The sequence below is a fragment of the Pseudalkalibacillus decolorationis genome, assembly GCF_024609785.1.
Classification (GTDB): Bacteria; Bacillota; Bacilli; order Bacillales; family Fictibacillaceae; genus Pseudalkalibacillus; species Pseudalkalibacillus decolorationis.
Window position 1 is genome coordinate 57,672 of the sequence record NZ_JANHJQ010000009.1, and the last position, 57,671, is coordinate 115,342.

41 protein-coding genes (2 of these 41 cut by a window edge) are annotated in these 57,671 nt (G+C 38.4%); 3 read left to right on the plus strand and 38 right to left on the minus strand.

Translation table 11 applies throughout. The features are described 5' to 3' along the window. The 14 genes from NON16_RS10385 to NON16_RS10450 form a co-directional block, all read right to left on the minus strand. Positions 1-1,336: the 5' portion of an alpha-mannosidase gene (locus NON16_RS10385; RefSeq protein ID WP_257348915.1), read on the minus strand. It extends 1,403 nt beyond the left edge of the window; 1,336 of the gene's 2,739 nt are visible here — the first part of the coding sequence; it begins with the start codon at positions 1,334-1,336; its stop codon lies beyond the left edge, outside the window. Positions 1,337-1,387: 51 nt separating this feature from the next. Next, positions 1,388-4,060: an endo-beta-N-acetylglucosaminidase gene (locus NON16_RS10390; RefSeq protein WP_257348916.1), complete on the minus strand. Its 2,673-nt coding sequence runs from the start codon at positions 4,058-4,060 to the stop codon at positions 1,388-1,390. 15 nt (positions 4,061-4,075) lie between these two features. Then, positions 4,076-7,216: an alpha-mannosidase gene (locus NON16_RS10395; protein ID WP_257348917.1), complete on the minus strand. Its 3,141-nt coding sequence runs from the start codon at positions 7,214-7,216 to the stop codon at positions 4,076-4,078. Between the two features lie 107 nt (positions 7,217-7,323). Then, a complete protein-coding gene (locus NON16_RS10400) occupies positions 7,324-8,922 on the minus strand; it encodes an extracellular solute-binding protein (protein ID WP_257348918.1) in 1,599 nt (532 codons plus the stop codon). A 109-nt stretch (positions 8,923-9,031) separates the two neighbouring features. Continuing rightward, on the minus strand, positions 9,032-9,937 hold the full coding sequence (locus NON16_RS10405; protein WP_257348919.1) for a carbohydrate ABC transporter permease: 906 nt from the start codon (positions 9,935-9,937) through the stop codon (positions 9,032-9,034). 14 nt (positions 9,938-9,951) lie between these two features. After that, a complete protein-coding gene (locus tag NON16_RS10410; RefSeq protein WP_257348920.1) occupies positions 9,952-10,956 on the minus strand; it encodes an ABC transporter permease in 1,005 nt (334 codons plus the stop codon). A gap of 415 nt (positions 10,957-11,371) precedes the next feature. Continuing rightward, positions 11,372-13,633: a helix-turn-helix domain-containing protein gene (locus NON16_RS10415; RefSeq protein WP_257348921.1), complete on the minus strand. Its 2,262-nt coding sequence runs from the start codon at positions 13,631-13,633 to the stop codon at positions 11,372-11,374. 39 nt (positions 13,634-13,672) lie between these two features. Next, positions 13,673-14,338 (minus strand): YesL family protein, encoded by a 666-nt coding sequence (locus tag NON16_RS10420; protein WP_257348922.1) that lies wholly within the window; start codon positions 14,336-14,338, stop codon positions 13,673-13,675. A gap of 233 nt (positions 14,339-14,571) precedes the next feature. Further along, a complete protein-coding gene (locus tag NON16_RS10425) occupies positions 14,572-17,670 on the minus strand; it encodes a beta-galactosidase (RefSeq protein WP_257348923.1) in 3,099 nt (1,032 codons plus the stop codon). Between the two features lie 91 nt (positions 17,671-17,761). Further along, positions 17,762-18,988, minus strand: coding sequence for an alpha-L-fucosidase (locus tag NON16_RS10430; RefSeq protein ID WP_257348924.1), 1,227 nt, complete (start codon positions 18,986-18,988; stop codon positions 17,762-17,764). Positions 18,989-19,003: 15 nt separating this feature from the next. Continuing rightward, the gene (locus NON16_RS10435) at positions 19,004-19,777 is read right to left on the minus strand and encodes a sugar phosphate isomerase/epimerase family protein (RefSeq protein WP_257348925.1); all 774 of its coding nucleotides are present in this window, start codon (positions 19,775-19,777) and stop codon (positions 19,004-19,006) included. 196 nt (positions 19,778-19,973) lie between these two features. Beyond that, a complete protein-coding gene (locus tag NON16_RS10440) occupies positions 19,974-21,035 on the minus strand; it encodes a Gfo/Idh/MocA family protein (RefSeq protein WP_257348926.1) in 1,062 nt (353 codons plus the stop codon). A gap of 16 nt (positions 21,036-21,051) precedes the next feature. Beyond that, entirely contained in the window at positions 21,052-22,071 is a 1,020-nt protein-coding gene (locus tag NON16_RS10445; RefSeq protein ID WP_257348927.1) for a Gfo/Idh/MocA family protein, read from the minus strand. A 122-nt stretch (positions 22,072-22,193) separates the two neighbouring features. Continuing rightward, positions 22,194-23,072 carry an ROK family protein gene (locus tag NON16_RS10450; RefSeq protein WP_257348928.1) on the minus strand — a complete coding sequence of 293 codons (879 nt, stop codon included), beginning with the start codon at positions 23,070-23,072 and terminating at the stop codon, positions 22,194-22,196. Between the two features lie 588 nt (positions 23,073-23,660). Here NON16_RS10450 and NON16_RS10455 point away from each other — a divergent pair. The 3 genes from NON16_RS10455 to NON16_RS10465 all read left to right on the plus strand — a co-directional run bounded on the left by NON16_RS10455 (position 23,661) and on the right by NON16_RS10465 (position 27,859). Further along, positions 23,661-24,677 carry a LacI family DNA-binding transcriptional regulator gene (locus NON16_RS10455; RefSeq protein ID WP_257348929.1) on the plus strand — a complete coding sequence of 339 codons (1,017 nt, stop codon included), beginning with the start codon at positions 23,661-23,663 and terminating at the stop codon, positions 24,675-24,677. A gap of 249 nt (positions 24,678-24,926) precedes the next feature. Further along, entirely contained in the window at positions 24,927-26,387 is a 1,461-nt protein-coding gene (gene katA, locus NON16_RS10460) for a catalase KatA (protein WP_257348930.1), read from the plus strand. A 314-nt stretch (positions 26,388-26,701) separates the two neighbouring features. Further along, a complete protein-coding gene (locus NON16_RS10465; RefSeq protein WP_257348931.1) occupies positions 26,702-27,859 on the plus strand; it encodes a hypothetical protein in 1,158 nt (385 codons plus the stop codon). Here NON16_RS10465 and NON16_RS10470 read toward each other — a convergent pair. The 24 genes from NON16_RS10470 to NON16_RS10585 form a co-directional block, all read right to left on the minus strand. Next, a complete protein-coding gene (locus tag NON16_RS10470; RefSeq protein WP_257348932.1) occupies positions 27,856-28,827 on the minus strand; it encodes an NERD domain-containing protein in 972 nt (323 codons plus the stop codon). The two genes, NON16_RS10465 and NON16_RS10470, sit on opposite strands and share 4 nt — an antisense overlap. A 259-nt stretch (positions 28,828-29,086) precedes the next feature. Further along, positions 29,087-30,037 carry an N-acetylmuramic acid 6-phosphate etherase gene (gene murQ, locus NON16_RS10475; RefSeq protein WP_257348933.1) on the minus strand — a complete coding sequence of 317 codons (951 nt, stop codon included), beginning with the start codon at positions 30,035-30,037 and terminating at the stop codon, positions 29,087-29,089. 70 nt (positions 30,038-30,107) lie between these two features. After that, positions 30,108-30,932, minus strand: coding sequence for a carbohydrate ABC transporter permease (locus NON16_RS10480; RefSeq protein WP_257348934.1), 825 nt, complete (start codon positions 30,930-30,932; stop codon positions 30,108-30,110). 13 nt (positions 30,933-30,945) lie between these two features. Continuing rightward, positions 30,946-31,902 carry a carbohydrate ABC transporter permease gene (locus NON16_RS10485; protein ID WP_257348935.1) on the minus strand — a complete coding sequence of 319 codons (957 nt, stop codon included), beginning with the start codon at positions 31,900-31,902 and terminating at the stop codon, positions 30,946-30,948. Between the two features lie 142 nt (positions 31,903-32,044). Continuing rightward, positions 32,045-33,307 carry an ABC transporter substrate-binding protein gene (locus NON16_RS10490; RefSeq protein ID WP_257348937.1) on the minus strand — a complete coding sequence of 421 codons (1,263 nt, stop codon included), beginning with the start codon at positions 33,305-33,307 and terminating at the stop codon, positions 32,045-32,047. 373 nt (positions 33,308-33,680) lie between these two features. Continuing rightward, positions 33,681-34,952, minus strand: coding sequence for an exo-beta-N-acetylmuramidase NamZ family protein (locus NON16_RS10495; protein WP_257348938.1), 1,272 nt, complete (start codon positions 34,950-34,952; stop codon positions 33,681-33,683). Positions 34,953-35,069: 117 nt separating this feature from the next. Then, positions 35,070-37,190 (minus strand): glycoside hydrolase family 3 protein, encoded by a 2,121-nt coding sequence (locus NON16_RS10500; protein ID WP_372508786.1) that lies wholly within the window; start codon positions 37,188-37,190, stop codon positions 35,070-35,072. Positions 37,191-37,226: 36 nt separating this feature from the next. Next, positions 37,227-38,936: a serine hydrolase domain-containing protein gene (locus tag NON16_RS10505; RefSeq protein WP_257348939.1), complete on the minus strand. Its 1,710-nt coding sequence runs from the start codon at positions 38,934-38,936 to the stop codon at positions 37,227-37,229. Positions 38,937-39,338: 402 nt separating this feature from the next. Next, positions 39,339-40,475: an ROK family transcriptional regulator gene (locus NON16_RS10510; protein ID WP_257348940.1), complete on the minus strand. Its 1,137-nt coding sequence runs from the start codon at positions 40,473-40,475 to the stop codon at positions 39,339-39,341. A 78-nt stretch (positions 40,476-40,553) separates the two neighbouring features. After that, positions 40,554-41,309, minus strand: a complete 756-nt coding sequence (locus NON16_RS10515; protein WP_257348941.1) for an SIS domain-containing protein — start codon at positions 41,307-41,309, stop codon at positions 40,554-40,556. Beyond that, positions 41,306-42,478, minus strand: a complete 1,173-nt coding sequence (locus NON16_RS10520; RefSeq protein ID WP_257348942.1) for an N-acetylglucosamine-6-phosphate deacetylase — start codon at positions 42,476-42,478, stop codon at positions 41,306-41,308. The genes NON16_RS10515 and NON16_RS10520 overlap by 4 nt, the downstream gene beginning before the upstream one ends. Beyond that, positions 42,465-43,253 carry a glucosamine-6-phosphate deaminase gene (locus NON16_RS10525; protein ID WP_257348943.1) on the minus strand — a complete coding sequence of 263 codons (789 nt, stop codon included), beginning with the start codon at positions 43,251-43,253 and terminating at the stop codon, positions 42,465-42,467. Before NON16_RS10525 ends, NON16_RS10520 begins: the two co-directional genes overlap by 14 nt. Then, positions 43,228-44,562 carry a neutral/alkaline non-lysosomal ceramidase N-terminal domain-containing protein gene (locus NON16_RS10530; protein WP_257348944.1) on the minus strand — a complete coding sequence of 445 codons (1,335 nt, stop codon included), beginning with the start codon at positions 44,560-44,562 and terminating at the stop codon, positions 43,228-43,230. Before NON16_RS10530 ends, NON16_RS10525 begins: the two co-directional genes overlap by 26 nt. A gap of 301 nt (positions 44,563-44,863) precedes the next feature. Further along, a complete protein-coding gene (locus NON16_RS10535) occupies positions 44,864-45,478 on the minus strand; it encodes a YesL family protein (RefSeq protein ID WP_257348945.1) in 615 nt (204 codons plus the stop codon). Positions 45,479-45,500: 22 nt separating this feature from the next. Continuing rightward, a complete protein-coding gene (locus NON16_RS10540; protein ID WP_257349035.1) occupies positions 45,501-46,577 on the minus strand; it encodes a dihydrodipicolinate synthase family protein in 1,077 nt (358 codons plus the stop codon). A gap of 11 nt (positions 46,578-46,588) precedes the next feature. Next, the gene (locus NON16_RS10545; protein ID WP_257348946.1) at positions 46,589-47,605 is read right to left on the minus strand and encodes an NAD-dependent epimerase/dehydratase family protein; all 1,017 of its coding nucleotides are present in this window, start codon (positions 47,603-47,605) and stop codon (positions 46,589-46,591) included. 52 nt (positions 47,606-47,657) lie between these two features. Further along, positions 47,658-49,766: a beta-galactosidase trimerization domain-containing protein gene (locus tag NON16_RS10550; protein ID WP_257348947.1), complete on the minus strand. Its 2,109-nt coding sequence runs from the start codon at positions 49,764-49,766 to the stop codon at positions 47,658-47,660. A 12-nt stretch (positions 49,767-49,778) separates the two neighbouring features. Next, the gene (locus tag NON16_RS10555) at positions 49,779-50,624 is read right to left on the minus strand and encodes a carbohydrate ABC transporter permease (RefSeq protein ID WP_257348948.1); all 846 of its coding nucleotides are present in this window, start codon (positions 50,622-50,624) and stop codon (positions 49,779-49,781) included. Further along, the gene (locus tag NON16_RS10560) at positions 50,621-51,547 is read right to left on the minus strand and encodes a carbohydrate ABC transporter permease (protein ID WP_257348949.1); all 927 of its coding nucleotides are present in this window, start codon (positions 51,545-51,547) and stop codon (positions 50,621-50,623) included. Before NON16_RS10560 ends, NON16_RS10555 begins: the two co-directional genes overlap by 4 nt. A gap of 94 nt (positions 51,548-51,641) precedes the next feature. Beyond that, on the minus strand, positions 51,642-52,928 hold the full coding sequence (locus NON16_RS10565; RefSeq protein WP_257348950.1) for an ABC transporter substrate-binding protein: 1,287 nt from the start codon (positions 52,926-52,928) through the stop codon (positions 51,642-51,644). Positions 52,929-53,052: 124 nt separating this feature from the next. Beyond that, positions 53,053-54,930 (minus strand): beta-N-acetylhexosaminidase, encoded by a 1,878-nt coding sequence (locus tag NON16_RS10570; RefSeq protein WP_257348951.1) that lies wholly within the window; start codon positions 54,928-54,930, stop codon positions 53,053-53,055. A 17-nt stretch (positions 54,931-54,947) separates the two neighbouring features. Further along, positions 54,948-56,162 (minus strand): DegT/DnrJ/EryC1/StrS family aminotransferase, encoded by a 1,215-nt coding sequence (locus NON16_RS10575; RefSeq protein ID WP_257348952.1) that lies wholly within the window; start codon positions 56,160-56,162, stop codon positions 54,948-54,950. 14 nt (positions 56,163-56,176) lie between these two features. Continuing rightward, positions 56,177-57,424, minus strand: a complete 1,248-nt coding sequence (locus tag NON16_RS10580) for a DegT/DnrJ/EryC1/StrS family aminotransferase (protein ID WP_257348953.1) — start codon at positions 57,422-57,424, stop codon at positions 56,177-56,179. 35 nt (positions 57,425-57,459) lie between these two features. Next, positions 57,460-57,671, minus strand: the 3' end of a protein-coding gene (locus tag NON16_RS10585) for a polysaccharide deacetylase family protein (RefSeq protein ID WP_257348954.1). 1,474 nt of this gene lie beyond the right edge of the window; the window shows 212 of its 1,686 coding nt (coding positions 1,475-1,686); the start codon falls outside the window, past its right edge; its stop codon occupies positions 57,460-57,462.

Below are 57,671 nucleotides of genomic sequence, written 5' to 3' on the forward strand. Positions count from 1 at the left end.
GAAATTCTTTTAATTCTTTTTTGTTTACTCCTGATGAGAAATAGTCCCTTCTGACATCAAGTGTAATTGACACGGCGCCAGTACGATCCCACCCCGTTGTATTATAAACAGTAAATGGCAGCGCATTTTCACTCCATTTTTCAAAGCTTGTCGTATCAATTTGTTTAGAAATGGAATTCAAACTTTCATCAATGATCATTTCAGAAACATGCTTGCTTTTTTCAAAACGCGTTACCATTTCTCTGTGTACTTCATCAACACTACAACCACAAATACTGTCATGTGGATGATTTTGCATCAGTGTTTTCCAAGCATAGGAAAGCAAATGATGGTTGTAATCTTCTCCTTGCAAATAAGCAAATGCAGATAATGGTTCCGCCACTTTCTCAAGGAGTGTCTGACAACGTTGATTCATTTGTTTCATATATACCCGTGCGGATGCTGTATTAACAAGCGTACCCCATCCGTCTGTTTGTTGGCTTCGTAATTCTCCATCAATAACTTTTAAATCTTCAGGAACCGATGTTGAAACTTTGCCAATATAATCATTAAAGTTCGAATGGATAAATTCAATATTCGGATATAATCTTTCTGCTGTTCGAATTGCTTCCGGTAAATCTGTTTGTATCGGCTGATGGTCGCAACCATTCAGCATGAGTAAATGGGGTGTTGCAGCGTATTTTTCTAAGGAAATAATGTGCTGATCCCAATATTTTCTCGCTCCTGTTTCGTCTGTTGGTACTTCATTCCCATTACAATACCAATTTGCAAATAAAATACCAAGAACCGATGACCCATCTGGTGAGCGCCATTGCATTTCTGAATATGGTGATTCATAATCATCTGTTTCACTAACCGTATTATTAAATCCTGTTGGCTTCACACCTCGTCCAAAAACGGCATGGTTAATACCTGCCTGACTCAAGATTTGTGGTGCTTGGCCAATGTTTCCGAATGAATCCGGGAAATAGCCGATTTTCGAAACGTTTCCCCATTGTGCTGCATCCTTCACCCCATATTGAAGATTGCGAATATTCGCTTCACTGCTTGTCAAAAATTCATCCTGTAAAATATACCAGGGGCCGACATGTATTCTTCTTTCTCTGACAAAGCTTTGAAGCTTTTCTCTCATTTCAGGACGAATTTGCAAATAGTCATCTAAAATGATGGTTTGTCCATCAAGATGAAAACTCTTATATTCAGGATCGCTATCCAAAGTATCCAGTAATTTATCCATCAGTTTGATTAGCAAAACATGATGTTTTTCATAAGGTAAGTACCATTCACGGTCCCAATGAGTATGGGAAATAATGTGTACACACTTCTTTTTAGGCATAATTTGAAAACCCTCCACGTCCATCACTTTGTCCTAGTTTCAAATCACAAATCACTCTTCAATCCCGTAAACCTCAAACTCATAAATACGGGCTGCCGAGTCCCCGCCCTGAGACGCTTTTGTAATCCACAACCTTGCATATCTTGCGGTTGTCACACGAATAGGGTGCTTACTCACAGCGAGCGTATTTCCGTATACGTTCTTCACATCCGTCCAGTCTTGACCATCTTGGCTTACTTGAAGCTTAAAATTGCTTGTATTAAAAGCCCGGGATTCGCCGCCAGCTTCAGCATGCTTCACAACAAATTTGCTTATCAAATATTGCTTACCCAAGTCAACAGTGAGCCAGTGCGGTTCCTCACCTAGGGCACACCATTTACTGTCAACATCGCCGTCTACCGCGTATCCAGGTTGTTCACTTATGACACAGGAACCATCGGACGTTGTCTGTTTGTCCAATGCAACGTTTGCCGTTTCGTCGGCTTTGTTGCTGACCGTAATCAGCTTCTCTTTCGTAATAACGTTCTCACCTTCACTGTTTTTTGCTGTCAATGTCACACGATAGGTGCCGGGCTGCTCATAGGTGATGACAGGTTGATCTTTCGTACTTGTCGATGGCGTCCCTCCAGGGAACTCCCACTTAATTTCCTCAGTCACTTCGGAAGATTGGTTGTAAAACGTTACTTGTTCTCCTGGAATCACGAAGGTTTTATCAACGGTAAAATCAGCAGTCGGCTCAGGGTATGGAGGCCACTCGAAGCTGATCCTAGCCGTTGCACCGTGTCTGTACTGTTGATCGACAGCGACAATCTCAATTTCAGTTTTATCCTCCTTTGCCATTCTTCTGAACTGCTGAATGTAATAAACGTGGTTAGGCGTTGCTCCAAGAAACTCTTTTGTTCCGTCAGGCTTAATGCGATAAATTTCATACCATTTTACATCCTTATCTTTGAGTGGATTCCATTTGATTCTTGCGTCAGCATAAATACCATTTTCGAAATCAACATCGATAATCTTCGGATCGGATACAGCAGGGAGAGAACCCGGTTTTTCTCCTTTTTGCGCTTTTCCGATCGATAACTGTCCAATGTTGATCGTATAATTATCAATATTCTTTTTGCTGTCAAAGTATAATGAAATAGAAGCAATTCGTTTACCCCGAAATCTTTCGAGGGGAATGGTTTCCGTATACCATTTACCAGGGTTCGCTTTCTTGGTCTTCAGGAAAACAAATCCATCAGGATTTTCTTTGAAGGATATTCCTACCTTCATGTGAGGTTGCTTAGAAAATGTTTTGTAAGTGATCGAAAGCTCCGTATGTTTTTCTACTTTTAAATCCGTTTTGTACAATTTAAGATGCGTTGCGTTTTCAGCGTTCAATTCACCTGTCACCTTTAGTGAACTGCCGCCATAATAGGCAGTCGTCCAATCTATACTCGGATCAAGCGCCTTTCCGTTACTTTCTGCAATCCAGCGCCATGTTGGGAGAAGATCTTGCAGGCTTCTGTTATTCCAATCGTTTTCTGTTAAAATTTCACCGTTTACTGCAAACATTTTCCCGTTACCCGTATTGAAGTGGGTTGTAAAAGGAAGCTCATTGACGGATGATTTTGCAACGATGTAGTTGGCAATCCCTTTCCAGTCATCAGTGGTTTTCGTATTGGTCGGATCACCGTTTGGCCCCACCCAGAAATGATTGGCCTTTTCGTAAAATTCCTTATGAGATTCAGAGCTCGCAAACGTCCAGTCCGGCCGATACATTCCAAGTGAAACGTTTGCCTGTTCACCCGCAGGGAACAGTCCTTCCCAGGCAACATCGGTATGGTAACCTTCAGCACCTACATTGATTCCGGCAAATAAATCGTAAGGGCTTCTGTCCAGACCTAATGCCCTTTCACGTGAAGCTTTCATATCCTCCCACCAGAAATTAAGAAACATGCTGTTGGAAATGTTTTGTTCTTCGTCTTTAAGGAACATTTTATTAGCATCTGTAAGTGCATTTTGCCAGTTTATCTCGCCGCTTTTCGTCATGGCATCATACCACATCATGTGCATGCCGTCCGATTTGTTTTCTTGCAAGTACTTCAAAAACTTCTGCATTCTTTCCGCTGTTTCCTCGTCCCCTCCTGCTGTTTCCTGATTGATGAACCAACCGTCAAACCCATAATACTCAGCAGCTTCGATCAGCTTATCTGCAACCGGAAACGAGCCGTCAGGCCTTTGTTGAAGCATTTGCTCCACCCATTCAAATTTTCCGCCGTAATACTCTGGCGGAAAAAAGATCGTTCCCAAAACCGGAACACCGTTTTTATGAGCAGCGTCAATCACATCTGCACTCGGTGGAACGATGATCCCTTCTCCGGCAGACCCTCCCCAGTAGACAAGTAAATCCGTGTATTGCCAATAGTTGAAGGCATACACATCGAACTTGTTTGAACCTTGTGAAGGAACTCCGCTCGTTGACGGATTCATGGCGGAAAGGGCGACCACCTTCGGCTTATACATCGCATTTTGGTTCACCTTATTTCCTTCAAACCTGTCCTTAAGTGGAATGGTTCCTCTGTTAAACGGGGCATCTTTATTTTCTTCAGGATTCCATTTTAATAAATCCTCTGGGTACCAGTACGGCGTATTCGGTTGTTCGGCATATGCATTCAATCCAAATCCGATGAGTGTAAACACAATGACTGCTGACATCAACAAAAATCCATTGATCGCTTTCAAGGCTTCCCCTCCACTTTAATTTTTAATTTCAAGAATGAACGTTTTGATCTCATATGGCTTGACACTTGTTTGCACAGGTACATTTATACGTTTTTCACCGATCGGTCTTTCCATTAAATCGCATTCCTGCCACGATGAAATCTTCAGATCACTGCTGATTTCAAGCTCTCCCCTGCGACCTTCAAATTCATGGAGGCGCAGTACAACTTTATCTGTTTGCTCCGCTTTCTTAACGGTATCAATCATGATATTACTTTCAGAACAAGCGAACATAGACAATTCTTTAAGATTATTACTTCCTTCATCATGAGTAAGTGGATTATTTAAATACCAAGCTTCTTTGACAGTGTTACCTTCCTTCCAACTACCTTGATGTGGAAGTAAAGCATACGTAAAATCATGATAGCCCTGATCAGCGTCTGGATCCGGGTGGACAGGTGCTTTTAACAATGAAATTCTCATTCTATTATCCTTGATATCATACCCATACTTACAATCATTAAGAAGACTAACTCCATAACCACCTTCGGACAAATCAGCCCATTGGTGTCCTACACTTTCAAAACGCGCATAATCCCAGCTTGTGTTCCAGTGGGTTGGACGTTTCACATTACCAAATTGAATATCATAGGTAGCTTCAGTGGAACGAATATCAACTGGAAAGGCTGCCTTTAACAGCCGCTGTTTTTCCTGCCAGTCTACTTGCGTTTTAAAATCAATCCTTCTGTTATTTGCATATACGATCATATCTTGCTTAATAATAGATTTACCGTATTTCCAGATAAAGCGGATGGAAGCTTGCACGTTACCTTTTTCCAGGAGCTGAATGGATTGTAGCAAAGTAACCTCTTCCATTTTTTGTTGATAAAAAATATCGATATCCCAAGCATCAAACATGAGTGGTTTGTCTTCAAAAACTTGAAAAACATTCCCAGATTCATTTTTAGCTAACACTTCCCGTTTATTTTCCAAATCATAAATGCTTGTTAGGTGTCCTTGCTCATTCCATTTAATAGAATAAAATGGTGTCTTGATACTAGAATCAGTTATCTCAAATGATTCCTGCTGAAGCTTTCCACTACTTTCCGAGTCCAAGTGATACTCTAATGTCGTATAGCCCATTGCTGGAAGATTTTCCATTTGGACATACCAACCATTTTCTGTATGTTGGGCAATAAGTTCATTCCCCTTTAAATCCAACCATTTTCCTTCCCCTAGACCTTCTGAATCAGAGATAAAAACCATGTCATTTCTTTCCCAAGGAGATGAATTAAATACCGTCCATACGTTTTCTTCCTTCACCTTCAAAAGTGATTTGGATGATTGACGCCATACACCTTTGCCTAGTTTTTCTGCTTCTTCATATTCCTCTCTGGCATCTTCATATACTTCTTTTATAGATGAACCAGGAATGATGTCATGGAACTGATTCCGGAGTATCGTTTTCCACCCTTTGATTAATTCAGCTTGTGGGTAAGCTGACAACTCATTCTGATGGACCCCATTCAAGACACTTAACCATTCACATTCACGGTAAAGCAATTCTAACTTTCGATTCATACGTTTCATAAATGCCTGACTCGTATATGTCCCACGGTGGAACTCAAGGTATAACTCACCATCCCACGTATGAACATATTCATCTGTTTCCTCGACCGTTTTATGTAGCTTTCTAAAATAATCTCTGGCTGTAGAGGGTTTTGCATGTGGTAATCCAGGGATTTTGTCAATGCGCCGACGCATTTCAAGCATTTCACGATTAACCCCTCCTCCACCATCCCCATAGCCATAGGAAAGCAGAAGATCTTGGTTTATATTTTTATCCTTATATGCTTCCCATGATTCCTGAACTACTTGTGGCGTAATAAAGCCGTTGTAAGTATAGTATCTTGATTCTGGCCACGGCTCCGTCGTAGTAATGAAATGAGTCAATATTTCGCTTCCGTCAATACCGCGCCATTTAAATGTATCGTGTGGCATTCGATTGTACTGACTCCAACTTATTTTAGTTGTCATAAACGTATTGATTCCCGATTTTTTCAATATCTGTGGCAATGCCCAACTGTAGCCAAATACATCTGGCAGCCACAAATATTCACATTCTGTATTGAATTCATCGCGAAGGAAATTGGATCCTATCAGCAATTGGCGAACGAGTGACTCCCCAGATGGTATGTTGCAATCAGCCTCGAGCCACATTCCACCATCTATTTCCCATCGACCATCTGTTATCCGTGCTTTCATTTTTTCATAGATTTCAGGATAATCATCTTTCATATATTCATATAACTGTGGTTGTCCTTGCATGAAAATATATTCAGGGTATTGTTCCATTAAACGCAATACCGTTGAAAAAGATCGTGCTGATTTTTCTCTTGTATGTTTTAGACGCCACAACCAGGCGACATCGATATGTGTATGACCTACGCAATGAAAGGTCACGTCATTGTGTTTCTCCATAGCATCCAGTCGACTTTCCAAATAATGTTTGGCGTCATATACAGATTCGTAAAATTCCTCTGAGCCTGGGTTTAACCAGTTAATTTGATTAAGTGATTGGTTAAGTGCGTTCAATAATTTATGTCGTTCTGGCTGTTTCTCACTCATGATGAGTACTGTTTCAATTACAGCCTTTGCATCAAAATAATAGGTATCAACTTGTTCATCAAGCCAAGCAATTTCTGCGCGTTCGAATTTATACTCTTGTTGAACAGGCAGTCCACCACCTTCGAGGCCTGACCATAATCTAAAATCAAAAGTCAGGTTATTCCCAGCATGTCTCTCTGAAATAAAAACTTCTTGATGATTTGAATCCACACCTTGATAGGGCTGTCCCTCCAAAAATAAAAGGGACTCAAATCCAGAGTTATTTCCTCCTCCAGTCCTACCAAAGTCGAACAAACCTACTATTTTTTTGCTAGACCAGTTATCAGGAATGCTGACCACAGTAGATAACCACGCATATAAATCTCGACCTTGCCATCGTTCTCCTATTTTTATAATTGAAGATGTGTCATCATCATTTGGTGGGTAACTGCCAACCTCCCCAGCTTCATCAATAACAAATTTCCACTCAGACAATTTAATCGGATCTCGATAACGGTAACTCGACATCTCCCTAATACGTGATTTTGCTTTTTCCTCAGTCAATAACATATGTATGCCACCTTTGAACTCAGTTTAGAATTTAGTAGGGCTCGTATGAAAGCCTTTATCTAAGGGTCATACGAGCCACCTATTTTCTTTAATATGCTAAAGATCTATTAATCAGCTTTTTCCCAACGATCATAAGCATCTTGATGAATTTTCACTAATTTCTTAACATCCATATCCTCAATGGTTTGGACATATTTATCCCAATTTGATAGTGGTTCAACACCAGTGATGAACTTAGCTTCCATTTGTCTTATATACGTATCTAAATCAGCCTGAATTCTAGTAACCTGTTCTTGTTCTTCTGCTTTTAAATAAACGAGTGGATAAGGAACTACTGCATAGGGCTCGATCTTTTCCTTTGTTTCAGCTTCAATAAACTTATCAAATTCACTCTTTTCCTGCCCTTCTATTGGACCAGTTAAAGCAGGTGTAACAAGCCCATAGTCAGGTGTGATCGTTCCGCGATAATCCTCTCGGCTCTCATAACCTTCTGGCAAAGGAAGTTCTTTTTTAGCTCCGCCTTCCTCATCAGCCCATGTCCAGAGATGTCCTTCAGGACCCTGGTTTAGGAACTCATAGCCTTCTTGTGAATAGAAGTAGTCAACCCAACGAATTGATGCTGCTGGATTAGGATTGTTTTTTGTGATTGAGAACGTACCTCTATTGATTCCTGTGCTGCGTGGGAATAACGGTTCATCTGAAACAGGACTAGTCAAAGGGAAAAACATTGGGTCATCAAGAGCTTGTTCTGGGGTTTCACCCAATGTAAAAAATGAGAAGTAATCCGGGAATACTCCAACCCTGTTCGCTTTTCCTTTTGCTTTTTTCTGCTCATCTGATTGAGCGAATACTTCTTGATCTAATAACTTTTCATCATAAAGTTTATTCATATATTTCAAATACTCTTTATACTCAGGTTGAATCGGGGTATACCTGACCTTTCCATCCACTTCCTCAATACCCCATTCTTTCATGCCAAAAGCACCTAACAACCATGGACGAGTACTATCCATTTTGACATCGGTCAATGGGATTTCATCTGCTTTTCCGTTACCGTTTGGATCTTCTGTCTTAAATCGTTTTAATAATTCGTAAAACTCTTCGGTAGTCTTAGGTAGTTCCTTAACACCCAAATTCTCTAACCATGTTCCGTTATACCACATCGGTCCTCTGTACCAAATGGCTGTAGCTCCATTAGATACCCTAGGTAACGAATATATATGACCATCAACGGTAGTAACAGATTTTTTGACAGCAGGGTTTTCTTCGAATAACTTTTGAATATTTGGAGCATGTTTCGCTATAAGATCTTCTAAAGGTAACAATACCCCTTGTTTTCCATAGTCAACTTCCATAGCAGGCGTCAAATTAGAAGATCCAGCTGCATAGATGATATCTTCTATATCCCCACTAGCAAACGCTAAATTCAATTTCGTTTTGAAGTCAGTCATTGGAGGTGTATTGTATTCAAAATTGATATTGGTCATTTCTGAATATTTTTGTAATGTTGGCATGTCTTTCCATTCGGCCATACCTGTACCTGGTGCTATCAACGACATTTTTATTTCTTCGTCAACAATCGGGAAACCTTCCTCATTTACGGGTGCCGCCTTCTTATCGCTTTTTTCTTCATCTTCTTGTTTACAAGCCGCTAGAAGCAATAACATAAAAACGGAAATCAACATAATACGTAGTAATTTTTTCAACTAAATACATCCCCTTTCAATTCAAAAAAATTTGCTTTCCTTATTTCCCTAAGGTATGTAACCACCTCCTCTTCGATAGTAAGTAAATTTATATAACTACTTAAAAGTTCTAACCTTTAAGTGAGCCAATCATGACACCCTTTACAAAATATCGTTGTAAAAATGGATACACCACGATTATAGGTAATGTGGAGACAATCATGACCCCATACTTAATAATAGCGGCCAATTGTTCCTTACTATGCATCGCTTCAGCCATACTCTCTGTTATATTTGCAGTCGAAGATGACATTTCCTGCAATACGAGTATTTCTCTTAAAACTAACTGAAGTGGATACAGGTCTTTATCTGATAAATAGATCAATGCGTTGAAATAGCCGTTCCAGTGACCAACACCATAAAACAGCGCCATTACAGCGATGATAGGGGCAGATAATGGTAAAACAATCTTCATAAACATCTTAAAATTTGAGCATCCATCCATCCGAGCTGACTCTTCCAGTTCTGTAGGTATCGTTACCTGGAAGTATATTCGGGAAATAATAATATTCCATACTGCAGCGGCATTGGGCAAAACCATTGCCCAAATTGTGTCAATCATCCCCAAATCTTTAACTAGTAAATAGGTTGGAATCAAGCCACCACTGAAAAACATAGTTAGTACGAAAAGACCAGTAAGGAACCCTCTACCAACAAAATCTTTACGTGCCAATGCGTAAGCGGCTGGTAAGGTAACTGCTAGGTTTATTAAAGTACCAAGAACGGTATAAAAAATAGTGTTGAGGTATCCTTTCCAAATTTGCTCATTTTCAAAAATTAATTTATAACCTTCTAAAGTAAACCCTTTTGGCAAAAACCACATTTCTCCTGAGTTTACTGCCGATGGATCACTTACAGATGCACTAACAATATAGATTAATGGATAAAGTACTATCATTAATGCAATGAAAAGAAATGAATAGTTAAATATCTTGAAGGTTTTGTCAGCTTTCGTCTCTTTTATAACTGCTCCCATATTCTATTTCCCCCTTACCATAAACTTGTTTCACTACGTTTCTTTGCAATTTGGTTTACAGCTATAAGTAGGGCAGCATTAATAACTGCATTGAATAAACCAACAGCAGCAGCAAAACTGTATTGGGCTTCTAATAAACCTGACGTATAGACAAACGTTGCAATAACATTTGATGATTCGAGGTTTAGCGGATTTTGTAAAAGTAATATTTTTTCAAAACCAACCGCAAGAAAATTACCGATATTTAATATTAATAAGATAATCATCGTTGGTACAAGTGCCGGAATATTTATATACCAGATTCGCTGTAGCCTTGTTGCACCATCAACAATTGCAGCTTCGTGTTGTTGCATATCGACACCAGCAAGAGCAGCAAGATAAATGATTGTTCCCCACCCTGTATTCTGCCATACCCCTGAAAGTACAAATACAGATTTAAACCAATCGGGATCAGCCAAAAACCGAATCGGTTCAAAACCAAGGAATTCAATGAAATGATTGATGATACCTGTAGCAGGTGATAGAAATGCAATAATCATCCCAGCCATTACAACAACCGAAATAAAATGTGGCGCATATGTAACCGTTTGAACGCTTCTTTTATAAATACCATCTTTTACCTCGTTTAATAACAGTGCCAAAATAATTGGTAGTGGAAAACCAACAACTAATTCATAAAGATTAATAACGAGTGTATTTTTTAATAAATCCCAAAAATAATAGGATTCAAAAAACCTGATAAAATGTTCAAATCCTACCCATTCACTTCCCCATATACCTAGGGCTGGAATAAAATCTTTAAATGCAATTTGCAAACCATACATAGGGATGTAATGGAAGATAATGAAGTACAAAAATGATGGTAATACAAATAGGTATAACTGCCAGTTTTGTAGGATTTTTTTTATTTTTTTCTGTCTTAATTGAGGTTTTGGATTGACCGGTTTTAGATTCGGTTTCGTAGATCCATTCCTTACCTCGGTTTCCTGTTGTTTGGCAATAGAAGAACTCGTGCTCATACGATAAGGCTCCCTCCTTCTGATTATTCTGAATCTTCTTAAGTCTATCGTTTTGTGCATGCAGCGGTAAATATGTCAATTTACAAGTACTTGTCACACTTCCCCGCGTTTATAAAACCGCTTACAATTAGTTGATTCTTTAACCTTCCGATGTGTCATTTATGAACTACTATGTTAAACTTTACGTTTATATAGAAAAGCGCAAGCGCCCTGGTTAGCCCCGAAGGTCACTGGAAGACCGACGAGGAGGCTGTCGCCGCCGCAGGAGGTTTGAAGTGATCCGAGGGGCTGGGCGCTGAAGCTAGACATTACATCCATGCCGCAATACTTTCTTCACTTGTAAAAAAATATACCCCCGTTATGATGCGGAGGTATTGAAAATTCAAATGATATTGTACTTCATTTTAAAAAGTGGTTATTGTTTATGCAAATTTCGATATTGGCCAGGAGTTACGCCTTCTATTTTTTTGAATTTCCGTGTAAAGTTTGGAACATCTATATAACCTACTTCTGTTACAATGTCTTTTATAGATTGATTAGACTCTTTCAAGCATTTTTTTACTTCTTCGATTCGAAGATGGAACACATATTTAGAAAATGTAACACCGGTTTGTTCTTTTAAGAAACGACTTAGGTAAGAGACCGAAAGTTGAAATTGTTCTGCTGTATTCTCAAGACTAAGATCATACTTATTATAATTTGTTTTAATATAATTTATAATCTCATTTCGTAATTCACTATTATGACTTTCCTTTTTTTCCTCAACCTTTTGACAAATATCAATGACTACTGTCTGAAGTTTTCTATCTAGTTCCTCGATAGAATTAAAATCAACAATGCTGTTGAAATCCTGAACATGTTCACTCAATCCAATTTCAGACACTGTTTTCAGCACCGTATTTATGATGTCAAAACATACACACTTTAATATTTGTATGGACAGCTCTTCCTTAGCAAGTCTGACAAACATTTTATTCAAAGTCTCTAAAGCAACCACCTGATCGCCCTGTTTTAAACTTTGGATAAATTTAATTTGTTCTTCTTTTGGATATCCTAGTGACTGTTCTTGTTGTGAACTAATATCCTCAAAATAGATGATACTACCCTGTCCATTTACAAATTTATATTCAATCGACGCGAGCGCTTCAATGAAAGATCGATTTACCCGGCTTTTGTCATTATACATGCTACCTACCCCAATTGTAGGAGTGATTGATGAGCTCTCCCGGATAAGCTGTTTGATTTGTGAAACAAGCATTCGTCTCTGCGTCTTAGCAATACCTGTAACTGGATCCATACAAACAACTACTGCAATCGCTTCACTGTATATAAGATCGACTCCACTTGCAGTCGCTCCTTGGAATGAAACTTGAGATAACATATTAGCTATCTTCTCTCTATCTTTGATTCTTTCCTCTCCAAGATCGTTTTTTTCAAATGAGACAATAACAACAAAGTAGTGAGCATCCCTCATGATTATTTTCGAAGAGTGCAACAAATGATCAATTCCATCGTTATTTTGGTCACCTTTCAATAACCTCATAAGGTACTGGTCTCGAACAAAAGGTTCCTGTATATCCATCTTTTGACTCATACTTTTTCGATCTTTGAATACTTTCGTAATCGAATTACGAATAGATTCCAGTTCATTTCTTTCATCAAAACTAGTATTCTTCTCCTCATTGACTTTTAACAGCTCAGAGATGTTTTTTATTGGTGAATATTGTTTTTTTGCAAGTAGGATTGCCGCTCCGGATCCAGCAAACACAACTGAAATTAGAATCAAAAGTATAAAAGTTTGTACTTGGGCGACCCGTTCAAAAAATTGTTCTGTGTCCATCAAAGTTACAAATGTCCAGCCACTTATTTCAGATTTAATAGTAACAAGGGAATAGTCTTGGCCATCAATTTCAATATTATCTACACCGGTCTTTCCCATAATCAACCGGCTCACATCGGTTGTCTGGATGTCCATATTATACTTATTCGAAGCCAGTACTTGATTGTTTTCATCAAATATATACGTATTCCCTTGAAACTCACCTAAAATATTTTGAATGAGACCTGTTATAACCGACTCTTCTATAAAGTACATTACTGTTCCATAGGTATTTGAACTATTTGGAGCAATCGGATATAAAAAAGCAATCACACGATTTTTCTCAACATTGTTAACGGTTACATTTTCTACCGGCCTTATAATCGGCTTTTCCGTATGTAAATCATTAATAAGATTTTCTTTTTCCCAAAATTCAAAATCATATACTTTTTTCGTTAATGTATCGAGGGAATAAGAACCACTGGAGGAATAAATGATGTCTTCCCCATAATAATATACAAAAAGTTCCTCAATAATCGAACTGTTTGCTTTAAATTTCTTCAATTCATTAATTGCCTCTCCTCCATAATAGCCATGACTCATCATATACGGTGTTAAACGAGAATCATAAGCTATTCTTGCAGCAAGAGTCTTTAGTTCTTTCATTCTTCCATCTGTCATATCCTTTACTTGTTTTAATTTATTGATATTAGACTGTTCAATTTCCTGCCGTAAGCTATAAACTGAGTTATGGTAAATAATTGCACTCATAATAATAAAAGGAATAAGAAAGACCAGTAGATAGGACAAGGTGTACTTATATAATAGGCGAGATTTGACTCTATTAAGACCGAACATAAGTGTCATGTCCCCTTTCTGGCAATTTTAACTCCGACTTCAAAAAAATTCGGCTCTTTTTGTCCTCCTTTTTGAGAACGCACTTTTATGGGTTAATTTCTTTTTCTCAATCTGCATAAAGGCCCGGTATGCAAACCACATAAGCGGATAAGCTATAAGTGGAGCACCTGCAAAGACAAGTAAAACCGGCAGAAAACTAAATAAATAATAAAGAATAACAAGACTAATTATCATAGCGATTGTTTCAAGCGGTCTAGCCAGTGCTAAGAAAAACGACTGCTTAAAATATAGAACTGACTTTAAGTTGTAACGTACAAAAACAGGGAAAAGGTATAATAGCATGATGAAATAGAAGAAAGATAGCAATAACAAAATAGAATGAAGAGGCATAGATTGAATAGCTTGTTTTGATATTTTAATATCAAAATATAAAAACAGACCTATCCCAATAATAATTACCCCAATAATGTTAGATTTTAAAAAATGGGTTTTATACGTTTTATAGAAGTTTTGGAATATTGGGATGTCGAGATCTTCTTCAACCCACTTACGAATAACTGAGAACATAGCGGTGGTTGCAGGCATAAATCCGAAGACGACTAACCCCAAAACTGTGAAAAGAACCCAAAGCAGATGAAGATACATTACTTTTGCTAACCAATTTCCTATATTATAGAGCCATTTAAAAGCACCATTAATAGACATCAACACCACTTCCCTTTCTAACCAAATAAGCAAAAAATGTTTAAATGCCCATTTTTGTTGTTTTCCTACTATAATTCAACCATAGAAATAATTTTGAATTTTGTCAATATACACTTTACATAGTTGAGTTTTCCAAGTGTATTACTATATTTAGAATAAGGTGGGGTATTTCTATTAGTTAATTTTACGACAGCAACCTCTATCCGCCCTGCAATTCTGTCATTAAGTTTTAATTAACTGATTAAATGTTGTGCTGTTTTAATTGAAACTTCATCTGGGCGGTAAACAGAATTGATATAGCCGGTTTTGTCAGTTGCAAACATGACAGATCTCTCAGCTTCAATCAGGAATGAATAGATTTTGTCGGTTTCTGGGTCTAAAATTTCAACTGTAGTATCCCTTGAAAATTCAGATACAAATATATATAATGATCCGTTTTCAAAGGATAATTTACGTCCATAAATACCTGGTAGATCACCTTTCAGCCACTCGAGGTGTTCACTGATTTTGGTTTGTTTCATCGCATATTCATAAAGGGCAACAATTGATTCACTTCGTTCATTTAGTTCAACCGGTAATGGACACCAAATAATCTTTCCGTTACCAATTGGAATTTCCTTTAATGCAGTTGAACTCTCAGTAGCCAGTGAAACTTCCTTCATCGTATCAGCAATTCGTTCACCGCCGAATGATACGGGATAGTATTTGTCATTTATATCCAGAATCTCCTCTCGAAGAATATTTTCACATTTAGTAGGTCCGATAATGTTCGTCATTCGTCCTGTGCCATGCCAATATTCGTCTAAATTGATGGGACCTGTAAATAGAAGCGTTATCCCATGTTCTTTTACAGCTTCAAGAATTTCATTAAGGGCTTTGCTGTTAAAATTATGAGCACTTGGTACGACTAATAATTTCGGCGGTTCAGTTTTCAATGAATCTAGATGGTACTCACTCAATGCCCGGAATGGCGTGTTCATCTCATATGCTAACGTTCTAGTAAGTTTCGTTGTTGCATCAAAAGCTAGTCTCCGATTTGAGAAATCATTCGAAAAAGGGAATACGACCGCTATTTCTTCAAGTTCACGTTTTTTGAATAGATCCCGTGTTTCTTTTATAAATGTTCCAAAGTCATAAGAAACATTCGTTTCTGGTTTTTCGGTTCCATCTGCTCGTATGGCGCCGATATTCGATTCATTGATATTATTCATAAAGTAGTTCGTATTCCAGAGCCATTGCACAGCACCTGCTCCACCTGTTGAAAATGAATAAGCATACTTCCGTTCAAGGATATTGCGCAGTTCTTCTTCACTTCTTTTTGCCCGGTTATTTGGATTTTCAACATACATGATTCCCGTTTCCTGAATGAGATTCGGTTTATCAGGAGCTTTTGCAAAAATTCCATCCCAGAGCAATTGATCCATAAACCACCACGTGTGATTTGATGTGTAATCAACTGCCTCACTATAAAATAATGGTGATGGTCGTTGCGAAACAAGTGCTTCATCTTGACCAACCGTAACAAGTTGATTTGGCGACTGCTGCTTGATTGAAGTAGAAAGTTCCTTAGTCCACCAATTATGCATGTCCATACTATACAATGTGTAATCTAGCCATTTTAGGCCTTTCTTTCCGGCAATCATATCCATGATCCTGAAATTGATTTCACTCGGTTCAGGTGGCTCCACTGCATCAAACGATGGTAACTCTTGTTGAGTCATGTTCCATTGCTCCTGGAGTGCGCGTATCGACTTATGATGTTTCTTAAGCCAGTTTTGAAATGCTTTTCTATCATAGTTATCGTGTAGTGAACGAGGACCTGCGAATCCGCGTTTTGGATCGAATAAAGAGGGTTCATTAATCAAATCCCAGTTCACATTTGTCGTTTCAGTATGCCTTGAAACAACTGCGGTAATAAAACGTTTTTGGGCTTCAACACTTCTCGGATCCAAGTATGGATTTTTGCCTTCCCACATTTCCGGCAAAAATGAAAAGAATGTAAACGTTACTTCAAGCTCATGTTTTTTGGCACACAATATGAAAGCATCTATTGAACGTAGTACATCCTCATTAACATGGCCATCGATAAACATCATCTTGCGCCAAGCTGTCCAAATCCCTGTACGGATATAATTGATTCCAGCACGTTTCATTTGCGCCATGTCCCGATCCCACACGTGTGGATTTGGTAAGAAAAGATAATATCGAGCAACATCTGAGGTCATATAAGTCATTCCAACAATTGGCATCGGGCGACCGTTTTTTTGGAAATAGTCCCGGTCACATGATAAAGGTTCCCCATTATTCAAAAGCACCCGGTCCATTCCCCAGAATCCTTGGTGCAGAATTCTCGTTTCCCCTTTACTTGATTCGGCACAACAAGTGACCTCATAATATCCGGGTTCAATATCAGCTGGTACGATAAAAGAAAGTGAATTCCATTGCTGCGAAGCCTTTATTACCTTTGTTCTAGAAAGTTGTTCTTCATTACCTTTTGTGACTGTAAAGGTCAACGTCCAATCAGTTGTTTGTTGATCAAATGACTGCAATTGATAGGTTACTTTTGCACGTTCTCCTTCATCGTATGTCGCGTAGTTTGTTTTCAGCCACATTTCAGTTACCCCGTTTGAGATGAACATTGCTAATTCTTGTAAGGTGTGTGCTCCCCTTTCTGTCCAAAACCGAGAATTGATTTTCTGATTGATGAAGAGCCAACGACCACCCGTGAATTTCCCATTCCTATTTTCAATCAAAACACTAGGTGCAGCTACTTCACGGCCATTTTCCGTGATCCCCTTTAGCAACGGATAGATACGAGCATCCATTGGTCCGCATGAGCCCATTTCTTCCTCGATCGCACTAGACTTTGAAACATGCAGTATGAAGTTGTATGTATCTTCAATTGTAAATAGATCTTCTTTATTCGAAAATACAGGAATATCCTGATTATGTTTAAGAGAGGTGATTGGTTTAGATTTTACACGCAGCGCTTCATGTATGTTTAATCGTTGATGATAGGCAGTTTGTTCTCTTTCCTTTTTCCATTCGCCATCTTTAAAATAACAGGGGATTCGAAAAGGAATACCACCAAGATGGACAAGTCCTTTTCCTTGAGTTAAGTAAGTATGAATTGCCGGCCAGGCATCTTTTGGAAAGTAAGGTCCATGAAGATTGATAAAGCATGTCACTTCCCTATTATTTAAGTTCTCTTCTAATGAAACAGCGTCTATGACTTTTACTTCCTTATCATCTAGATAGTTAAAAAATGATTCAACTGGTCTGTCACCATCCATTGGAAAACTGGAATCGTAGAAAATAATCGTTTTAGCCATTTTGAGTTACCTCCATTTTTGATCGAATCATATGTAGTCTATCAAGGGACCCCGTTCAACTAAATTCAACATCGTGTGATAATAGGATTATCTATATAGTAAAGTCGATAATCTTTGCTTCCTTAACAGATTCAATTACGCGCAGCCGTAGTTTTGTCGTTTTAACAGGGGTGATTTGTTGAATCCGCTTATGACCAATTGCCGACCCTTCACCAATGACATACCAGCCACCGTCTTCGAAGCTTTCAATCACATATTTCCGAACCCGTTCCCCATGCTGGATATCCTCCTGCAACATAACCGTGTCTACTTCCACTTCACCTGAAAGTTCTAAAATAAGTTCGTCTCCTTCTCCTGCTGTTCGAGCAAGCGGAGTAGCGAACCTTTTCTCTATTTCTCTAGCAAATTCCAACACTCTTTGCCTATCCGCATCAGGAATAAGCCCCTGGTTATCAGGTGTAACGTTTAATAATAAATTCGTACCATGCCCGACTGATCGATAGTAAATGTCTAGCAAATTATCTAATGAACGGATATTGTGCTCATCATTCGGATGCCAGAACCAATGTTCTCCACGTAAAGGGACGTCGCACTCTGCAGGCAGCCATTTTGGTGTACCTGGGAGCCATTGCCCCTCTTGATCTGTAAACATACTAATCTTGGCATCTGTATTTCTCGTGTTCCAGCATGGATATGGAGCTACCCCATCCTCGTTCCCAACCCAGCGAATCGTAGGCTGCCCCATATTGAAAATCATCGCGTCAGGTTGATACTTTTTCACGATTCCAATGATACGTTCCCAATCATATTCGCGATTCTCTGAGCCAGCACCATCAAACCAAACCTCGATAATCGGTCCATACTGCGTAAGCAATTCTGTTAGCTGCTGACAATAAAAATCATCGTATGCTTTTTTATCGGTATAACAAGGCTCGTGGCGATCCCACGGCGATAAGTAAACACCAAAAGGCATATCAAACTCCACACAAGCCTCCGCGCATTCCCGAACTACAACGCCCTTTCCACCTTTCCAAGGGCTACTTTTAACCGAATAATCCGTTGTTTCCGTTGGCCACAAACAAACTCCATCATGGTGCTTTGCCGTTAACACAAAGTATTGAAAGCCTGCTTCTTTCGCAAGCCTTACCCACTGATTTGCATCTAAATTAGTTGGGTTAAACTTTTCCGGGGGATCTGTTCCATCGCCCCATTCCTGATCACAAAACGTATTCATCCCAAAATGCACATAAAAACCGAGTTCAAGGTTTTGCCATGCAACCTGCTGTTTACTCGGTAGTGCCAGTTCCTCATTTCCCATTCGTAAATACCCCCTTTATTTCACTTCAGACTTTGGCATCATTTCTTTGAGGTTTGTTAGATTAATGGAAAGACTTTCATAAGGATCCCTCTCGAACTCTTCTTGCTCAACTGTGAACCACTCCACGTTATATTCATTCCCAACTTTAATAAGTGAATTAAAGTCCAGCAGACCATTTCCAATTTCCGTTCCACTCTTTTTGTTACCATCTACTATTTTCATATCCTTAATATGTAAGGACACGACTCGGTTTTGATATTTCCGGATGATCTTTAACGGGTCATGGTTTGCAAAACTACTCCAATAACAATCAAGCTCTACTTTTACGAGCTCTGGGTCGGTATTTTCAAAGAGGAGATCAAACCCTGTTTTGTCTCCGAATCTCTTGAACTCAAAATCGTGGTTATGATAACCGAAAATAAATCCTTCCTTCTTACATGCTTCACCGATTTGGTTTAATGTTTCTGCTGTTCTCTTGTAATCATCTATTGTTTGCCTCATTTCTTTAGGAATTGCCGGACAAATGATCAGGTTATTTTCTATGATGCTGTGATACTCAAATGTTTCTTCTCGTTTGTCATTCAATAGTTGATCTAATCCAACATGAGCACCTGCCGTCACAATTCCATTACTATCCATTAATTGCTTAACTTTATCTGCAGAGGTATTATAAAAACCTGCAAATTGAATTCCTTCATAGCCAAGGTCAGCAACCTTTTGAACCGTTCCTAAAAAATCCTTTTCAGCATCTTTCCATACAGAAAATAACTGTAAGCCAATTTTACTCATAAGAATATCCTCCTTCATTTAGGTGGGGCGGCCAAGGATATTTTAACCGCCCGTTTTGCCAGCTCTCTCAGGTAGCTCGAGTTCACTTTCGATTCTTTTACAACTCGCCCTTGTACAATTGGGGTCAAGCAACTCTAAATTCCCGAATGGTTGAATTATCGCCATTCGTGTTTGGATTACAAGATCTGTGGTTGAATCAAACAGTGACTCGCCCATCAATTTTGATTGCTTGACCTTTTTCTGCAGATTCGTAAAGGCCATTGATGATGCGTTGCAAGTAGACACCCTCTTTACCATTACTTATAGGGGCAGTACCTTCCAGGCAGGCATCTACAAATCGCTCAAGTTCGAGCTCGTGGTAGCCTTTCTTCGGCAGATATGAAGGGGTAATGTCGATTAACGTATCATGCTTTTCTTGGTAGATCTTAAATGGGAAAACATCGGCTCCACCTTGATTTCCGATCAATGAAACATTCATTTCATCATGCTTTTCTACATTGGCTGCAAAGGCTGTGTCTAAAAGAATCGACGCACCGTTTTTGAACGTGATCATCCCACGCGCCATATCCTCGATCGAAAAGTTCTCCCAGTCCCATGACCCCATAAGACCGACACCCTTACGCTTTCCTAACTCCTGATATGTGGCTCCGAAAACGGTATCAGGTTCTGGATACCCCATTAAATACAAGGCCGTATCTAACATATGTACCCCGATATCAATCAAAGGTCCCCCACCTTGAAGCTCTTTATTTGTAAATACGCCCCATCCTGGAATTCCTCGTCGACGCATCGCAGTAACCCTGGCCGCATAAATGTCGCCAAGTTCGTTATTGTCGATGAATCGTTTTAACGCCTCTACCTCTGGAGCATGACGGAAATGGAAGCCATAGGTTAAAATTTTTCCTGTTTCATTCGCAGCATCAGCCATTTTTTCAGCTTCCTGAACCGTCATCGCTGGTGGTTTTTCACACAAAACATGACAGCCTGCTTGTAGTGCAGCCATCGTTGCCGGATAATGGAATTTGTTCGGCGTACAAATACTGACAGCATCAATTTGGACCTTTTCAAACATATCCTCATAGCTGGTAAACGTATGAGGAATATTGAATTCTGCTGCTAACTCTTCAGCCTTTTCCTTTACAACATCACTTACGGCAACCATTTCAACCTTATCCCCGCACTTTAAATAGTTGGGAATATGCGCTGCTTTTGCAATACCTCCAGCACCAACAATGGCAACTCTTAACCTTTTTGTCATAGCTATTTCCTCCTTGTTAAGCCTTTTGTTCCACATTTGATAATTCAGCTGTTTCCACTCTTCGGCCTTGTTCATGCGAAATCCTAGAAGCTTCGTTAATTAAGGTTAACCCTCGAACATCTGCTTCTGTAATCATGGTAGGTTCATTATTCATGACTTCATTGACCCATTGATCCATCGGTAATGGGAGTGGTTCTGGTAATTGTTCAGGAACAGCCCAACCATCACCCAGCTGTTTACTCTTCAACCGAATCTGATTCTCTTCGATTAATAACGTTCCATCTGTTCCGTAAAGTTCAAGCTGAAACGGGCTGCCACTTGATAGAAAGCCAGACTCGATAATTCCGAGAGCACCCGTTTCATATTCAACTATCGCAACCGAATTGTCATCAACGTCGTGACCCAATGTATGTTGCAATCGGGCTGTTACAGCTTTAACTGGTCCTGCTAAGCGGTTTGTTAAATAGATCGGATGGGCACCAAGGTCAATAAGCGCTCCACCGCCGCATTCTTCTTTATTAAAGAAATGTTCAGGAAGCCATCCGTTCGGGTTTCCACTTGAAGGAACAGCACCGTTATGTGCTAACCGACAACGGATCGAAGTCAGTTTGCCTAGCAGATTTTGATTGATTACTTCCTGAGCATATAAATAGTAATCTTCGGTTAATCGAGGTAAGGAGACCATTAGTTTTACATTGTTATCCTTTACAGCCTTCAAGATTTCATCACAATCTTCTACCGAAAAAGCAAGTACCTTTTCTGTGAAAATATGCTTTTTATGAAGGGCTGCTTTCAATATGATTTCCTTATGAAGGTTTGTTGGCGTATCGACGATAACTGCATCAATCTCTGGATTAGCTAATACCGTTTCAAGATCTTTTTCAAACGGGACCCCAAGTTTTTCAGCCCATTTTTCACCACGAAGAGGATGTTCATCCCAGACAACCTTGATCGTTACGTTTTCATTTTTACTTGCTTGGTTCGCATAATCGTCAGCATGCACATGCCATTTACTTAGCATCGCAACATTAATCATTTTATTGCCTCCCTTTTTAAATGTAATTTGGTTTGCTATGTCTATTCTTGTAATGTTTTTATCCATAGAAATCATGGGAAAAATCCAAACAATTCTATGTGTTTGTTCCTGTCATTTCCTTTCTAAAAACAACTACGTACTTTTTTAGCTAACGCTAACCCACCGCATAATCCTGCATGATCTCCTAATCCCGGTGGTACAATGTACTCGTCTATTTTTTCTAGAATGTTCTCATGTTGAATATACCCATTTAACAGTCGAATAACGTTTTCCTTTAGTATAGGGAAAATTTGTTCTTGTTTCATAACTCCCCCACCTAAAATCAACCTTTTTGGGGAGAGAACTAAAATATAATTTACAAGTGCCTGAGCAAGGTAAAAAGCTTCAAGCTCCCACACTTGAGACTTACCAGCTAGAGATACTCCCTTTTCGCCCCACCGTTCCTCAATTGCTGGACCAGCAGCCATACCTTCGAGACAATCTCCGTGAAATGGGCAACTTCCCTTAAAAGGATCCTCGGCATGTCGCTGTACTAAAATGTGTCCCATCTCAGGATGGAGCAACCCATGGACAACCCGACCTTCTGTGATTGCACCCACTCCAATTCCGGTACCAACTGTCATGTAAATACAACTGTCTAGCCCTTTCGCTGATCCCCACTCCAACTCTCCAAGCGCAGCTGCATTGACATCTGTATCAAATCCGATTGGAACATTAAAATAACTCTTCATTTCACCAACAATGTCTACATTATTCCAATACTTTTTTGGAGTGCTCGTTATCCATCCATAAGTGCTACTTTCTCGATTCAAATCTACCGGACCAAAGGAACCGATACCTAGAGCATCCATCTGCTTCTCCTGAAAAAAATCAACCACTTTCTGAAAAGTCTCGTTAGGTGTAGACGTTGGAATAGTTACTCTCTCCAAGATTTCTCCATTCTCATTACCTATACCGCAAATAAATTTAGTCCCACCAGCTTCAATTGCTCCTAATCGCATACTATTCGCTCCTCTCGTTTCTCAAATTCTACTATAAAGAAAACTTGGCTAGCGACAAGCCTTAGCGCTGTCGATCGCCGTAGTTGCGCTTATACTATAGAAAGTATTTTTATACTTTCTTAACGTGTAAAGAAAACTTGGCAAAGCCAAGCCTTTGGCGCAGGCTGAGCCCTAGCTGCACTTATACTTAGGACTTAAACTTTTCCTCAACGTCGATATACTTCCCGTTGAAAAGTTATACTTTCTTAAGGTGTAAAAAAATATGCCAAAACGAAAATCAGTTTTGGCAATACACTACTTATAGGTTCATTGATTCCAAAATTTTTAAAGGCTTAATTCGGCACAAACCATTGTTACTATTAATCCAGTAATGTTGTTTGTAACCTTACAAAATCATTATGACATGTGTTATTCTGAACTGTCAATCTATTTTTCAGATAATTCGAATTCTTTTTGCTATAATTATTGAACTATACTTACCTCTAAACAATACATAAAGTTACATCAATTATATTTACTTCACATGTCTTTTCGATTATATTTACTTTGTAACGTGACAAAATCATTCCTGGAAGGTTTGAATATATTATGGTTAAAAAGGTAACGATGCAAGATATTGCGGATGCGTTAAGTATCTCTAAAAACTCCGTATCCCAGGCTCTCTCAGGGAAGCCTGGTGTTAGTTCTGCGACTCGAAAGAAAATTGAACAAACAGCGAAGGAATTAGGCTATCATTACCAACCAATCACAACAAAAAGTAATCCACATCGAACTGGAAATATTGCTTTGATTGCATCAGACTTTGCATTTTCACTGCAAAGTTTTTTTGGTGAAATCTATCTTAGCATTGAAAAGGAAGCTACAAGTAGAGGGTTAAATTTGCTTATTCAATCTGTTACCACACCTGCTAAAGAAAACCTTGTATTACCTACCTTTATTGAAAACAAACAGGTAGATGGTGTACTTGTACTTTCACATATAAGTACAGAGTATATAAATAAAATTATTGAAACTGGCATTCCGACTATTACTATTGACCATCATCATCCACTTATTCAAGCTGATGCAATTTTGACGAATAACCGATTTGCTGCTTATACAGCAATTAAGCATTTTATAGACCTAGGCCATCAACAGATTGCTTTTGTTGGAGATACCCGCTATTCTCCAAGTTATCAAGAACGTTTAGAAGGTTACCTACTCGCATTACAAGAACACGGGTTACCTATTCAAGAGAACTTAATTTTTTTAACTATCAAAGAAAGTGAAACCTCTGTTAATAAGTTGGTTGATTCTGTTGCCGAACAACCCACAGCATGGTTTTGCGTGAATGATGGGCTCGGTTTTTTCGTTCAATCCTCACTTCAACAAAAAGGGATAAATATTCCTGAAAAGGCTTCAGTATGCAGTTTCGATAATGGGAAGCTCTCTAAATTGGCTAATCCGAAAATGACAACGATGGATATCGATTTACAATTGTATGGCAGAAAGGCGATTGAACAGTTGACCTGGAGAATGGAAAATACCGATGAGCCTATTACAGAACTCCTTTTACCGGCTAAGCTATTGAAAAGAGATTCGACCTCTAATGTTCCTAATAATTAATAGTTCTATTTTATATTTTGTACGAATCTCTTGATAGTTCCCTCTAATTTTTCACTCAGTTTATTCATACTTGTCCCCGATTCAGTATACAAATGAATATAGACCCTCCCATTCCATGATTGCTATAATTTACTGCAGGGATTATTTAATAATAATTCTAATTTAGTATTGATTTTTGATTGAGAAGTGTTATCATTATACTTGTACTAATTGATTAGTAAATTAAAAAGTTTACGAGGTGATTCATTAATGGGTAACAATAACAAGAAAAACCTGACTACGAGTTGGGGTGCTCCAGTTGGGGACAACCAAAACTCAATGACAGCCGGTTCCCGTGGCCCGGTATTAATTCAAGATGTTCATCTTCTTGAAAAACTAGCTCACTTTAACCGAGAGCGTGTTCCTGAACGTGTTGTCCACGCGAAAGGTGCTGGTGCACATGGTTATTTTGAAGTCACCAACGACATTTCCAGATACACAAAAGCTGACTTCTTATCTGAAGTTGGTAAAAAGACTCCGCTATTCGTTCGCTTTTCCACAGTAGCTGGTGAACTCGGATCTGCGGACACTGTGCGTGACCCGCGCGGTTTTGCGGTGAAGTTTTATACAGAAGATGGAAATTATGATTTAGTTGGAAATAATACGCCAGTCTTCTTTATTCGTGATGCAATTAAGTTCCCAGATTTCATCCATACACAAAAGCGTCATCCGAAAACACATTTGAAGAATCCAAATGCCGTTTGGGATTTCTGGTCGCTATCTCCTGAATCCTTACATCAGGTTACGATTCTGATGTCTGACCGTGGCCTTCCTGCTACTTTCCGTCATATGCATGGGTTTGGTAGTCATACGTTCAAATGGGTTAACGAGGATGGAGACGGTGTTTGGGTTAAGTATCATTTTAAAACAGAACAAGGCATTAAGAACATTACCGAAGAGGTTGGCACAAAAATTGCTGGCGAAAACCCGGATTACCATACAGAAGATCTATTCAACGCGATTGAAAAAGGTGATTATCCTGAATGGAAGCTTTATGTTCAGATCATGCCGCTAGAAGACGCTGAAACGTATCGCTTCGACCCATTTGACGTAACAAAGGTGTGGTCTCAGAAAGATTATCCGTTAATTGAAGTAGGTAAAATGGTACTCGATAAGAATCCTGAAAACTATTTTGCTGAAGTGGAACAGGCTACCTTCTCACCTGGCTCATTTGTCCCTGGTATTGACGCATCACCAGATAAAATGCTTCAAGGACGACTGTTCGCATACTCGGATGCACACCGCTATCGTGTAGGTGCTAACCATAACGCACTGCCAATCAACCGTCCAAAAAATGAAACGAACACGTATCAACGTGATGGACAAATGCGCTTTGATAATAACGGTGGAGATTCAGTTTACTACGAGCCAAACAGTCAAGGTGGACCAACAGAATCACATGAAAACAAACAAGCCGCTTTTCCAGTATCAGGAGTTGCGGAGAATGTACCATACGATCAAGCGGATCATTATACACAAGCTGGTGACCTCTACCGCCTAATGAGTGAAGATGAGCGTGATCGACTTGTTAAAAATATCGTCGGTGCCATGAAGCCTGTTGAAAATGATGAGATTAAACTCCGTCAAATCCAGCACTTCTACAAAGCTGACCCTGAATACGGAGAGCGTGTTGCAAAAGGATTGGGATTAACCGTCCCGCAAAACGTGTAAGTATAGTAAAAAAACGAAGCAAACGAAAGAGGTTGGACGAATTGGTTGGGAGATTCCTTTTAGGTCTCCCGCCAATTAGGTTCAACCTTTTTTTACACGTTAGGAAAGTATAACTTTTCAACAAGAAGTATAATCGACGTTGAGGAAAAGTTTACGTCCCAAGTATAAGCGCAACTAGGTTCAGCCTACGCCAAGGCTTGGCTTTACCAAGTTTTCTTTATTATGAAAAGTTAAATGTAAATTTTCCTGATTTTTATAAATTTCGTTTTGTCTAATGGTATAATATGTATACTTTATACATAAGGAGGAATTAAGTGGAACCGATTCTATTTGAGAAAGTAGAAAAGGATTTAAGCAAATTAACAAAGAACCAGATTGGAAAACTACTGACATTAACCCAGAAAGAGATTAGATCTACTAAAAAAGGCGAACTGTTATCAAGGTTATTAGCCAAGGTAAACGGAAACAATTTGTTGATCAAGCGAATTTATCAACAATTTCCGGATGAATTCGGAGCCCATCCCAGTACTGTTGAAATGGACTTGAACATCACAAAAACCGAACGTCTTAGATGGACTGAACAAAAGAAGCTTAAGGTTATCCGGTACTCCTCGTTCAACAAGTGGGGCAGTACACACTTATATCCTGTCTATGATGCATATCAATTAAAGACGCTCTCTCAAGTAAAAATAGAAAAATGGCGTGCACAGCATAAAAGGAGAGTTGAACAAAATCGAAAAAAAGCCGCTCGAAAAGCAATTGAAACAAGAAAACAAAATCAAATATTGCAGCGGGCTTTTTATGAAAATGAATGGAAATCGATGTTAAAGCAGTGGTATATCCTCGATGGTAAGTTAGGCTCAACATTACAGCTTGCTTATTGGACAACCTGGATCAGTCGTTGGGCAAAAGAGTATCAGCTGAAAGCCAGAAATGCACGAACGAAAAAAGGCCAGTACGAAGAAAAGAAAAGGCTATTTTATGAGATGAAAAATGACTCGCTTCAACGTTTAATTCTCTCCCCTTTCTCCTCCACATCCTTTTATCAACCTACCTACCCTGATAAAATTACTTATCTGCAATTTTGCCCACACCATTATGATATGTGGTGTATTGAACGAGAATTTGACTATATTTCAAAATGGGATTTTTATAAAAGTGAACAGTCTGAAATTAATGAATGTCCAGAATGTACCGTTGAAATCGAAAAGGATTATTATTCTTTATTTTATATCGTGATCCAGTCCGAATTATTGAAGGAGTTCCGCTTCTCCTTCCACACTCCCTACTCAATCGGCCAACCCTTCCTCCCTCCTGTAACATCACTTCCGCAAGTTTCACATCAAGAACGAGAAGGATTATTTCGCTTTGGAAGAACATTAATTGAAGATGAAAAAATCATTTTTACCGAAAAAGAAGTTCTCAAGAATTTTAAGAAAGCGATGCAAAAGTTTGAGCTATATTTCTCCTAACCTTTTTTCTCCCTTAAATAGTAGATCCTTCCTTTGTTAAAACCAGTATGTCTCAAATTCATAGAGTGGAAAATTTTTTTTGCTGTTGAATCTGATTTGATATATAGAAAATCACGTAATTGTTGATTGGTTATTGTGGGGCTGATTAATAGAGCGAAATCGTCTAAAGGAGTCTTATGCGCATCCTTTGAGGAAAAGAAACACTCAGGACAAAACCATTTCCCGTTTTTCCTTCTCAAAATTTTCATAACGCAAACCGGACAATAAACGCCTTTGAGAAGTTCTCTTTTAGAAACTTGGAATTGACTGAGGATATCAGAGTCATTTTCAGTATGCTGCTTGTTCAACTGTTTACTTAATTTGTTGACTTCTTTATTTGTCAGTTTTTCATTCCTATATAGTGTTTTAAGTTTTTCTATTCTTTCTAAAAGGATTGTACTTCGGATGACAATGTAAGGAATTTTGATGTCAGGGGATATGGATTGGGTTTTTGAGGCTGAATTTGTTATAACTACTAGCGTTTCAATTGGAACCTGGGGGATGTTATGACATTTAATCCATTGACTTAATTGAAATTTTTGATATTTTACTTGTTGGACTGGATCGGGGAATATTTCTTCTTTTCCATCGTATTGTCGAATCAGCTGATTATTTTCAGGATCAAATATGAGGGTACCGGAGATATTTTTCACCTCAATAATTAGGAAAAAGGAACAAGTTACGATCAATACATCCATTTGAAAATAGTTTGATAGAAAAGGAATTCTAAGGCCATGAAAAATATAGTATACCTTGTCGGGCAGGAAGTTAAGGTAGTATTCTAATGATTGTTCTCCCCTATATCCAGCCAAACCTCTTGTAAGACTCCTTTCAACTACTGCTGTTTTAGGGTGGTTTGAAGGCAATCGTCTTAAAAGTGCTTCCAGTTTCTTAACTTTAAATGGCTTTTGCAGGTCCTTTTTGATCAAATTATCACTCCTTCAAGCATTTAGAATTAGATTTTCTGTAAAATCCAATGAAATTCCTTCTTTTACTAAATGTTTTTCTAAAGAGGAAATTTATTTCGGTCACGGTAACCGTTTTTTCGGCCACTGAACACAAATAATCGGCCACGGATTGAATTATATCGGCCACGCATGGTAATAAGATCCCGAATTCAGTAGCCTGAAAACGAAAAAACAGACTTACCAGTGTGAAACTTCACTTGTAAGCCTGCTTCAATCTTAGTTAAACAATATGGTCTCTCCCAAACTTCCCTTTTGACAACTTCTTCATCGCTTCTGGAAAGTGATCGTTCACTTCCCGCAAGGTCTCTACGGCTTTTTTATAGGGAATTTCAAATGTAATCATTAGTATCGCAGTTCGTGCATCGCCTTTTGCCTCATCATTTAGCTTTTGTGCAATCTCTTCATTTACACCAGTCGCTTCCTTAATGATATGAACCACTCTTCTTCTTAACTTCTCATTTGTTGCCTGCATGTTTACCATTAGATTGCCGTATACTTTTCCTAGTTTGATCATGACCGTTGTTGAAATCATATTCAATACCATCTTTTGAGCTGTGCCAGCCTTCAGACGTGTTGAACCTGTTACGACTTCAGGGCCGACTGGGACTTCGATCGGGAATTGGACATGACGACTTAGCTCCGCATCAGGATTACATGACAAACCGACTGTTACAGCCCCAATCGCCTTCGCCTTTTTTATACCACCGATTACGTAAGGAGTCCTTCCGCTTGATGTAATCCCTACGACTGCATCTCGATCGGTTACCACAGATTCTACATCACGTATCCCCGCATGCTCATCGTCTTCTGCATTTTCAATCGCTGTCCGGATCGCTTTGTCACTGCCCGCAATGATTCCGTTCACGAGAGTCGGTTCCACACCGAATGTAGGCGGACATTCTGACGCATCAAGTATCCCTAATCGCCCGCTCGTTCCTGCTCCAACGTAATAGAGCTTGCCACCATTTTTCACGACATCAACAATTCGCTCAATTGCTTTTCTTAGCTGTGGAAGACTTTTTTCCACGGATGCCGCAACCGTTTGATCCTCCTTATTCATGACCCGGATGATCTCTTCAACTGTAAACGTATCTAATTTTTCTGAACGCTTATTCCGCTGTTCAGTTATCATGTTCTTATCGATGTTTTTCATAATGGTCCTCCTGGTCATATGGTTTCTATCCTATCATTTCAACTGTTAAAGTGTGGACCTCTCTTGGCTGTTGCCTTTAAAAAATCTTCTATTTAACTGCGCCCGCTGTCAAACCTTCCATAAACTGCTTCGAGGCGATAAAGAACAGGACAATCATAGGCAGGGACGAGAGGGTCAATCCAGCGAACAAAGACCCCCAGTCAGCTGAATATTCTCCGAAAAGCGATAGCATCCCCACCGGAATCGTCTTCTTCATCTCATCGGTTATGAAAATGAGCGGGAAAAAGAAATCGTTCCATGACTGGATAAAATTAATGATCATTACCGTACCGAGGGCAGGTCTCATAATCGGAAGCAGTACGTGCCAGAATACTTTTATATCAGTGGCGCCGTCCATTCTTGCTGCTTCTTCAAGCTCTACCGGCATCGTCCGGAAAAATCCGGTTAAAATCAAGATTGATAGTGGGATTCCGGTTGCTGTATAGATGAAAATAAGCGACCAAAGAGAATTGATCAGGCTCAAGTCCTTCATCAGCATGAACAATGGGACGATTCCGAGTTTGATCGGGATCATCATTCCTAGTAAAAAGAAGAAAAACAACAGATTGTTCCACCAAAATGTATAGCGGGCAATATAAAAAGCAGCAAGTGATCCGAACAAGAGAATGCATGTCACCGAAACGCTACTTACGATCACACTGTTCCAAAAGTAGGTGAAAAAAGGGATTTGGTCGAGCAGCTTCTGGTAGGTTTCAAGACTGAAAGACTTCGGAATTGACAATGGATTCTTGAATAGTTCAGCGTTTGTTTTAAAAGAAGAATAAATCATAAGCAATATTGGATATAAGCTAATAGCCGCAAAAAAGTATGCGATTATATAATAGATAGACCTTGTGGCATTACGACCTTTCATCTCCTCTTTCCCCCTACATTTCGACTTCGCGTTTTCGTAATATATACAAGAACACTGCTGAAATCGTTGCGATGATCGTAAACAAAACGACTGCTAATGCGGACCCTAGACCAATAGCTACAGAACTAGCTCCGCCTGAACCGCCAAATGCCAGTCTATAAAAATAAACCGCCAATGTATCCGTTGAATAGTAAGGCTCTCCCATCGAACCTTCCATTGCATAAACGAGTTCAAAAGCTTCAAAGGCATGTATAAACGTCAACACCGTTATAATTGTAATCGCAGGTGCCATTAAAGGAAGGATGATTTTACAAATCAACGTCAATCCTTTAGCACCATCTAATCGCGCCGCCTCTATCAAATTAGTCGGGATGCCCTGCAAACCTGCAAGGAAAATCAATACAGCAAAACCGAGACCGAACCACGAGTTGACGAGAATAATCGCAATCAATGCTGTATCCGGATCCCCGAGCCATGGTTTTGCCCAGCTTTCCAATCCAATTTTGTTTAAAAAGACATTCAATGCACCGAAGTTCGGGTTCAGAATCAGTTTCCAAAGAAAACCAACGATGATGACCGATAGTAAGCGCGGTAAAAAGTAAGCGATCTTGAAAAATTCTGCACCCTTCACCTTTTTATAAATGATATAGGCCAACACAAATGCGATTCCATTTTGAACAATCATTTCAAGGACGAAGTACAAAATATTGTTTTGGAACGCATTCCAGAACATATCATTAAACGGCTGTTTCGTGAAAAGTGAAATAAAATTCTCAATTCCGATAAAAGCCCCACGTTTGATCCCTTGCCAATCAAATAAACTATATGTAAATGCCGCAAACAATGGATAAATGATGAAAAGGACATATATAGCGAGGGCAGGGATCGGAAAAAGATGGATAACCCACTTTTTCCAATCCTTCTTTTGTTTCGTACCCGTTTGGACATTTGGTTTCGTTTCCAGCTGCATCTATCCCCGCCACCTTTTTGATAACCTCTTTTTTGATTAATGATTATTGAAATGGTTTAAAGAAAACTTGGCTAGCGCCAAGCCTTAGCGCTGGCGATCGCCTTAGTTGCGCTTATACTATAGAAAGTATTTTTATACTTTCTTAACGTGTAAAATAAGTCTTTGCATTTTTTTGAAGCTTTTTCGCGACATCTTCAGGAGACTGTTCACCCAAATACATTCCTTGTAGCTCAGCCTCAAGTGCTGCCTTCGTTGTCGGATTTCCTTCATTAAAATGTACGAGCATCATGTAAGCAGTAGAATATTGTTCAGATGCTTCCGCCATTTTCGTTACAAGCTCATCATCTGTTTCCACGCCTGGTATCGCAGGAATACGCATTAATTCATCTGAGAATAATTTTGCGAATTTTTCAGTCGTCATAAATTCTAGGAATTTCTTCGCTTCCTCTTTATGTTTTGAGTTTGCGTTGAGGCCATATGATCCATCCACCCATGTCGTCATTGTCGGTTCTTTTCCTACTGCGGACGGCATCGGGAAGAAGCCAAGCTCAAGGTCCGGATTCATTTCACGCAATACTTCAATCTCCCAGCTTCCTAGCGGGAACATCGCTGCTTTTCCGCTGAAAAATAGCGTACGGATGTCTTCCATCCCTAGTCCTTCGTAATTATCCGGGAAGTATTCCTTCAGTTCATCCATCGCTTTTAGTGAAGAAACGAACTCATCACTTGTGAACGTTTTTTCCCCTGTTGTAATTTGATCGACAAAATCATTTGCACCATAATGAGCTGGACCTACAATCGAGTGTGCAAGTGATAATAACCAACCTTCTTTCGTGCCAAGGGCAATTGGAGTTACGCCTTCTTCTTTCAGCTTTTCATTCAGTTCAATGAATTCATCCCATGTCTTTGGTTCTTCTAATCCATGCTCTTCAAAGATTTTTTTGTTGTAAAACATTTGTGCGGAGTTCAATGATAACGGAACCCCATAAATTTTCCCGTCATCGGAGGTTGCTGCCGAAATAACCTCTTCTGAAAAGACATCGATTCCGTTCAATTCATCCAATGGCTCTAGATATCCTGCTTTAGCAAGCTCCATTCCTGGTGCATAGGGACGGAGCTGAATAATATCAGGTCCTTCTCCACTCTGTAATGCCGTGTTCAAAATTGTATTGTACTCGGTGTTTTTGGAAGGCTTAAATTCAACCTTGATGTCAGGGTGTTCTTCATTAAACGCTTCAATGATTTTTTCATAAGCCGCCGTATCTTCCGTTCTCCAGCTACCGATTGTCAATACAACGCCGTCTTCACTTCCAGTTTCATCACCATCTGTTTCCGAACTACAGCCAACAAGCACTAATGATATCAATAAAAGCGCCCCTAGAAACTTACTTAGCATTCGTTTCATACGTAAGACCCCTCCTGAATTTTAGGTAAGAAAAGCGCAAGCGCCCTGCTTAGCCACGAAGGTCACTGGAAGACCGACGAGGAGGCTGTTGCCGCCGCAGGAGGCCTGAAGTGATCCAAGTGGTTGGGCGCTGAAGCTGGACATTACATCCATGCCGCAAACTTTTATACTTTCTTAACGTGTGAAAAATCGGATAAATATGATTTAGCCCTATAAACAATTATTACGAAATTAATCTGTCTTTTATGTAATTTTATTTCAGATAAATTGTGACACCACACCCCCACTCCTCCATTTTTGTGAGATCATAGATAGAGAGAAACCTGCAGTATCTGCATAACAAACTACTGCAGGTTGAACACTTTATCGTGTATTAATGGTAAATCAAATAATTTTCACGTAGCTTTTTAAATTGATCAAGATCTCCTTGCCATTGGGCTTTAATCTCATCAACGCTTTCACCATTTTCAATTGCTTCACGGACCCAGCCATTGCCGATCAAATTATCAAAAAAGGATACGCCAGCACTGTTTTCAGCACGGAAAGCAAAATCCTCGGGGTACATATCATGAATCGTTTTAACTAAGTGAAGACCCATTTCGACTGGTTGGAATGCTTCTTTATCTGTTACATGGATTTGCACACCATGTGATAATTCACCTCGATGCTTCGAGAACATAGGTGTAAACGAGGCTGCTCTAAATGTAACACCAGGCAAATCTAAACCATTGAGTTCAGCTGAAAGATCGGTACTGTTAATGAAAGGAGCTCCGATTAATTCGAATGGTTTTGTCGTCCCTCTTCCTTCTGAGACATTCGTTCCTTCAATTAGTGCAGCTCCTGGATAGACGAGTGCCGTATCTACAGTCGGCATGTTTGGTGATGGAAGGACGAATTCAAGTGACGTATCATCATACAACATCTTTCGCTTCCAACCCTTCATTTCCACGACAGTCAAGTCTGCACCAATATCAAATTCCTCATTAAATAATGTTGCTAGCTCTCCAACTGTCATTCCGTGTCTGAGCGGAATTGGATATAATCCGACGAAAGAAGAAAAAGCAGGATCGAGCACTGGTCCTTCAACTGCTTTACCACCGAGTGGGTTCGGACGGTCAAGAACGATGAATGGAATATCGTTTTCAGCTGCTGCTTCCATTGCATAGGCCATCGTGTAAATGTACGTGTAAAAACGTGTTCCGACATCCTGAATATCAAACATTAGCACATCGATGTTTTCAAGCATTTCCGGAGTAGGCTTTCGAGTTTGACCGTATAAGCTATAAACCGGAAGACCTGTTTCCTCATCGATGTAATATTCAACGTAATCTCCCGCTTGCTCACTACCACGCACCCCATGCTCTGGTCCGTACAACGCAGTCAATTCGACGTCAGGATCATTATGAAGAAGATCGACGACACTATTTAAATTTTTATCGACACCAGTTGGGTTCGTAATAAGGCCAACCCTTTGCCCTTCAATCAATTCCTTTTGATCATCTAGTAAAACTTCTATACCCAGTTTGACCTTGTTATGATGCTTTTTCTTTTTTTGGACACCTTCATTCCCGTTATCCGCAAACGCTGCAGTAAGTGAGGAAAGCACAAGAACCGTCGTTAAACTCATGACGAACCATTTCTTCAACAGAATCCCTCCTGTATTTTTATTGAATAATAGTCAATCGTATAGGCAAATGGCTTGATGAAAGTCGAAAACCATCCATTCGATTTTAAAAGCCGTTATCATTCACCGATCCACTAGCTAGTAGCTCAATCCATGACCAAATTCATACAAAACATCACTATCATATCCTGGGATAGTTACAGGGAGCTTTCCAGTCGGTTTATTGCTCCCGAACATCGTCGCTGCTGTCGCTTCAAAGCTTGCTGTCCGAAAGCCGTATTGTGCAATGTACGCATCAACTTCAGGGTAAGCCATGATGTCGTATGGGTTTCGGATTCCTACACCTATTACCGGTGCATCGGTCTCCTCCATGATCGTTCGAACCAAATTCATTTGCGGATGTTCTGGTAATCTAGTTGAAACATTATAGCTGTACGTGCCTACGATCACTTTATCTGCATCCCGAATTTGTTGCATTTGCTCTTCCGAAAGCTCGTAGGAAGATGGTACCTGAATGACTTGTGTATTTTCGTGATGTGCTTTGACAGCATCTCCTAAACTAGTGATATAGCTTCGTCCAACAATGACAATGCTTTCTTCTTCACTCCCGTTTAGTGGGAGAACATTATCATTTTTCACAAGGGTGATCGACTGTTCTGCAGCATCCTTTTCAACTTGTTTGTGTTCCTCAGAACCGACGACTTCTAAAGCATGATCGATTTTCTCATCGATCGGCTCAGGGGTTTCTGCCTTAATGATTCCCCGTTTCACTTTTAACGTTAAAATTCTCTCAACTGCGGAATCGATTCGTCCTTTGGATATTTCGCCAGTCTCAACCGCATTCAACAACCCATCAGCGACCTCTTCAAGACCGACTGGCATTAGCACGATGTCCGTACCTGCCTGTACAGCACGAATCGCTGCATCAACTGTCCCAAAATGATCGACAATCGCTCCCATGTTCAACGCATCTGTAATGATGACACCTTCAAAACCCATCTCCTCTCGAACGAGACCAGTCAATACTTTATGAGAAAGTGTTGCCGGAAGAGAGACTTCGGTTCCGTCCTTTTTGGAAATGACCTTCGTATCATCGATTTTCGGGAACGTGACATGTGCGGTCATGATCGCATCAATTCCCGCTTCCATCGCTTTTTGGAATGGATAAAGTTCAACCTCCATCAAGCGTTCTTTATCATGTGGAACTTCCGGAAGTCCTAAATGCGAGTCGACCGCAGTATCCCCGTGGCCCGGAAAGTGCTTTGCTGTCGCAGCTACACCTGTACTTTGCAACCCTTTCGTATAGGCGACACCCATATCAGCAACAAGCTGTGGGTCCTCTCCAAATGAACGAACACCAATAACCGGATTATCCGGATTATTATTGACATCGAGAACAGGAGCGAAATTCATGTTGATCCCAAGCGCATCCAATTCTTCTCCAATTACACGCCCAACATTTTCTGAGAGTTCCGTTGATCGGGTTGCGCCGAGTGCCATGTTTCCGGGCATATCCGTACCAGATTGGAGTCGGGTGACGATCCCGCCTTCCTGATCAATCGTCATCAGCATTCCAAACTTCTCAGTAGCTTCTTGGTATTGTGAAACAAAGCGAGCGGTTTGTTCTGTCGTTACAACGTTTTCACGGAAAAGGATGACACCTCCGAGATGATATTCGTCTACAAGCTGCTCAATTTCAGGAAGCATTTCGGTTACATCTTCCCCATTCCAACTGCGGAAATCCGGCATTAACATTTGACCGATTTTTTCTTTTACCGTCATATTTGCAATCGCATTTTCAATAATGTGATAACGCTCTCCTTTTTGCTTGATCACGACCGGAGATGAATCAGGTTTTCCTTTACCTTTTTTCCTGTCAAATCTATAGTGAAGTCCGATCCGGTCCCGAAACTCACCATCTGTCACTTTGATGTATGTCCGTCCATTTTGACCAGTAAACGTAACGTTCCCATCTTCATCGACGGTCGCTACATTTTCGTTCGTGGACGTCCAAGTGAGCCCTTCGGATGTTGTCATAAAATGCCCCTCATCATAGACATGTAGCGCATTTAATTGGATCTTGCCATCTTCTGCCTTAGCCTTCACCTCTGAAACGTTTTGTAAAATAAGCAAGTCTTTGATTGTGTTAGAGTCAGCAGCTTTTACAGTCTTAGTAGGTTGTCCAATGAAAACTTGCGTGAACAACAATGCAACGGCTAAAAGTGAGAGCAACACAGATTTATGGAATGTTCTATTCACTCGATCTCCCTCCTTGAAATTAATCGATCCAGGCAGCTAACCATTACGTAATTGCCATCCATCACCTGAAAATTGTGGTTCGATCACTTGTCCATTTTGAAGAGTGACTTGGATGTCTTGTACATACCAGCCTCGGCTATTCGTAGAGCCGTCCGTCTGATAGCGGAACCGGACATATTGAGTATTGGAAGGCAGTTGAACTTCTATAGCCTCCCAGTTACTGCTTCCTGTCAGCGGTTCCCCTACCTGTTGCCAACTCTCTCCGTCACTAGAAACCTCAACATATCCATAATCATAGTTCGCTTCAATCCGATGCCATGTTTTAAAGGAGAGTGCCGCCGCTTCTGATAGATTAACTTCTCCAGTAAGTGAACGCTGTAATCGGTCTCCATATCCAGAAAACCAGGCAGGACCTTTACCTTGGATTGAAACCGGTATGGCATCGGCTACTTTTCTAGCAAACTGACGTCGTGCTGGATTAGTAGAAACAGTATCTCTCGTAGGATGGACACGATTGGTTAATAGAATTGCAATTGTCGCGTTGTTTCGGTCGACGACAATCGATGTTCCGGTGTAGCCAGTATGTCCAAGCGTAGAATCTGAAGAAAGGGCATCCATAAACCAGCCTTGTTGAATCTCCCAACCGAGACCGTGATCGTCTCCCGGAAACTCAGGAATTTGGTTTTCAACAAGCAGTTGGACCGTTTCAGGTTGAAGGATCTGCTTATCCCCATAGCGGCCGTTGTTAAGATACATGTGGGCAAGTTTTGCGAGATCACTAGCTGTTGAGAAAACACCAGCATGACCTGCGACGCCACCTAATGACCATGCGTTTTCGTCATGAACGTCACCCCAGACGAGCCCCCGGTCAGTCCATGGCTGATATTCTGTTGCTGCGATGCGATTTTTCAATTCTGATGGTGGGTTGTACATCGTGTCCTTCATACCAAGAGGTTCAGTAATCTTTTCTTTTACATATTGATCAAGTCGTTGACCGGAAAGTCGTTCGATTAGTGCACCTAGTGTTATCATATTGAGATCACTGTATGTATAGGTTGTTCCTGGTTGGTTTACTAGGGGGGATTCGAACACCAACTGCAGCCGGTCATCACGGCTATCACCTTGAGTGTATAGAGGGATCCAAGCTTTGAATCCAGATGTATGGGTCATTAATTGTCTGATCGTTACATTTTCCTTACCATTCTGTGCAAATTCCGGAATATAGTTTGCCACAGGATCATCCAATTCAAAGTATCCTTCTTCATATAGCTTCATAGCAGCTGTCGTTGTGAAGATTTTACTGATGGAGGCGACGTCAAAAATTGTATCCGTTGTCATTTGTATCGGATTATCCATCTCCGATTTCGTATCGTCTGTGTACCTGGCGGCATAACCGTAAGCTTCATGTTTCACGATATGACCCTTTCTCGCGACAAAAGCAACGGCACCTGGCATAACTTCCTCTTCAATCATTGTATTCATTACTTGATCGATCTCTTTGAGCGGTTGTTCATTCATCCCTGCACCCCTTGCAGATCCTGGATGCAAGACTGGAGATATCGGTCCCGGCTCGCCCCATGTGAATTTGGGATGTGGATGTTTATTCTGGACTGTCTTACTTTCACTTTGTTTTGTTGTAGGTTGTGCGGGATGATCCCTTTCTGCCATGGTAACCCCACCTCCGGCTAACAGTACTGACGTACCAATCAGTGTAGCTAATGGAATAGATAAAGATTTACGTTTCATAGATTCCTCCTTTTCTCGGCAACCGTGCTCGAAAGTAATCTACAATCGTCCTTACTGTTTTAACTCACCACCTTTTTCCCAAAATCCATGTAAGGGTTTTCATTATGTACTAGTAGCGTACCTAAGAGCAAAGATAGTTGTCTATACCACTTAAGTCTCTTATAACTAAAACTAAGCTGTTAAACAAGACTTTAGAATTGGTACAAAATGTTTATTTTTGAAATATTATTACGTTGAATTGATGATTATTTAGAAATTTTATTTTAAATAAGGGGGATAGACTCGCTAAATACATGTAAAACTTTTGAAGGTATTTGATGAATTAGTTGATAATTTTAGTAACTTTATGGATCAACTATCAAAAAATAATGAAAAAAAAAGAGAGAATAATTACTCTCTCGGCTAACTCTCTCCTGTTTCAAAATTAATAATTACTGAGATAGCAGCTCCTTTTGCTGGGGAATAAACATTGTCTACAAATTCTATTCTTGTTTGTTGAAAAGGGAGGTTCAAAGATTTTTGTTCAATAACTTTAACAGTATTATCCTTAAAAATGGATGCCCCATTATATGGACTATCAATAATAATTACTTGGGGGTTTAATAGATGTATAACTTGTGAAACTGCTTTTCCTAGATAGGACCCACAATTTTTTAATTCTTGCATTATAAATTCAGAACTATTATCATTAATTAACTCTCGGATATTCATTTTGTTGTAGTAACCAAAACCATTATCTTTAATTGCTTCTTTAAAGGCGGTTACATTAATGAGTCTTTCCAAACAGCCACTTTGACCACATTTACACTTAGGACCATTCTCTTCTACACTAATATGCCCAATCTCCCCTGCAGTCCAGCTTGCACCAAGATGTATACTGTTATTAATAATGAAAGCTCCACCTATTCCTTCACTAATTCTTATATAAAAAATACTATGAAGATCCTCTTCACTATCTTCTATTGCTTGTAAAGCAGCTACTTTTACACTGTTAAAAACTGAAATGTTAGCATTAACCTTTCGTTGGATTCTTTCCTTTAATGGGATGTTTGTCCAATTTAGATTTGTTGCACGATATACAAATCCAGTTTTCGGGTTAACCAAACCGGGAACTCCAATCCCAATTCCAATTACATTAGGATAACTGTCAACTATTCTTTCACAACAATGGATAAGCTCTTCTAGCAATCGATCTTCTTGGGTTATTGTTATTGTCGAATGCTCTATAATATTAAAACAATAATCAGTTACAATGATTTCTATTTTTTCACTTCGGGTATAAATACCAACTGAATGGCAGGACCTTGGAACTATGGACAATGCAACGCTTGGTCTCCCTGCACCTTTGGTTTCTTTAGAACCTCTTTCAGCAACTATTCCTTGTTTGATAAAATGATCTATAATCAGTGAAACAGTGTTTTTACTTACCTTCAATGCTTTGGAAATTTCAAGCCTTGAAGACATTTTGTTTTTTCTTAAATATTCAAGTACTCGTTTTTGGTTTCTCTCTCTTAATATGGAAGTTCCTTTTATTGACATGTATATACCCCTGACTAAAAATAATAATTATTCTAATTTTAACATTGAACTGTCATATAAAACGAGACTCTGCTACTCCTATAATTTTTTAATTTTATCTTTGAATTGATTAATAAATTGTGCGTTCCATTCGTCCCCTCCAGTTGCGTTACCACTCCTCCAAATTGGTGGCTTAATCCCTTCCTGGACTAATATATTTACGGCTTCTGCTGTCATAGAATTTAATAGGAAAGCATTTGTAAAAGTGGATATTGCTGCCACTTTTTGTTCAAGCCCCTCAATTTCTAAAATTGCATCTCCAACTCCAACCTTACTATCTAATACAACATCAACTAATTCATGGAGGTTTTGCTTGGAAGGATGCCGAGCGGGGTGCTCCTTGGGTGTGTTGGAAGCATGCTCAACAGATGTAACCCCAATCGTTCTAACTCCTAATCTATTCGCTTCTAGTGCAGCATCAATTGCAGCAGAATTAATGCCATACGCATTTATAATAATTATCAAATCGTCTTTTTGGAGATTATAATCATTTATAACAATTTTCCCATACCCAGGAGTTCTTTCAATAGCCATCGAACGTAATGCACCACCACTTAACAATGTACCTTCATCCAAAATAGCACTTACATGCATAAGGCCTCCAGCCCGAAAAAACAATTCTTGTGAACCTAAATTAGAATGTCCACCAGGACCATAAGCAAACACTAATTTATCATTTTTAATCTGTTGCGCAATTAGTCTTGCTGCTTTATTTATATTTTCTTCTTCCTGCTGTAGGCGATTTAAGTGTTCGGTAACTGCGTTTAAATAATGTTTTGTTAAAGACAATGTCATTTTTTCACCCCTATATGTTTATTTGACACTTGATTACCGGTCTTATAAGTGCTAATTAATTCAATTCCAAACTCACTTGAATAATTGAATAAAATAAAATCCGCCTGTTTATTTACCTCTAAACTTTTTAGTTGTGTTAAATTCAAGTGTACAGCAGGGTTTACAGTTGCCATATCAACAGCTTCAGCTAACTTACATAAGTTATTTTTCAGAAGATAATTGATTCCCCACAATTGTGATTGAGCTGAACCTGCTAAAAGGTTTGGATTTTCAGCTATATGAAGCTTACCTTCCTTAGTCAAAACCACATTTCCACCAATATGATTGGTATATTCGCCAGCCTCCATTCCAGCCAACGAAACACTGTCACTGACAATTATTGAACGGTTTCCTTTCATTCTAATAATTGTTTTTATAACTGAGTTTGGTAAATGAAACCCATCACAAATGAAAGTCGCCGCTAATTGTTCACTCGCAAGCTGTTCCCATAAATAATTAGGGTGTCTACGTAGCATTTCATGAGCTCCATTTCCAAGATGGGTAGATAATTTAGCTCCCGCTTCTATAGCAGCAATGATTTGTTCAGGTTCAGCGGAAGTGTGCCCAATTGAAATCAAAATACCTTCGTTCGTACATTTTCGGATAAAATATTCAGAGCCCTTCCATTCTGGAGAAAGAGTAACAATTTTGATCTTCCCCCCAGCAGCTTCTTGCCATCGAGAAAATAATGACCAATCAGGTGACCTCACATACTGGACGTCATGCGCGCCTCTTGGGCCGTCTTCCGGAGATATAAAAGGACCCTCTAAATGAATACCTGTTATCGAATTTTCAATTTCAGGATATTTATCACAAACATTTTTAATTGAGACCATCGCTTCCTCTATTTTCTCTCGGCTATTTGTAATAATTGTCGGAAAGAAAGAAGTAACACCTACACTCCATAACTCCCTCGTCAATCTCAGAATCTCAGACTCTTGTATGGGCAAGGTGTTAAAGTCTATTCCCTTGTACCCATTAATTTGTAGATCAATTAATCCTGGTGCAATGTAAGGTAACGATATATCTTGAGAGGCTCCTTTATTGTCTACCTTTGTAAAAATTCCATCTTGAAAGTCGATTTCTATTAATTCACCTGTTTTATAATGAATTGCCTCAATTGTACGCATTATTAATTTTATCTCCATAAGATTCTTCATCTAAAAATAAAATACAATTAGGGTGTCTACGCAATATAGATGCTGGCCATTCAGTTGTTATAGTTCCTTTCAAGACATTGTGAACAGCAATCGCTTTAGTTTTCCCTGGGACAACACAAAATAAAAATTCCCCTGATACTATTTCTGGGATTGTAAGAGTGATTGCCTTTTCTGGGACATCAAAGATATCAGTAAAACAACCATCATTTACTTGTTGCTGTCTACAAGCTCTGTCTAGTTTGACTATTTTAACAGTATCATTATCCTCAAAGTCGGCTACCGGGGGATCATTAAATGCAATGTGACCATTCTCTCCAATTCCTAAACAAACGATGTCTATAGGTTTTTTTTTAAGAAGCGAAGCATACCGTTTACATTCATCTTTACTATCATTGTTTCCATTTATTAAATGTATTTTTTTCGGCTTAACCTTTTCAAATAACTTTTCTGACAAAAAGCGACCAAAGCTTTGTGATGCCCCTTCAGATAAGCCAATATATTCATCCATGTGAAAAGCTACTATTTTTGACCAATCAATATCCTTATCCTTAGCTAAGTAGGCAAGCACTTCATTTTGTGAAGGGGCCGCAGCAAATACCACCCTTATTTCTTCTTTTTCTTGTAATAAACTTTTAATTTTTTCAGCTATTTCTTTTCCTGCATGAATTCCCATCGCCTCTCGATTTGAAAAGACTCGAACCATTAAATTATCAATCTTATTAACTTGAACTGGGGAAATTGACATTTTTACACTCTCCCTCCATTATTAAATCTCGTATCCCTTGGCTGATGTTATCTTCAATACACATTGAAAATTGTGAAGGCAATCCAAAATAATAGATTGATTCGTTTGCCTCATATCCACCTTCCTCGATTTGTCTCGCTGTTGGGATATAACCAATCATTCCATTACTGTAAGGTATGGGAAGTACACAATTTGAAAACTCTTTTTTAACTAATAAGCCATACTCCACTACCATCTCAGCATTCATTGCTAAAAAGGATAACTCTCTACCGAACTCTACAAAAGTTAATTCAAGTGTAACTTCAGATTTAAGTTTACTTTCGTTTTTCAACAAATAACTACACCACTCAAGTTGTGGGTCTTGACGAATTGTTCCTTCCATGTTTTTTAAATAACTTATTGATGGGATATTCTTGAATGTTAGAGGTATTGCTTTATGCCTTATGATTAAGCGATCTGATTCAATTTTTATAAACTCTTGTTCTTGTATAGCGTTTAACACACAGTCTGCTAGGTGATTACCTAACCGTTTGACATCCGTATGTTCCCCTCTATAAAACTTATTATTTTTTTTATCCACTAGTGCTGGACGAATATCAGCACAACATCCCTGTAAGTAACCTGCAATTACTTGATCACCTAGTGATTGTTCAATCTTATCAGCAGCTATACCCGGAAATTCTGATGAAACAAAGTTTTCACCTGTTGTTGTAGGATGACATGCGTAATGTATCAAAACTCCTTTTATTTTCCCCGAAAGATTCTTTATAAGTAAGATGATTACTTGTGGATCAACAACCCCATTATCATTAGGGGCCATTTTAATTTCATTGTTGAACTTTAAACGTCGGTTAATCCCTATTTTGCAGTTTGTTGATCCCTTTTCTAGTTTTATAGGTTCAACGTTTTGTCTTGCGATTTTAATAGCCTCTATAATTTGATCATATAAAAATTCAATATAATCCGAATTTATTGTTCCTAATAGTTTTGTGAAACTAGGGTTTGTTTGCGGTCCTGAATGATTATGGGTTGCATGGAACACTATGTTAAAATCCTTTAAATCAAACGCTTCTCCAATAGATTTTTCCGATATTGCACATTTGTCACCATCCCACCAAATTAAATCTGCCGTTATTAAGATGATGGTTTTCTTCTCGGTTGGGGATACACTTTTTTCGAAATAGAAAGTTTTCAGATATAGAGGTGTATTGATCTCACAATAGACTCCTTCTCGATGAGCAAAACCAGCTAACTCTACAGGGATATTAGGAGTAATGTCGACCTTTGAAGTTCCTAACCTTAAAGTCAATACAATCCCCTCTCTTTCTTCATTGTAAAGATCCACCGTCTTTATTCATTCATCAGTTCAATCAGTAAAAATCACGTTGCTTTGAATATAAAACGGATCTTTAACTAGTAAAACAATCCAATTTACTAAATTCACCAAAACCTATAAACCTATAAAATAAATCCTATACTATGACTAATTAATTTAAAAATAACCATCTGAATAATACCGTATCTCGACTATTTTTCTCATATCGAATAGAATTTTAAGTTAGATAATTCATACCGTTTTCTGAATTATTTCGCCCTGTCTAATGATTTAACTACTGTACGGAAAGTTTTCTGAAAGACTTATGAGCAATTGCGGTAACGATCACACTTATTAAACTTCCTGCCACAAATAATATTAGTCCTGAAAAAATCATGAAGAATAAGCATATAAGAAAAACACTTCCGAGCATTATAACCGTATTAAGAGGGCTAGCAAATACGATTAAAAAGGTTTGTTTAAAATATTGAATAATTGATAGTTCAATATGTACATAAAGAGGTAATAGGAACAGCAACGTTGCGAAACACAATAAACAAATCACAATAATAAAACAAAATAAATAAAAGGCAAAAACTCCTTCATAGGATTGAATTATCATAATATCAAGGTAGAGGGCAATACCTATTAGACTAAAAATTAAACCGAACAAATTTGCCTTCCAAAAGTCTTTTTTAAAAGTAGATAAAAATAAATGAAAAAAATGATTGTCTTCATTCCTTTGAATCCATTTCCTGGTGACAGCAAACATAGCAAATGTAGCAGGGAATAAACCGAAAATAATCAAACCACATGCACTAAAAAATAACCAGACCAAATTTAAATAAATGATTTTTATAAACCATCCGCAGATACTGTAAAACTTACCTAGGATCTTATCTGTCTCCATGGCTCCCCCCATTTCTCATTACTTAAAACGCTTCATTTCCTTTCATCCATGCTGATAAATTTTGTTTTACAAAACCATCATCATTAAGATGCGGATATTGTTTATATACTCTATCGATTTCTTCTATTTGACCTTTAGAAAGAGTTTCAATTGGATTTAAACACCACCTTCCTTCTAAAAGCCCCTGCCTTCTCAGAACTTCGTGAATACCTGAAATACAACCAGCAAACTGATTATTCACATCAAAAAAAGCAGCATTTACATCTGTCATTTCAATATTACGTTTCAGAAGCTCTTGAAAAGTTAGGGATGTTTCTTTATTTTCTTGGAATTTCTTTAATTCCTCTAATAATTCCACTGCTTTTTTCGTCCATACAGCCCATTGTCCTAATAACCCTCCTACCATTTTCTTTTCAATTATCTTTTCATTAATTACAAATCTATAAGTTGTAAGTAAATCAACGATAATATTGTCATCATTTCCTGTATAAAGAGCAATATCGTCTCTTCTTTCAGATTCACAAACTGCTCTTACCACATCCAAAGTCTGATAACGGTTAAATGGAGCTATTTTTATTGCTACCACACCAGGAATATCAGCTGTTTTTCTCCAAAAGTCATAACTAAGTTTTCTTCCACCAACTGAAGGTTGAAGATAAAAGCCAAAAATTGGTATTATTTTGACGATTTCTTCTAACCTTATTAGAAGCTCTTCCTCACTCCAATCATCCAATCCCCCCATACTGACAAGCCCTAGATCATACCCAAGCTCCTTTGCTAAATAGGCTTCTTTAATTGCTTGGCTAGTAGAACCACAGATTCCCGCTATTTTAATGAACGGTCGAGTTAGCTCTGCTTTTTGAACTTCTTCCGATGCTAATTCAAGAACTTCTCGATATAGGTTATACTTTTTTTCACGTATTTCAAATTGTGTCGTATGAACTCCTACAGCAACACCTCCAGCACCAGAAGTAATATAATAACGTGTAAGGCTCCGTTGTCGCACTTCATCCAATTTCCGCTTAGTATTTAATGCCAAAGGATGTGCTGGAATTACTACCCCTTCCTGAAGTGTTTTATTTATAGCTGGATCCAACATGCTTCCCATATTTAAAATGCTCCTTCTCTTTCTTGAAAATTCGTTGGCTTATTAATGGTCATTCCACCGATTTCAACCCAATTTGCAATCCAATCGATCATTTGTCTCAAAGTAACTTTTGGATAACCTAGAAGTTTGTGAGCTTTTGAAGCATTACTTAACAGGGCAGTAGAATTTTCATCATTGATAAAAATTGGAGTTTTCCCAAATCTTTGACCATATTGCTCTGCTAGCCATTTTATTGAAATTGTTTCAGGACCTGTTATATTCAGTTTTAATGGTGGAGAATCTACAAGAAGTAAACTTCGAATAGCCATTTCGTTTGCATCACCCTGCCAAATTACGTTAACATGACCCGTTGTTAAGTCGATTGGTTTATTTTCAAAAACATTTCGAGCAATTTCAAGTAGTACGCCATATCTTAAATCTATCGCATAGTTCAGTCGAAAATGAACCATTTTTATATTATACAAACGAGCAAAATATTCAAAAATACGTTCTCTTCCTAAACAGGATTGTGCATACTCGCCAATTGGACCAGGTAAATTTGTCTCATCTGCGCCACCTTTCGATACTTTTGTAAAAGGATAAACATTTCCAGATGAAAAAGAAACAATACGAGAGTTCTTAAATTTTTCGGATACAATACCAGGGAGATAAGTGTTCATTGCCCATGTATAAGACTCATTGCCAAAGGTTCCAAACTTATACCCTGCCATATAAATAATGTTTTTTACATCTGGTAAAGAATTTAGTTGATTTTGATCAAGTAAATCAGCAGCAATTGTTTCAATACCCAATGATTCAAGATCCATCCTCACTTCGTTAGAAGAAAAACGTGATGTACCAATAATTTTTTTATTTATGCCTACTTCTCTAACAGCATTTTTAGCCAATTTTGCAAGTGAGGGTCCCATTTTCCCCCCTACACCAAGAATCATGATATCTCCATCAATCTTTTGTATATCTTTTACTAGTTGTTTTGATGGTTTTGTCATTTTGTTCTCAAGCTCTAGTAATGTTTTCATTTCCCTTCTCCCTTTCAATTCTGTTAATATTTTTTTATTTTACATACTTCTGTTAATTTTTAAGAGTAATAATTACCACTTCATACTCGTTTAAAATTGGTAATTCAATGTTAACTTTTTGATAATTTTGGTGATAACTAAGTTGTTCATTCAGTTTCAATGTTTTTACAGATTGAATTGGTTCTTCAATTTCAAACTCAATTTGGATATCAGTTATAGGTATAACCTCCGTTATCGGTCTAGTCATGGAACCGCTATAGTTAATAAGATGCAACATAATACGATCATCTTGTTGCTTCCTTAAAGAAACATGTATGGATTCTAAATGAATAGCGGTTTTGATTTTTATTGAAACATCTGTAAGTGAAAGAATGGCGTTCTGTATTAATTTACGGTACTCAGGGAATGCGTATGATTCATAAAATTCACCTACGTTCCCAGCAAAATAAACACTTCCCCCTTCCCCAAACTTATTTCTAAGAATATAAGGATATATTGTTTGATTTGGTAGTTCACTATAACGGGACTTTTGTGTTTCCCTATAACTCATTATTGAAGTAGAGGTCGGGTCGGGTATAACATTAGCTCCTAGTAAAGCTGCTGGAATAAGTGTTTGATCTATACCATCTAACAGTTCATTATTCTGATCAACCTGAATATGATCATATTTACATTTTCGAATCGTTTTAAATTCATTGATTCCAAAGACATCTGCAAGTAAAGGCTGCGCTCGTTGTTTTCCGTTTTCGTCATAAAGAGAAGTATCGAATGAAGCAATGATATTCCCACCATTTTTGACATAATCTTTAATTAGATTTGATTGATTTTCTGTTAACACACTAATATTTGGTAATATAATCACTTCGTACTTTTTGAAAGAACGATCATTTATTGATTCATCATCGATAACATCGAATGGAATTCTACTTCTTGAAAGTGCATCATATAAACCTATAAACGAACCTCTAGCGTCTCCTTTATTTTGATCGGACAGCTTATCTTGCTCTGCAGTAAAATCAGTCTCTTCAGCTGAAGACTGATACTGATTAGCAGTTGCATAAGACCACATTAATGCAATAGAAGCCATTGATTTTGTATTCATATAATATTTTTCATTCTTAATTAGGAAGTGGTTTATTTCTTTTACAGTATCCATTCGAGTATCAAGGTTATTATCGTTGTAAACCCCATACCATGTATTTGCCCCATGGGCAGCTGCCATAGCATGGGCAAGCCAGGTCTCTGCTGGAGAAAGTAAATATCGTGACCAAGGTGCTATTCTCCCAGCTATTGCGACACAATATGGTTTTCCACTAGATTGTGTTTCCAGCAATTGTGCAGTAGCTGCAGGCTTCCAAATTGGCAGCTCTCTAAGGTTTCCACTTAAGAAGCCTCCCTCAGCTAGCAACATATCCTGGTACTTAACCGTAAGACGATTATCCCGACTACAAAATTTTGTAGGAACAAGCTGAGGACTATTCATGTAAATGATTGTGTCAGAGTTAATCTTCTTTAACGCCTCACTTGCCTCTTTCATAAACGCTGCAATTGACTCTCTCTTAAAATTAAAAAAGTCATTTTGTTGTGAGTTCGAACAGTTTTTCCAATCCGGGAGTTCATACTTGTACTTAAAATAAAATAATTCTCTACAGGAAGGACAATAACACCCTTCTACTCTGTAGAAAGGACCATCAAGAAATACCCCTTTAATAGAGTATCGTGCAAGGTTACGAATTGTTTGAAAGACATAATCTCTAAAAGGTGAGTTAATACATGAATAACCACCTGTACCATATGCACTCTGAATTCTTTCACTATGTACATCATGCTGCTGCCAATGTGGATGTAACGTTGCCAGTGACTCTGCAAGCCAGTGGACATTAAAATATACAATCGGATGTATTCCAAGACTCCCATATGAATCAGATATTTTTTCTAAAATATTTTTCCGTTCTTGTACTGCACAATCGGATGGATAATAGGTAATACCAGATTCTCCTTCAGTAATATCGTGCACTTCAACATGTTCAGCATTAAATTCCAGATTTTTTCGAATTTGAAATTGCTCTATTAAATCCAATGCTTCATACTTCCCTGGTTCAGGGGGGATAAAATCAACAATTCTAAGCGGCTTATCTTTCCAAGTCGCAATCTTATTCATTATAAAACCTCCCTAACCCTTAATAGATCCCTGAAGACCACTGACAAAGTGACGCTGCATAAAAATATAAAAAATGATAATCGGTACAAGCGAAATGACAACACCAGCTGCCATTGTTTTCACATCTGTTCCAAAAGTTCCAGATAAATACGCTAACCCTAAAGCGATTGGGAATAAACTTTCATCTTTTAATATAATTAAGGGCCACATAAATGAATTCCAAACGGATATGAATGAGAAAACACTAAGAGCAGCAAGAGTTGGTTTTGTTAATGGTAGGATCACACTCCACCAAACCCTGAATGGACCACAGCCATCTATAATTGCCGCCTCTTCTATTTCCTTAGGTATTGTTAAATAAGCTTGGCGCATAAGAAATATGGAAAACCCGCCTACCAATCCTGGAACAATTAAGCCCCACCAGGAATCTACCATCCCTAATTTCTCAACAATAATAAACAGAGGTACTAGCTTTCCCTCCTCAGGAAGAAACATTGTAGCGATAATCGCATAAAAAATTAACGTTCTTCCTCGGAAATTCATTCTAGCAAGTGGATAAGCTGTAAGAGCTGTCAAAAAAATATGAGAAGGTACCATGATTAACAATAATAAAAAAGAGTTTAATAGATACCTCGGGAATGGTATTGCCGTCCACGCTTCAATAAAATGGTCAAAAACAGGTGGATTTGGAATAAAGCTAGGAGGAAATCCAAAAACATCCTGAGCATTTGACTTGAATGCTGTAGATAAAAGCCATAAAAAAGGACCAATGAAGATTAAGGACACTGCAATTAATAATGCGTAGAGGTATAAATTTTTCCCGATCTTTTTCCACCTGATTGCCTTATTTGTATTCATTGAACTGAGTGCCCTCCTCTCGAGATTTTATAGTTAATAACGGTAAGGATCATTAATATTACCCACAGGACCATTCCCATTGCGGTTGCATATCCCATATCAAGCTCTACAAAGGCTTTTTGGTAGATATACAGAGGTAATGACATTGTGCTATCTAATGGACCGCCACCTGTCATGATATAAATGCTGGTAAACATTTGAATCGTCCCAAGAGTTGCCATAACAAGTGTCACTGCAAACACTGGCCGTAGTTGCGGTAAATAGACGTGCCATAATATTTTTATTGGTGATGCCCCGTCGATTCTTGCTGCCTCGATAAGGTCTTTTGAAACGGCTTGAAGACCAGCCAGATAGATTAGCATATAAAAGCCCATAGCTTTCCATGCTTCAAGTATTGATATAGCAGGAATTGCAGCATTGGTGTTCAATAGCCAGTTAATATCCGCATTTTCAAAGCCAATTCCTTGCAAAAACGCATTAATCAATCCTGATGGATGATATAAATATTTCCACATAATTGCTACAGCTACCATCGCTGTTACAACTGGTAAGTAATAGATCAATCTAAAAAAGTTAATTCCTTTTAATTTTCTATTTACAAGAATCGCTAAAAATAAAGGTAGAATAATAATCATGGGAACTGTAATAAGAAAATATTTCATGGAATTTCCTAGTGCTTTCCAAAATTTATCATCATTCATCATCGTTCGATAGTTTTCAATCCCGATCCATTCGGGTGGTGCTAACACATGGTATTCGGTAAATGAATAATAGAATGCATTTATAGTTGGTAAATATTCAAATGTTGAGAGAAGAACAATAGCTGGCAACAAGAAAATATATGGGACGAAATTAAATTTCCTTTTTCTTTTTTTTCTTTCCGTAACTACACTATGGCGGACTGTTGTTTCTACTTGGTTCATAAACGACTTATCGACTCCTTTCTGAGAAGCTAAATAAAAGAATTGCAGCGGAAAACCTTCAATCCGCTGCTTATAATATGAATATTTTTAAATCCTATTTAGAAAGAGCTTCATTCCAGTGCTCTACAGCTGTATCCAGTGCCTCTTGTGTAGATTTTTCACCCAAAAGGGCGGCGCGGATTTGTTCAAGATAAACTTCTTTCAATTCTTCTTCCTTTTCAATCCCAAGCGTGTTTATAGTAAGCTTCGGTGATATTTCAACCATTATTTTTCGTGCTTCATCATGGATATTTTTCACTTCAAAATCAGTAAAGAATGGATCCTTTAACGTTTCTTCTGTTGATGGGAAGATCGCAACTAATTTTGTAAATTCCAGTTGATTCTTAGCATTGGTTACATAAAGCGCAAATTTTGCCGCCTCTTCTGGGTGCTCCGATTTTTTAGGTACAACAAACGTTTGAATACCTCCCAAAGCTACTTTGCCTTCACTTCCTGTTACAGGTTTAAATACTTTTAATTTAGGAATCACACTTGGAGCATTCTTTTCTATACTTACTAATCCTGAAGCAACCTTTTGTCCTGTATGTGCTTGCTGTCCATTTTCAAATGTTTGTTGAAGCTGGCGATCATCTTCTGTAACAGCTCCTGACGCGATAGCTCCATTTTTATATCCCTTTACAAACATTTCAACAAAATCAACATGTTCTTTAGAGTTAAAAACGGCCTTTGTTCTATCTTCATTTAAAATGGGTAGTCCTTGGCCAATTAATACTTCCATTGTAGGAATATCATTACCCCCGTAGACATCCGGCAGTTTTTCGTGAATTTGTTTCCCCATTTCCATATATTCATCCCATGTTTGAGGAGGACTATCAGGATCAAGACCTGCTTTTTCATATATTTCGGTGTTCAACATACCTACTGGCGGACCACCATGATACCAGGGGATACCTAATACATTTTCATTAAAGGTCAGCCCTTCTACTAACCCATCAATATACGGGTCTAGTTCTTTTTCATCTACGAGTTTATCAATCGGATTGAGTACGTTATAACTTCTGATCAAAGAAATATCTGTGCTTGCAAGGTTAACCACATCAGGAACCTCTTCGCTTTTTAGAGCAGTAATAAATTTCTTTGTAACATCTGCACCTGGAACATCCACCCAATTAATTTTTACATTGGGATTTTCTTTTTCATATTCGTCTACAATCCCTTGAATGTAATCCCCAAAGTTTTTCTTAAGATTAATCGTCCAAAATTCAAGCTCAATGGTTCCATCCTTTTCTGTGGTTGATTCTTTGTCTGGTGCACAAGCTAAAAGAGGTATGAAAGAGAGTAAAAATATCATTAAAAGACCTACAACCTTCTTACGATTCATTAAGACCCCTCCTTAGATTTCATACTTAAGAAAATTCTGACTTTTTATGTAAGTTACCTACATAATAAGGTTATTTCATACTTAAAGACAAGTCTTTTAAATGTCTTTAAATATTGACGAACTATTAAAAAACATTAGCAGAAGCAATTCTTCTGTATTTACTTTCTTTGCCAAGTCCTTTCTTTATACTTGGATCATAATAAAGCTTATCAGCTTCTAATTCATCAATGCACTCAATTTTACCCTCTACATAATCTGTAATCCTTTTTTGTGTCGTTTCAATACGAGCGATTAAACCACCATACCGAATGTCAAGGACTTCCCATCCGAATGGTTTGTTATTTTTCATCCATTCCTCTCTATGGGCTTTTTTAAGTCCATTTACTCGATCATGTAATACTTTCAATTCTTTGTTAGAAACCTCTTGTAGTTCTTCTTTCATATTTTTTTGATAAAGGTAAAATAATTTAAGACCCATTTCACTTTTCAAACTTAATAATAAACAAAGCCTTGAAGTAAATTCATACAAAGAAGTCCACCTTGAGTCCTTTTTAATGTGGTGCTCTAGTTCTTCATAAATAGATCTATAATGATTGCTAAAACCTAAATTCTCAATATTCTTGTCAAACAGACCTAAGAGAATATCTTGCCACAATAAATACTTTGTTGGATTATCAGGTATTAGCTTATGCCAATCTGCCGCTGAGTGTACATCTCCTTTTCCAAGAGCTAGAAAAGCATTAAAATCTCCACCAGTACAAAACTCAAACCGACGTTTTACTTTTTCTGAATCTATTGTTTTTGAGTAGCCATGTTCTGCAAAAAGTTGTAAGCCTAAAAGTGCAAAAAAATAGTTACTTTCTGAACCATCATCACCCCATAGAGTCGCAAAAACTTCTTTTACATTCTCTTGTTTACAGGCACTTAACGCAGCATTTGTAGTGTTGAAAGTTTTTTCATAGTGTATGGTTGGTCCATTCCATGTCCAAATACCCCCTGCAAATACGGGCTTAGAACCAAAATCAGCATGCTTTTGAATAAAATTAATATAAAAATCTTCCTTTTCGTTATAGTAATCCCAATAAACTAACTGAACACCTTTAGGAATATCTCTCACAACTTCTTTTGGGATATTAATGTCTAAATCATAATAAGCATTTGTTTCTGACCACACACGGAAATACATATCGCTCCACACCATCGGTTTTAATTCTAGTTTGTTAGTAATTTTCATAACCTCTTTAAGATGTTGGGTCATTAAATTGAAGCGATCTTCTTTTCCAAATCGATCTAAGAATTTCCCACGACCTAAACCATGTGCTTCATCCATACCAATGTGAATCCTATTCGTCCTAAAAGGACTTGCAGCAGATTGGATCATCTTATCAATAAAGTTATATGTTTCCTTATTTCTTATTAGTAAGACGTCCTCTGTGTCCTGAATATTTGCTGTGTGAGACCATCTTAAATAGGAGGAGAGATGAGCAAGTGTTTGGATACATGGAATTACTTCAATGCCGAAACTATATGCATAATCATCTATCTCTTTTAGTTCAGAATTTGTATATCTTCCCCTTAAGTAGCCGAAATAGGGTTCCGACTCAATTGTATAAGTATCTTCTGTGTAAAGCATTAACATATTTAAGCCCATAGTTGCCATATATCTAATGAATGTTTTTACGGTCTCAGGTTTTAAGACACCATTTCTTGAACAATCAAACATTGCGCCATTCATCTTAAATTGAGGTTCTTCCTTAATTTCAAATGAGGTCTGATTTCTAGTGGCTTCAATAAACAATCCTAATGCTCTAAAAAAGTGAATATCATCACAATATCTGATTGCCCCTTGATTATTCACTAACCTTACTTCAATTACATTTTCCACCGTTTTTTCTACTCTTACAGGTAACCCATTTTCAATGACTTTGAAGCCAAGCTGTGATTCTAGCTCCAAAATGCCCTTCATTAGGTCTTTTGATATCCCTTGAAAAGTTAAATTCATACTAACCCTCCTCGTATTCATAAATAGGATTGTACAACTTTCTTCACTGCTTTTGCTGCATCGTAAATACCCTCTTCATCACTTAACAGAACCGTCTGTGTAATCCAGATAGTTTGTTGATCTCCCATTCGTTCAGCGACTGGACAATTGTAGATTCGTTCCTCACCTGTCCAATCCCTTATTGATTGTATGATTGACTTGTATCTATTTAAAGCAGTGTAACCCGTAGCAGATGGAATCCCTTCTAAACCAAGTTTCTTAACAAAATCAGGTTTGTCTATTTGCTCTGAAAGTGTCCTATCTAGATAAAACATATACAAATGGTGTCCATTACGAGTAACCCTTGGATCCTGTTTAAATAGATGGATTCCTTCAATTGTATTTAAAAGATCGTTTAATAGTTTTGCATTTTGATTTCTTCGTTCAACTTGTTTCTCAAGTCGTGTCATTTGTCCTAATAATACCGCTGCTTGAAGTTCTGTCATCCTTAAATTCCAACCAATTTCATCATGCTGATACCAAGCCCCGTCTCGCACCCTCCCAACATTGGCAATTGACCATGCCTTATCTGCAAGTTGTTTATTGTTTGAAAGAATGATGCCTCCTTCACCTGATGTGAGGTTTTTGCTAGATTGGAAACTAAACGTCCCTATGTCCCCTATTGCACCGACACCTCGCCCTTTCCATTCAGATCCAACTGCTTGTGCAGCATCTTCAATTAATGCCAGGTTATACTTATCTGCAATCTGTCTTAAACGATCCAAATCGGCTGGTGTCCCACCAATATGAACAGCTACTATAGCTTTAGTCTTTGAAGTTACCGCTTTTTCAACTTCTTCAGGATCAATTAATAAAGATTGTTCTTCTACATCAACAAATACAGGTATAGCTCCAAAAAGAAGTGCAGAGGTTGCAGTTGCAATGAACGTATAAGAGGGCATGATCACTTCATCATATGGCTTTACCCCAACAGCCTGAAGAGCGACAGTAATAGCAAGTGTTCCATTGACTACTGACACACCATGACTTGCATCTTGAAATAAAGCAAACTTTTTTTCAAATTCAGGCAATTTTGCTTCGTAATCGGGAATATTCGAACCCCCTGACCCACCCCATTTCCCTGAATTTATGACATCTTCTAAAATTTGTTTTTCAAGTTCTCCACTAATTGGCCATGTAGGATATGGAGCTTTTCGTACAAGTTCTCCATGTTGATTTGTAAGTTTTTTCATGAGCTCTCCTTTAGTTAATTCGCCTTTACTTTATTGATTTGATAATAACTTGTTACCTTATGAATTGCGTTTACAATATCCCTGATATCATCATCTGTATAAAATTCACTGACAGGAATACGTATTGAAGTTAAGAGAATTTTCTCTGCCTCAGGACATAACCCTTTTTTATACACTGTGCTTGATAACTCAAAAGGGAAATGACTATTAATATAGGCTTGTTTATTTTGGAATAAACCATTCAGGTAAACGACTTGTGGGATATATCCCGCTGAAGCCGGAATCCCTTCTGCCCTTAGGGCTTCAGCAAACTCATTTCTTGAACAGGAAAAGCTTTCTTCATCGATTCGAAACATATAGAACCAGTATGTGCATGTATCGTTTTTATTAACTTTATGAGAATAAATACCTTTGAGGTCCTTGATACCCATAGAAATTTCATCCCCATGTTTTGTTCGTTTTTCACAAATGAATGGAAGCTTTTTAAGTTGGGCGATTCCAACAGCACCTTGTAGTTCTGTCATTCTGTAGTTAGGGGCAAGGTAATTAAGTTCCCTTTGTACGTTAGTCCCAAATCGCTGATAGTTTTTATCAGCAAATGCATGAGCAGTTTTGAAGTCATCTTCATCATTAGAATTAATCGTCACCATTCCCCCATCACCCGTGGAAATGTGCTTAAAATCATTTGTACTGAAACATCCATAATCACCGATAGTACCAACTAGTTTACCTTCATATTTTGCCATATAGCTTTGAGCACAATCTTCGATCACTTTCAATCTATATTTCGTAGCGATTTCCATAATCGGATCCATGTCAACTGGATTTCCTGCTAAATGAACAACTACTATTGCCTTAGTACGATCTGTTATTTTCTCCTCAACAGACTCTGGTGAAAGATTATAGGAATTAGGATCAAGATCAGCAAATACCGGTATGGCATTTTGATAGAGAATTCCGATCAAAGTACCTTGATCAGTAATAGGACTTGTGATCACCTCATCACCTACTGTTACCCCAGAAACTCCTAAAGCCACATGTATAGCAGCTGTACCAGAAGAAGCAGCAACACTATATTTTACTCCGTATAACTCATTAAAATTGTTTAAAAACGTCTTAACCTTGTTACCAGCATGATAAAATAATGTATTTTGTTCAAGGGCTTCCAACAACTCTTTTCCTTCTTCAAAACCAAACCTTCTCCCTGTTCCAAAAGGTGTTGTTTTTATTTTGTTACCTCCGTTGATTGCAAGCTCATTCATTTTTATCGCTCCTCGTTTAATTCATATATCAGAGTTCAGTTAACTTTCATAGACTTAATAACTTGTTTCTTGCACCAGATTCCAAAGCGTTTTACCATTTCTGTTTCATCACCCAGCTCTTCATTGGTCAATGGAATTAAGACCACAGAATTTTCGACTTCATTGAAAACTTGCAATGATCCATCAGAATTTATACTTTTTATTTTCATTTGGAGTCGTTCTCTGAACCAGTCGTTAATTTGTTTGC

Excerpts from the sequence above, each read along its gene's own strand:
- NON16_RS10395 (WP_257348917.1), bottom strand. The coding sequence starts at position 7,216 with ATGTTATTGACTGAGGAAAAAGCAAAATCACGTATTAGGGAGATGTCG.
- NON16_RS10405 (WP_257348919.1), bottom strand. The coding sequence starts at position 9,937 with ATGGGAGCAGTTATAAAAGAGACGAAAGCTGACAAAACCTTCAAGATA.
- NON16_RS10410 (WP_257348920.1), bottom strand. The coding sequence starts at position 10,956 with ATGAGCACGAGTTCTTCTATTGCCAAACAACAGGAAACCGAGGTAAGG.
- NON16_RS10415 (WP_257348921.1), bottom strand. The coding sequence starts at position 13,633 with ATGTTCGGTCTTAATAGAGTCAAATCTCGCCTATTATATAAGTACACC.
- NON16_RS10420 (WP_257348922.1), bottom strand. The coding sequence starts at position 14,338 with ATGTCTATTAATGGTGCTTTTAAATGGCTCTATAATATAGGAAATTGG.
- NON16_RS10425 (WP_257348923.1), bottom strand. The coding sequence starts at position 17,670 with ATGGCTAAAACGATTATTTTCTACGATTCCAGTTTTCCAATGGATGGT.
- NON16_RS10430 (WP_257348924.1), bottom strand. The coding sequence starts at position 18,988 with ATGGGAAATGAGGAACTGGCACTACCGAGTAAACAGCAGGTTGCATGG.
- NON16_RS10435 (WP_257348925.1), bottom strand. The coding sequence starts at position 19,777 with ATGAGTAAAATTGGCTTACAGTTATTTTCTGTATGGAAAGATGCTGAA.
- NON16_RS10440 (WP_257348926.1), bottom strand. The coding sequence starts at position 21,035 with ATGACAAAAAGGTTAAGAGTTGCCATTGTTGGTGCTGGAGGTATTGCA.
- NON16_RS10445 (WP_257348927.1), bottom strand. The coding sequence starts at position 22,071 with ATGATTAATGTTGCGATGCTAAGTAAATGGCATGTGCATGCTGACGAT.
- NON16_RS10450 (WP_257348928.1), bottom strand. The coding sequence starts at position 23,072 with ATGCGATTAGGAGCAATTGAAGCTGGTGGGACTAAATTTATTTGCGGT.
- NON16_RS10455 (WP_257348929.1), top strand. The coding sequence starts at position 23,661 with ATGGTTAAAAAGGTAACGATGCAAGATATTGCGGATGCGTTAAGTATC.
- katA (WP_257348930.1), top strand. The coding sequence starts at position 24,927 with ATGGGTAACAATAACAAGAAAAACCTGACTACGAGTTGGGGTGCTCCA.
- murQ (WP_257348933.1), bottom strand. The coding sequence starts at position 30,037 with ATGACCAGGAGGACCATTATGAAAAACATCGATAAGAACATGATAACT.
- NON16_RS10480 (WP_257348934.1), bottom strand. The coding sequence starts at position 30,932 with ATGAAAGGTCGTAATGCCACAAGGTCTATCTATTATATAATCGCATAC.
- NON16_RS10485 (WP_257348935.1), bottom strand. The coding sequence starts at position 31,902 with ATGCAGCTGGAAACGAAACCAAATGTCCAAACGGGTACGAAACAAAAG.
- NON16_RS10490 (WP_257348937.1), bottom strand. The coding sequence starts at position 33,307 with ATGAAACGAATGCTAAGTAAGTTTCTAGGGGCGCTTTTATTGATATCA.
- NON16_RS10505 (WP_257348939.1), bottom strand. The coding sequence starts at position 38,936 with ATGAAACGTAAATCTTTATCTATTCCATTAGCTACACTGATTGGTACG.
- NON16_RS10510 (WP_257348940.1), bottom strand. The coding sequence starts at position 40,475 with ATGTCAATAAAAGGAACTTCCATATTAAGAGAGAGAAACCAAAAACGA.
- NON16_RS10515 (WP_257348941.1), bottom strand. The coding sequence starts at position 41,309 with ATGACATTGTCTTTAACAAAACATTATTTAAACGCAGTTACCGAACAC.
- NON16_RS10520 (WP_257348942.1), bottom strand. The coding sequence starts at position 42,478 with ATGCGTACAATTGAGGCAATTCATTATAAAACAGGTGAATTAATAGAA.
- NON16_RS10525 (WP_257348943.1), bottom strand. The coding sequence starts at position 43,253 with ATGTCAATTTCCCCAGTTCAAGTTAATAAGATTGATAATTTAATGGTT.
- NON16_RS10535 (WP_257348945.1), bottom strand. The coding sequence starts at position 45,478 with ATGGAGACAGATAAGATCCTAGGTAAGTTTTACAGTATCTGCGGATGG.
- NON16_RS10540 (WP_257349035.1), bottom strand. The coding sequence starts at position 46,577 with ATGTTGGATCCAGCTATAAATAAAACACTTCAGGAAGGGGTAGTAATT.
- NON16_RS10545 (WP_257348946.1), bottom strand. The coding sequence starts at position 47,605 with ATGAAAACATTACTAGAGCTTGAGAACAAAATGACAAAACCATCAAAA.
- NON16_RS10550 (WP_257348947.1), bottom strand. The coding sequence starts at position 49,766 with ATGAATAAGATTGCGACTTGGAAAGATAAGCCGCTTAGAATTGTTGAT.
- NON16_RS10555 (WP_257348948.1), bottom strand. The coding sequence starts at position 50,624 with ATGAATACAAATAAGGCAATCAGGTGGAAAAAGATCGGGAAAAATTTA.
- NON16_RS10560 (WP_257348949.1), bottom strand. The coding sequence starts at position 51,547 with ATGAACCAAGTAGAAACAACAGTCCGCCATAGTGTAGTTACGGAAAGA.
- NON16_RS10565 (WP_257348950.1), bottom strand. The coding sequence starts at position 52,928 with ATGAATCGTAAGAAGGTTGTAGGTCTTTTAATGATATTTTTACTCTCT.
- NON16_RS10570 (WP_257348951.1), bottom strand. The coding sequence starts at position 54,930 with ATGAATTTAACTTTTCAAGGGATATCAAAAGACCTAATGAAGGGCATT.
- NON16_RS10575 (WP_257348952.1), bottom strand. The coding sequence starts at position 56,162 with ATGAAAAAACTTACAAATCAACATGGAGAACTTGTACGAAAAGCTCCA.
- NON16_RS10580 (WP_257348953.1), bottom strand. The coding sequence starts at position 57,424 with ATGAATGAGCTTGCAATCAACGGAGGTAACAAAATAAAAACAACACCT.